The sequence below is a fragment of the Kitasatospora sp. NPDC050463 genome (assembly GCF_040655255.1).
Classification (GTDB): domain Bacteria; phylum Actinomycetota; class Actinomycetes; order Streptomycetales; family Streptomycetaceae; genus Kitasatospora.
The window spans coordinates 114622-171128 of sequence record NZ_JBFAJO010000003.1 but is presented as its reverse complement, the minus strand read 5'-3'; the positions used below and the strand labels follow the sequence as shown (position 1 = coordinate 171128).

Below are 56507 nucleotides of genomic sequence, written 5' to 3'. Positions count from 1 at the left end.
CGAGGACCAGGGCGGTGGCGATGGCGGCGCAGGCGGCCAGAGCGTGGTGACGGCCGGCGATCGGCAGAGCGAAGGCGTGCTGGCTGCCTTGGTAGCGGATGGTGACGTGGTGCTCCTCGCCGGTCCAGCGGGGCACCATGATCCATACGTCGTCGGTGCGTTCGAGGCCGACGGTGACCACCCGCAGGCTGGGCCGACCGGGCCGAGCGGGCCGGTCGGTCAGGCGCTCGCGCAGGACCTTCGCGCTGCTGTCCCAGGTCGGCAGGACGACGACGTCGGCGAGGCGGGCCAGGTGCTCGGCGGCGTTCAGGCCCTCGATGTTGTCCTCGTAGTGGGGACTGTTCGCGCCGGTGGTGAGGATCAGCGCGGCGGCCAGCCGCGGCTGGCTGTTCAGGTAGTGCGGTGCGGGGCGGTGCTGCCACGCGCCGGGCGGGGCCGCCTCGTGGGTGGCAGTGTCGGGCGCGAGGTCGACCACAAGTCGGCCTTCCCCGGCATGCCCGGCGTGGCCCTTGCGGGCCGGGGCGGTCAGAATCCAGCCCGTCTTGCCGTCGTCCAGCACCGCAGCCAGGGCGGCTGCCGCGGTCGTGGTGCTGTGGCTGCCGCCGACCGCCACCGCCGAAGTCCCGGTCTGCGCGGCGATGGCTGCGAGCGCGACGGCCTGCCCGAGCACCGGCAGCCGCAGCACCTGCGCGCGGTCCAGCTCGGGATGCGGCCCGACGACGGCGCCCGACCACACCACCGCGGTGCGATCGGCTTGGACGTGGTCCTTCGCGAAGCCGGCCTCGACCTTTACCCCGGCCGCTCTCAGAGCGGCAACTGCGGGGCTGTCCTGGTGTTCGGGCGGGACGCTGCCGGTGACCTCGGCGCCGTTCCCGGCCAGCCACAGGGCCAGGCCCTGCATGCCGGGCGCCGCGACGTCAACCAGGTGTGGGGCCGACAGCAGCTCGGGCACGGCCGCGGCCGGACCGGTGGCGGAGCAGATGATGGTGTCCATATTGGCCTCCAACGGGGAAGCGGGAAGTGGGGGTTGGTCCGGGCCGGCGGCGGGGAGGGGGATCGACCCGCCGCCGGCCCGGGGTTCATGCCTGGGCGAATCCGCGTTCCAGCTCGGCGTCGGTGACGCGGGCGGCGTGGTGCTCCAGGTCCAGGTGCGCGACGCTGGCCAGATGCGTGACGACCCGCTCGCCCAGCAGCTCCGCGGCGAGCGTGCTGCTCTCGAAGGCGGCGAGCGCCTCCGCCAGAGAGCGCGGTACGGGCCGTGGGTGGTGGTCCTGGTAGGCGTCGCCGGTGCTCACTGGCGGAGGCTTGAGTCCGGCCGCGATGCCGTGCCGAATGCCGGCGAGGACGGCCGCCACCGCGAGCACCGGGTTGGCGTCGGCGCCGGGTAGGCGCACCTCCAGCCGCAGGCTGTTGTCGTGGCCGACGACCCGCACCGCGCAGGAGCGGTTGTCGCGACCCCAGGTGAAGCGGTCCGGTGCGAACGAGTGCTCCCGCAGGCGCTTGTAGCTGTTCACGTACGGCGCCCACAGCGGCGCGGTGACGGGAAGCACGGTCAGCAGCCCCGCGACCGCCTGCTCGCCCAGCTCTGACAGTTCCTTCCCCGCGCCCGCGCCGGCGCCGGTGCCCAACACAGGGCCTCGGTCGGAGTGCAAGGAGACGTGCAAGTGCATGCCGCTGCCGACCCCGCCCGGCAGCGCCGCCATGAACGACGCCGCCATGCCCCGCTCGTCCGCCACGGCCTTGGCGGCGTGCTTGAACAGCACGTGCTGCTCGCACATGGCTAGGGGTGCCCCGTACGGGAAGGTGACTTCGGTCTGACCCGGAGCCCCTTCCAACTTGACCGCCTCGACGGGGAGTCCGGCTTCGGCGAGGACCTGCCGAAGGCGCCTTCCGAACTCGGCGACCGCCCCCGGCTGGTCGAGTGCGTAGTCGCGGTTGTCCCACGTGGCGGGGCGAAGCCCCCGCCAGCCGGCCGCCGCCGCGTCTCGGGTGGTGCCCTCGTAGACGACGAACTCCGTCTCGACTCCGAGAGCGGCGGTCAGGCCTAGACCGGCGAGCTGGTTGCGCTGCTCGTTCAGCGCGGTGACCGGGCCCAGCGGGTGCGGCCACCCTTCGCTGGTCGGATCGGCGAACACCACCGCCGTACCTGGTAGCCAAGGCAGCACCCGCGCCCTCTGAAGGTCGGGCAGCAGCGCGACGTCCCCAAACCCCGTCTGCCAGGAGAACGCGCCGGTCTGCGGGGCGGCCATCCCCAGGTCGGTGCCGATCACGTATCCGCACATCTCTGGGGAGATCCGGCCCGACCGCAGCCGCTCCACCAGCGTCCTCGCCTCGTACGCCTTGCCCTTGAGCCTGCCCTGCACGTCAACGGTCGCGAGCAGCACAGTGTCGAGACCGAAGGCGTCCACCAGCTGGTGCAGCGGCCCGACCGGCGAAGTGACGTCGGCTGTCGTACGGGCCGTACGGGAACGGACGGCGCGCATGGTTGCCCTCATACGATCTGCGCCTCGACCCGGGCCAGGTAGGGGTCCTCGACGACCGGGACGCTGAACTTCGCGCCGGCCATGCGGTACCAGCCCGCCGCCAGGACGAGGACGACCAGCAGGGTGACGGGGGCGTAGTTGAACGTCTCGACGGTCACCGGGAAGCGCTGCGGCAGGCACACGAGCACCGTCAGTACCACCACCCACGCCACGGCGGCGATCCCGACCGGACGGCTCCAGCGCCCCAGATTCCAAGGCCCCGGGACGAACCGGTCCCCCTGTCGCAACCGCAGGAACACCGGGATGATGTACGACGGTGTCATGCCGATGACGTTCACGGCGGTCACCGCCCCGTAGGCGACCGGCGACCACAGCGAGGGCACCGCCAGGACGAACGCCACCGAGACGGCCAGCCACACCGCTGCCACCGGCACCCCGCCCGGCGACACTCGGCGCCAAGTCGCCGAGCCGGGCAGTGCGCCGTCCCGCGAGAAGGCGTAGATCATCCTGCTCGCCGCGGTGGTCTCGGCCGAGCCGCAGAACAACTGGGCGCCGATCACGACCACCAACAACAGCTTCGCCCCGCCCGTCCCGACCGCGTCCAGGAAAATCTGCGCGGGCGGCACCGCCGCGCCCGCAGTGGCGGAGTAGTCCTGCACCGCAAACAATAGGCCGCCCAGCAGCACGAACCCGGCCAGCAGCGAGACCCAGATCGACCGGACGATGCCACGCGGCGCGGCCAGGCTCGCGCCCTTCGTCTCCTCCGACATGTGGGCGGAAGCGTCGTACCCGCAGAACGTGTAGCCGGCCAGCAGGAGGCCAACCGCGCTCACGTAGACCGGGTTCGACCAGCCGGTTTCGTTGACGAAGTGACCGAAGACGAAGGCCGCGCTCTGGTGATGGGAGGGGACGATGGCGAGGACGCCGACGATCACCGCCACACCCAGCAGGTGCCACCACACTGAGATGCCATTGAGCAGGCTCACTACGTTGACGGCGAAGACGTTCAGCAGGGCGTGGAGCACCAGAACGCCCGCGAAGATCGCCAGGATCAGGCCCGGTGTCGGCTCGACACCCCATTGCAGCCCGGCGAACGCCGCGATGAACGAGGCGGCGCCGTAGTCGATGCCGGCGATCCCGCCCAGCAGACCCAGCAGGTTCAGCCAGCCCGTTGCCCATCCCCAGCGCGGGCCGCCGAGGCGCTGGGCCATGTAGTAGAGGCCGCCGGACGTGGGGTAGGCGCTGGTGACTTCGGCCAGGGCCATGCCGACGAGGAGCACGGCCAGGCCGACGCCGACCCAGCCCCACATCATCACGGCCGGACCGCCGGTGACCAACCCGAATCCGAACAACGTCATGCAGCCGCTGAGCACTGAGATGACCGAGAAGCTGACGGCGAAGTTGCCGAAGGGGCCCATCCGGCGGACCAGTTCGGGCTCGTAGCCCAACGACCGCAGATGGTCGTCGTCCCCGCGGGTGGGAGCGGAGCGGTGGGACCGTTGCACTGTGAGACCTCCGTAGGAAGATGCGGCATGCGGGTGCCCGAGCGGGCGGCCAGGCGGAGAGGCGTCAGCGGGAGGCGGCGAACGACTGGGCCATGGCCTGGCGGAGCAGTTCGTTCGGCCGGTCCGTCAGGCTCACCCAGGGTTGAGAGGACACGAACGGGGTTAGGGCCGCGAACACCTCGGCGGCCTGCTGGCGTTGGCGGGTCGCCCAGAGCGCGTGAGCGAGGTGGTTCTCATCCACGACCGGCCACCGGCCCTTCTTGCCGGGCGCGGCCTGCCAGTGCTCATAGGCACGAAGCACCGTGGCGCGGACCGTTTCCTCATCCGTCCACTGGAGTTGGACCGCCTCCTTGCGCTCCGCCCGGTGGTAGCGCTCGACGTACAAGTGCAGCGGGAGGGCGTGAAGCGGTGAGCCGGTGGGCGCGCCGGGCAGATAGGTCGCCAGGAAGCTGGTCGCCGCGCCGCCTTCGCCGCGGGCGAGCCAGAAGCGGAGCATGCGGTGGAACGCCTCCCTGTTCCACGGGTCCGTTCGACGGGCCTGGTCGAGCAGACCCCACGGGCCGGGCGGGAGCATCTGGTCGGGGGCCCCAACCCGATGCTCAGGACGGGTCTGGGCGAGGTCCAGCTGCGCGAGGGCGAGAAGGCTGATCCACGGCACGGGGTCGGCGGCGAGAGTGGAAGCCGCTCGCCAGCACCATTGCCGGGCCGAGTGTTCGAGAGCGGCCAGCTCCCGCGGGTCGGCCCGCTGCTGCCGGACCATGAGGACCAACTCGACAGCGGTACGGGCCTGAAGCGTGACCAGGCCGAAGCCGTTCGGCTCCTCGGCCGTCCAATGCTCAAGGATGTCTGTGCGGGCCGAGACCGCGCCGAGCGCCTGAGTGCGAGAAGTCCACAAAGCTGGGTCGCCCCAGGTCCGGGCAAGCAGCGTCCGGGCCGACATCCACCGCCCGAGTTGAAGCTCCTCCACCGCTCCCCGGAGATCACCATCGTGTCCCGCCGGGTGCTGGACAAGCTGTCCCGACTGAGGGACGGATGCGGTGTCCATTGGCGGTCCTTCCTAGAGGGGGATGCGGGCAGCGCGCAGAGCGAGGGCGAAAGGCCAAATGGGGTGAAAGCGCGGCGTCGAAGCGAGAACTGGCCAGTCAGGAATGCCAACTTTCTTCGGCGGGTCATACAGAAGCAGCACGAACTGGCGGTGAACACGGCAAACTTGATGCGTAGTTGAGGCGCAGGTGATGCAAAGGGCGCTCTGGCCTGCATCTCTTCGGGCGTCAGGAAACTTGGGATGTTTGCCTATGGCTGTACGGAAGCGGTCAGCGCTCGCAGCGCGGCGGGCGGCGGCGGGCTACACGCAGGAGAGCTTCGCTGCTGCGATGTGCCTGGACCGCACCACCGTGGGCCGGTGGGAGCTAGGTAAGAGCGAGCCGCAGACCTGGCAGCGGCCGAAGTTGACGGAGGTGCTCGGTGTAACCCCTGGTCAACTGGACGAGATCCTGAGGCAGACCCAGGAGCAGGCGGAGAGGTCTGCTGGTTCTGCAACGGATGATCCGGTCGGGAAGCTGGCGCCGCGTCCCTCGGCGCCCACTGAGGCGACCGGTGTGCGGCTCGACATCGGGGCTCCCCAGATCAGCGACTGGGCCGCCGTCTACGCGACGCCACCTGCCGATCTGCAGGAACGGAGGCTGTGGGTCACCGACGAGGAAGTGGGTGTCGCCGCAGGCATGCTCGCGATGTTCCGCCAACTCGATCACACTCACGGTGCCCGGTCGTTCGCGCCCCAGGTCAGGTCCTACATCGCCGGTGAACTCGACTCACTGCTCGCCCGTCCCGCAGCCGACGAGCGGGTCGCGCGCCATCGCGCCCGGGTTACCGTCGGCTTCCTCGAACTCGCCGGCTACCAGGCCGTCGACACAGGGAGCCCGGCGCAGGCGCAGGCGTACTACCAGCGGGCACTGGCATTGACCACAGCCACGAACGACCAGGCGTACGGCGCCTACCTGGTGGCCGTGAACCTGGGCCACCTCGCCTTGCACTGTGACGAGCCACAGACAGCTCTGCGGTGGGCGTCCTCGGCTCACGCTGCGGCAGGCACTGCAACGAGCCCCGCGACCAGGTCGGCCATCACCGCAGTGGTCGCGCGCGCGAACGCCCGACTGGGCCGGGAGAGCGAGGCTACCAAGCTGATCCTGCAAGCCGAGGAGCTGCTCGGCACGGCGAATCCGCAGGAAGAACCCGACTGGATCCGCTACTTCACGCCCGCCTACCTGGCGGACGAGGTGGCGCACTGCTGGCACGACCTCGGCCGCGCCCCGGCCGCAAGGACCCAGCTGGCGGAGGCGCTCGACGGCGTCGGCCGGGACAAGGTCCGCCGCCTCGCCATCGACGCCGCGCTTCTCGCCTCCACCTGGCTCCGCACCGGTGACCTCGATCAGGCGTGCGCGACCGGCCTGGACGCCGTGGCGTACGCGGCCAGGACAGGCTCGGGACGGTGCGTGGAGCGCGTGGCCGGCGTCCTCGCCGAACTCGACGCCCACGCCGGTTACGCCCCTGTCCAGGATCTCCGCGAGTACACCCGGGCAGTCCTGCCGGAGGCACACCGGCTCGCGCTCACGATGGCCCGCGGTGCATGATCCGCCGGTAGAACGCGATCTCCGCCTGGAGGGACTGCTCGCGTGACACAGGGTCCGAGAGGTAGTGGTCGCCGCCTTCGAGGAGGAGGCGCTGGTGTGCGCTGCTGGACCCGGCGAGCTGGTCGGCGAGCCGCATGGCGTCCTCGGCGGAGGTGATGGTGTCGGCCGATCCGTGGATCAGCAGGACAGGGATCTTCACGCGCTCGGGCCGTACCGCACCGGCGGGCCCCGCCAGGACGGCGGCGTGCGGGCGCTGGAACGGGGGCACCGACCGCTCCCACCGAGCGGGGTCGATGATGGCGGACGTCGCTGTCGCCCCGGAGAAAGGTCCAGGCCGGCAGGCCGCCTGGAGCGCGGTGTAGCCGCCGGCGCTGGCGCCGCTGATGAACACCGCATCGGCCGTCGCCACCCCGGCCTTGACGAGGTGCTCGGCGACGGTCGCGCAGTCCTCGACGTCGTAGTCACCCCAGTGGCCGTGCAGGGACTGCCGGAACGCGCGGCCCTGGCCTGTGCTGCCCCGGTACAGGACCTCGGCGACCGAGAACCCGTGGCTGACGAAGAACTGGGTGGTCCAGTCGAGACGCAGCGGGACGTCGTCGGTCGGCCCGGGATGGGCTCGGACGAGCAGTGGTCCCGGCTGCCGGTCGTGGGAGCGGTGTAGCAGATACCGCAGCGCGCCGTGCTCGGAAGTCACTGTCTCCACGGATGGCGGCAGCACGGCCCAGGGTGCGGGCTGGTGGCCTTCCCCGCCGACCGGGCGGGCGCCGCCGGGCGCGGAGGTGAGGTCGGCGGCCCAGACGGACGGCGGCCGGCTCGGGGTCGACCCGATCACGGCCGCGGTTTCACCGGAGATGGCCACGTAGGGCTTGATGGACGTGAGGTTCGAGGCGAGCCGACGCCTTACCGTGCCGTCGACCAGCAGCAGCTCGCTGCGGATGCCGTCGCTCGTGGTCAGGACGATTCCGCCGGACGAGGTGAAGCCGTACGACTGGTAGCCGCCCTCCCACGGCGCTGGCGCGCAGTCCGCGTCGACCTGCGCGATGGCCTCGACGACACCGTCGCGGAAGCGGTGAAGATTCAACCAGCCCGTGCGGTCGGACATGAAGTAGAGCGAGCCGCCCGGACCCCACAACGGCTGCACCACCGACTCGGTGGGGCTGCCCGCCACCACGGTGGCCAGACTCGACCGGCCTGGCCGGGCATCGGCCAGCAGGAGCCGGGAGCCGTCCCATGGCATTTCGTCGCGATTCCACTCCAGGTAGGCGAGGACACCTCCTTCGAGTCGCGGCGCGGCCAGGAATCCGGACGACCGGACCAGCACGCGGACATCCCCGGACCGGGAGACGGAGACGATCTCGTCGGCGGCCTCTCCGCCGCGGACCGCCAGAAGGAGGCTATCGGCGGCGAGGGCGAGCTCCCCGAACTGGACATCCCTTCCGCCGACAGCGACTCGTACCGGGGGCCCGTCCGCGCCGAGACCGAAGACGGATCGACCGTCGTCGCCGACGAACCACACCGTGTCCGGGCCGACCACGAAGGTGCCGCCGCCGTAGGCGTGGAGCTGACCGCCGACCGAGACCTGCGGTGAGGTTACGGCGCGGCCCGGTCCGGTGGAGCTCGACCGCATGATCCGGCGCACGCCGCCGTGGTTCGGATCGGACTGCAACCACCAGAGAGAGCCTTGCGCGAACCGGAGCTCATCGAACGCCACGAGTTTCTGAGCCACCCACGCGGGCGAAAGCCCGATGCTGCCCTTGATGGTCATGCGGTCCTCCCGGCCGTCGCTGCCCGCCCCGCCGTAGGCTATCCGCCCGCCGGATGGCACGACCCACATGCGCAAGCCACTGCAGCCCCGGGCGAATCCCGGGGCTGATCTTCGGCGGTTGAGCGCACTCTGCGGGCAGGATTTCGGCCAGGTCAGGCGGTCTGAGCCTTCGGTGCGTAGCGCAGGACGACGACATCCCCGAGGGTCTGGACGCCGAGCAACATCATCCGGTGGGTGCTGCCGCCGGGGTAGTCGGCGGGGTGGAGGAAGCGCGGTGCGGCAGCGTCACCGACGAGCAGCGGGGCGATGGCGAGGTGGATCTCGTCCACCAGCCCCTGGGAGAGGAACTGGGTGTGGATCTGCCCGCCGCCCTCGACCATGAGGCGTTCGACGCCGCGGGCGGCGAGATCGTCGAGGAGCGCACTGAAGTCGACGGTGGGGCCGGTGCTGACGACGTCGGCCAGGCCGTCGAGCGTTTCGCGCAGCTTCGGCGCGGAGGCGTCGGTGGTGTAGACGACTTTCTTGTCGCCGAAGTGCCAGAACTTCAGGTCGCGGCTCAGGTCCCCACTGGCGGAGATGGTGACCTTGAGCGGGTACTCGGGCTTGCCGGCGGTTACCCGATCGGCGCGGCGCTTCTCACTGTTCACGAGCAGGCGGGGGTTGTCGCGGCGGAGGGTGTTGCCGCCGATGAGGATGGCGTCGGAGGCAGCGCGGACCTGGTCGACTCGATCGAAGTCCTCGGTGTTCGACAGCAGGAGACGCTCGGGCGAGGTGTCGTCGATGTGGCCGTCGACGGAGGTGGCAACACTCAGAAGGACGAAGGGGCGGGAGGGCATCGGCGGTCCGTTCTCTCAGCGAGCGGGAGCGGTCAGTGTTGATCACACTTCATGGAGCAGGTGGTTGTCGAGTGCCTGCCGGAACCGGGCCACCTCGGGTACGTGCCCCCACTTTCGCATCCGCCCGTCGAGGCTGGCCAGTTCGCTGAAGATCCGGGAGGACCCGGTGCTCGCGGCGATCGACAACGCCGCGTGCGCGGTTGTGGCTGCTTGCTCCGGGCCTTGTGCGGCCAGCTGAGAGATGGTCAAGCGGGCAAGATAGACGCCGCGGTCTCGGCGGTAGTTGGCCGGCAGGGAACGGATCGCCCGTTCGAACCCGAGCACTGCCTCGTGATGGCGGCCGAGCAGCGACAACGAGCGTGCGCGCTGAGCCTCGATGTACGCCGCGTCCAGCCATCGACCTCGGCCGTCGGGAGCCTCGGGCGGCCGTGCGAGCAGGGCCAGCGCCTGGTCGAAGGTGCGTTGGGAGGTCAACTCGTCGCCGAGAAGCGCGTGGCCGTGGGCGCCGTAGACCGCTCCCATGGCACTCAAGCGGCTCCCGGGCCGTGCCAGACGTTGCGCGTAGGCCGCGAGGTCGATGGCTTCGATCGAATCCAGCATGTCACCGGCGAGTTGGGCCTTCCTGGCCGTGATGTAGGCGGCAAGGTCCCGGTCTCCGCAGGCGTTCGCCCAGTCGACGGCACGGTCCGCCCAGTACTGGGCGGCGCGGTGGTCGCCGCTGTCCTGATACAGCCAGCTGCAGAACTCGGCGTATTCGGCCTGTACTTGAAGCAGACTCTGCCGGTCCTGGCCCGAAGCCTCACGGCGAAGATGCTGGATGAGGCGCACGTGCTCCTGAGCCGTCGTGACGACTTCGCGGGGTCCGAGCATGTTGTCGCACTCGACCAGAGACCTGCGGAGCGACCTCATGCTCTCGACCGGGTGGACGTCCGTGGACAGGACGGGCGGGAGTGCCTGGACCTCGGGCACCGCGAGACCGGACAAGAGCGTGACGCCAGCGGCGGCGGTGACGCCGCGAAGAAGGGCCCGACGCGGCATGCTCACGAAGATGATCCTCCCATCCGAGGTACGGCAGCCGACCCGGATGCTGCCGTCCATGAGCGCCATGGTCGCGGCACCAACTGCCGTAGTGGTCACACCACCTTCAAGGTCGGGCTTGTCCGGAGCCTGCCGCTGGACCCACTGTCTGCCGTCGTCAGGCAGCGATGCTTCTCGCGCGGTCGCCGGCCCATCGGCCTGGGCGGCTGGCTCGGGAGGACCCAGGAGCACGGCGAGGTCATTGTGACTGGTGCTCAGCAACGTAGAGAGCTTCGGTATCTGCCACGGGCGAGGGAGGCCAGTGCCGCGCTCCCACCTGCCTACCGTCGTCCGGTCGACTCCCATTGCAGCTGCCAGGGTCTCCTGGGTGTAACCCGCGCTCGCTCGCAACGCGATGAATCGCTCTCGTCGTGCACCCATCACCCACCCCCCAAGATCTACTGGAAGATCCGCCGACGCTCGAAGCTGCCAGGCCAGCCGCCGGTTTGCCTCACGAATGCATCATCGATGCATCAATTCTGCTCTGTTCAGAAGCCGTTCGCAGCGATTCCCTTGGTCTCGCCGGACAGACCGGCGGGCACCAGAGAGAAGGAAGGTCAACGGCATGGAGATCACCACGCCCGCTGTTCCTGAGGACGACGGGGGCGGCCTCGTGGTCGCCGCCCGCAGCATCCGCGCGGCGCGTTCGCGGGCCGACGTGCCGTCCGACAACACCGGTGGCCGTTCCGACCAGAACGACACCTGAGAGACCGCCCACGATGCATGAGACCGCCTCGTGGGCGGTGCGCCTGGGTGGGGACCAGTTCCTCACCCAGGCGCTCCACCGCTCCTACGCCGTGATCCCCGCAGGGGGTGCCGACACCGCTCCCCTGTTGTCCTGGGACGATCTGAACACCATCCTCGCCACCCACCGCATCGACGCGCCGCGGCTGCGGCTGTCGATGGACGGGCAGACCGTTCCCGTCGGCCGGTACTCGACTCCGGCGACCAACCGGCGTGGGGTGACCTGGAATCGGCTCCACCCCGCGCAGTTCCACGCTCAGCTCGCCGAGGGCGCCTCTCTCGTGGTGGACGCGATCGACGAGATCCACCCGCCGATCCGCACCACCGCCGAAGCGTTGGAGCGCTTCATTCGCACACCCGTGCAGACCAACCTCTACGCTTCCTGGACCGAGAAGGAGGGCTTCGGCCGGCACTGGGACGATCACGACGTAGTCGTGGTCCAGCAGTACGGAGCGAAGCGCTGGCGGCTATGGGAGCCGACCCGGCAAGCCCCGACCTTCCGCGACGTGGATTCCCCAGAGGAACCCGAGGGCGAGCCGGTCGCGGACGTCGTCCTCGAACCGGGCGACGTCTTGTACCTGCCGCGGGGCTGGTGGCACAGCGTCACTGCTGACCAGGGCAGCGAGTCGCTGCACCTCACCTTCGGACTCGTCGCCCAGACCGGCGCCACGCTCCTGGGCTGGCTGGTGGACGAGCTGCACGAGAGCCCCGCCGTGCGGAAGGACGTGCCGCTCCACGCCGGAGCGGACGAGAAGGCCGCCTACCTGACCGATCTGAGGGCTGCGGTGCTCACCGCGCTGTCGGACCCTGACCTGATCGACAGCTGGGCCACGGCCTCTGGCACCACCCACTTCGGCCGACCGGCCCCGTCCTTGCCCTTCGTGGACACCCTCTCCGCGGAGCCGGAGATCAAGGTGCGGATTACCACCCCGCGCGCCGAACTCACCAGCGACCCCACCGCCCAGATTGTCACCCTGTCCGCAGCCGGAACCGCATGGGACTTCTCCGAGCGGGTCGAACCCGCCCTGCAAGCCTTGCTGACCGGAGACCCGATCAGCCTCGGGGAACTCGCCGAAGCTGCCGGCCTGGAGGCCAAGGACGTGGCCAGCGTCCTCACCGTCCTCGTCCAGGGCCAGGCCCTCGCCGTGGTCGGGGTCGGCCGGTGAGCCCGGACCTCGGCCTGGGGACCTACCGGGTGCGCGCCGCCGGCGAAGCGGCGCGCACCGCTCTCACGGCCGGCGCGAAGTGGGTCGACACCGCCCCCAACTACGGCCACGGCCGGGCACACCGCGACCTGGCCCCGGTGCTCGCCGACCACCCGACCGCCAAGGTGACGACGAAGACAGGCTTCTACCCGGACGGCCGCCACAGCATCGCTCCCATCGACGTCCGCACCCAGACCGAGGAATCGCTCGCAGTCCTTGGCCGTGCCGACATCGTCTTCGTCCACAACCCCGAACGGTCCAGCCACGACCGGCAGCAACTGCATCACAACCTCCGCGCCGCGTTCGCCGTGCTGGAGGAGTTCGCGAAGGCCGGCCGTATCGGGGGGTACGGCGTCGCCACCTGGGCCGGCTTCACCAACCAAGCGTTCACCGTCGCCGAACTGATCGCTCTGGCCGGCGAAGCATCCGGGTCGGCGAACCACCACCTCGCTGGCGTCCAGCTGCCGGTCAGCCTCGTCATGGCCGAGCCGATCACCCAGGCCCTCGACGGAGCCGGGCCGCTCGTTCAAGCGCGCGACGCCGGGATCATCACGTTCGCCTCCGCACCCCTGCACGGAGGCGAACTGCCGGACCTGATGACACCCGAACTGGTGAACCTCATCCAGCCCGGATCGACCCCGCACACCGCCGCGTTCCAGCTGATCGGTGGCTGCCCCGCTCTGGACGTCGTCCTCACCTCGACCAGCTCCCTCCAGCACTGGGAGGATGCCCGGGACGCTCTCGCCCAGCCGACCCCCGACGAACGACTCAGGACGGTGCTCGATGTCCTTTCAGCCGGATGACGACACCCGGCACAACCTGACGGCAGCGCATCAGAAGGCCGCCGGATTCCTCGGCCGGGTGTGCACCGGACCGCTGGTCTTCGGCACCTCCGGAACCACTGTCGGCCGCCGGGCCGGGGACGTCTGGCTCCGGGTCTCCAGGGGCAGCCGTCGCAGGGCGCCCCGGCCGACCGGCCAGGGCGCACTCGGCGCTGAACAGTTCCTCCCTGCCTCCGTCCCGCGCCCCCGGCTCCACGAGACCGTGGACTGGACCGCGGCCGGTTGGTTCTACCAGGCCGACGTGTTCGACCTGGTCGGGCCCGCGATCTCCTCGACCCCGGACCTCCGCGGTGACCCAGGCCTGGACGACAGCTGGTGGACCGGGCTGCGGAACGCGCTGGCGGCCATTGCGGAAGCACCGGGCACGAAGATCACGCTGCGCCAGGAGTGGGTCGAAGACGTCTTCCCGAAGTACCTCGGCATCCCAGCCCCGGCCGAAGTCGAGCGGACCACCGGGCACGGTGATCTCCAGTGGGCCAACCTGACGGCCCGGCCGCTCAAGATCCTCGACTGGGAGCGCTGGGGTCTCGTGCCGGTCGGCTACGACCCCGCCGTCCTGTGGGTCAGCAGCCTCCTCGTGCCCCCCGTCGCGGACCGCACCCGCACGGAATTCGCCGACATCCTCGACACCCCGGCCGGACGCGTCGGGCAGCTCATCGCAATTGCGGAGATGCTCCAGGCCGTTGACCGCGGGTACTACCCGGAACTCGCCCCTCTCCTCGCTGACCAGGCACGTGAGCTGACCGGTGTCACCCCACCGCAGGGCACCAACACCGGCCCCGTCCGGTAGACCATGGACCTCCGGCAGGAGCCCGTCGATCACGTCCTGGACCAGGCGGAGCAGCGCCTCGGCACGAAGCTGGACCGGACCAGCGTCGTACGCAAGCGCCGGACGGTCGGAGCCAGCACCGACCGCGGCACCTGGACCCGGGTCGAACGCCGCCCTTGGGCGCGGGCGCGGGAACAGGGCTGGGGCGGATACGAATCCGCAGCGTTGTTGCCCGGCGTAGCGATGCCACGCTGGTACGGGTCGACGACATGGCAGGACCCGGACGACCGGGCGATCTGGCACGTGGACGAGACCTCGGTGCTGCCCGAACTCCCGGTCGGGGCCGCAGTGGTGACCGTCGACCCGGAGCTTCCGGACGATTGGTGGCGCTCGCTGAACGCCTCACTGGCAGCGCTGGCCGTTCACCGAACGGCCCGGGTGGCGGCCCCGGACACCGAACGGATCACGCAGCAGCTGGTCGACAACACAATCAAGGCCGCCTTCCGCGGAGCGCACGACACTCGGGTGAAGCAGTGGTGTCCTGCTCACGCCGACCTGAACTGGGCGAATGTCACCGGTCCTGGTGAGTTCTGCATGTTCGACTGGGAGGACTGGGGAATGGCGCCACGCGGACTCGACTCGGCATCGCTGTACGCCGCCTCCCTCGCCGTACCCGCGCTCGCCGACCGAGTCCGCAGGGAGCGCCGGGCAGACCTTGAGAGCCGCGACGGGATGGTGATGCAGCTGTTCGTGCTGGCGAAGATCGCCGGACCACACGCCAGTCCGAACGACCCGCGAACGGGGCCGGCGCACCGGGAGGCCGCGCGGCTGATCCACGCTCTCCAAGGGGACTGAACGTCACCCTGGCTGCAAGGCGCCAACGTCGGCGAATAGGGAAGGAGAACGCATGGACCCCACCACGCGCCGTCCGGGCGGCCACGACGCCGAGGACATCGCGAGCGCGAAGGAGCGAGGCTGGAGCGATCTGGCACCCATCGACGACGCGTACCAGGCGGGCGAGATCACAACCACCGAATGGCACGCCGCCGTCCTGGGCGTCATCGAACCGGCCTACCTCAACGGCGACAACCCGCGGGCCCAGTCCGGCCACAGCGGTGACGAGGCCCGCTGGCGAGAAGCCCGCAGCCTGCTCGTCGACCTGCTCCCGCCCCACGGTGGGACGTTCCTCGACATCGGATGCGCCAACGGCCACCTGATGGAGAGCCTGACCGACTGGGCGGCCGAGGCCGGAATCATCATCGAGCCATACGGGGTGGAGATCTCCACCGCCCTCGCCGACCTCGCCCGTACCCGCTGCCCGCAGTGGGCGCGTCGAATCTGGACCGCCAACGCGATGGGCTGGAAGCCTCCATGCCGCTTCGACGCCGTTCGCACCGGTGTGGACTACGTGCCGGCGGATCTGCGTGGAACGTACGTAGCCCATCTGCTGGACCATGTCGTTGCCCCGGGCGGCCGATTGATCATCGGCGTCTACAACGAGGAACGAGACCAGTCCACGACGGTGGACCTGCTGCGGTCCTGCGGCTACACCCCGGCCGGTGCCACCACAAGAGACCACCGGCACCCCAAGATCCAGTACAAGGGTCTGTGGCTGGCCAACGCTTGAGTAAGCGCACCGCTGCCGGCGCCGGGGCACGCGCCCTCCAGCGCCCTGATTGGCAGCGTGCTCTTCTCGGCAGGCCGGTGCCGTCGGCGAATAGCCAGACACCGCGCGTAACGCTGGCACGGAGGCCAGAGCCTGGCCTATGTCGGTGTCGAACTCGCTGTCTTCGTGAATGCCAGTTGGGCCTATGGGCGTAACGTCATCGCGCCCTGGTGGCTCGTAGCAATAGGCGGGACGACCAGCATTCACCTCCCTCGGTAGACCCCGATCCGGGTCCCGCCGTCGCTAGCCGTGCGGTGAGACGCGGCTCCGCGCTGCGATCCGCGCGGGAGCCAGGTAACCCCCACCGGATACGTCTCGGGACGTTCCCAGAACGTCCCGAAACGTGGTTGGAAGGCACCCAGTAGACCCGCCAGAATCGGGCGAATTCTCCATTCTGGCGGCGCAAGGTGCTCGCAGCCTGAAGAACAGCGCCCACTTCTGGAACCGGCTCAATTCGCGCAGCTCTCTTCCTGGAACTTATTCCCCTGAAAGGCAGGTGCCCGTGAAGCACGAAGCCAGGCAGACATCCCTGAAGGTGATGGACAACCGGTACTCGCCCGGCATGCGCAAATGGAACCTCCGGTTCGGCATCACGTCCCGCTGCAATATCCGCTGCCAGTACTGCCTGCCGGAAGGGAAGCAGGGAGTCATCGTTCAGCCTTCGTTGGAGGAGGCGATCGAGGTCCTGCAGGCCGGCTACGACATCGGCTTCCGGCGGGTCCACTACACCGGTGGAGAGCCGACCGTGAGGCGCGACTTCGTGGATCTGTTGCGCGCCGGCAAGGAGATCGGCTACGACCAGCAGATCGTCACGACCAACGGCTACCGCCTGCACCACTTCATCGAGGAGGCGGTCGACGCCGGCCTGACCCGGGCGATCGTCAGCATCGACACCCTGGACGAGCAGCGCAATCTGCTGATCACCCGCCGCGGCTTTCACAGTGACACCCTGCGCAGCATCGAGCGTTCGGTCGAGCTGCTGCCGACCCTGACGAAGATCTCGTGCGTGACGATGCGCGACACCCTCCACGAGCTGCCCGCCTTCATCGACTACGCCCGTCAGCTGAACAACAGCGGAGGAGCGGGCCAGCTGGCGATCAAGCTGAACCAGTTCTTCCCCTCGAACCCCGCCCAACTCGGCGCTGAGGGCGAGGCATTCTGGAAGAACCAGTTCGTGGAGGAGCAGGCAATCCTCGAAGCGCTCGCAAAAGCGGGTGAGCTGCGGTCGGTGCGGCGGGAGTCGATCGAGGGCGACAACCCGAGCTACAACTACTACGAGATCGGCGACACCGGGGTGAAGGTCGCGGTGCTCGCGATGTTCTCCTGGGACTACCCGTGCGGCGGCTGCTGGAAGCTGCGGATCAGCCCGAACGGGATGACGACGGTCTGCATCAGCCAGAAGAACCCCCCGGTCCTCTGGGGGATGTCCCTGGACGAGAAGCGTGAGACGTTCAAGCGGCTGACCGGCTACCGCGACAGCGAGCAGTTCGACATCGACAACCCGAACCGCAAGCACTACCGCGACCAGCTCGGCGAGCTGCGGTTCGACAAGGTCGTCGGCGAACAGAAGTCGATCGCGCACTTCCGCACCATCTTGACCCGCGAGGCGCTGGAAGCACGGGGCGAGATGTGACGGGCCTAGAGCGCCTGTGCTTCGGCACCTCGACGTTCGTCGCCGGCCGTCTGCTGCCCGGCAAGGACTCCCGGCCCGGACTGGAAGCGCTGCGTACCGCGCTGAAGGCTGGGGTCCGCACGATCCACTCCAACCCGCACCTCGGCACGCAGTGGGCGGTGCGGGAGGTGCTGGACGAGGTCGGCCCCGTTGCCGGGCTCCGCCACCTGGTCAAGGCGGAGTGCCCGCTGCGGGGGGATCTCGAGGCGCGCATCAATACGGCCATCGAGATGTCCACCGGCCAGCTGGGCATCGCCCGGATCGACGCGGTAGTACTCCAGGTTGACCTCAAGCGCACCGAGCGGGCCGAACTTCTCAACGACCACAAGGCGTTGAGGGATTTCTACCGGCATGGCTCCCGGGTCGCGTTCGCTTCCGGGCGGATCAGCGCGGTCTACGCCTACTGCCACGGCCCGGCCGCGGTCTGTGCCGCGCTTCGCGAGGAGTCGATCACGGCCGTCGCCGCCCAGTACCACCTCGCCTCACCCTGGCCGATTTCCCACCTGGCCCAGATCTCGCAGGCCGGCCGCAGCTTCGTCGGGATGTCGCCGCTCAACCGCGGCGCCCTGATCGACCCGCTCGCCCGCAGCGCCAGCACCAGACTCCGTCCTCTCACATGGGCGCTACGTGATCCGCGCGTGAAGACCATCGCCATCACCATGTCCTCACCGAAGCACGTCAACGAAGTGCTCGACACCGTCCGGAACTCGCAACGCTCAAGGCCCTCCGGTCCCCGCACTGGACTCAAGGAGGCCCTCCTGTGATGGACCTCGCCTTGCCACGAACGGCCCCCGAGAGCCACGTCCAGGCCGACAGCGTGACCCTCGCCTTCAGAGCCCTGCGCCCGTGCATGGGAGGCCGCGAACGGATCGGCAGGCGCTGTTGACTCTCACCCTGGGGCTGAACTTCGGTACCCACGACGCGGCGGCGGCCATCGTTCACAACGGGACGGTGGTCGCCGCCGTCGAAGAGGAGCGCCTGAATAGGATCAAGAACACGAAGGTGTTCCCCGAGCAGGCGATCCGGGCCTGCCTGAACCTGGCCGGCGTCCACCCGCAGGACCTCGACCAAGCAGCGCTGTTCGTCGACCCGAAACTCCACCTTCTCCTGGCGCCGTCGAACCTGCACTACGGCACACCGGCGTCGATTGGCTCGCTGCTGTCCGACCTGGACAAGTACCGTACCCGGCGCAGACTGCCCCACATGGTTCGCCGCAGCGGCCTCTTACCGGGCAACCTGCCGCTCATACCCGTGCCGCACCACCGGGCGCACGCCGCCAGCGCTTACCTGACCTCCCCCTTCGACGACGCCGTGGTCGTCACCCTCGACGGCCGCGGCGAGTACGAGACCGCCGCGATCTACGACGGCACCGGCGGCCGGATGACGAGGCGCCATCACATCGTCTACCCGCACTCGTTCGGATACCTGTACAGCGCCCTGACCCGGTACCTCGGCTTCCGGCCGCAGAGCGACGAGTACAAGGTGATGGGCCTGGCAGCCTACGGAGGCCCCCAGTACTTCGACCGGATCAGGCGCCTCGCCTGGTTCGACCAGCGCACCGGCCGACTGCATCTGAACCTGCGCTACTTCGACCACCACCGCCGGCCCAGCGCCCAGCGCAACCTGTTCAGCCCTGCTCTGGTCGAACTCCTCGGGCCGCCCCGGCGGCCCGAGGACGCGATCACCGATCGGCACCGCGGCATCGCCCGCGCCCTCCAGCACCTCCTGGAGCAGCTGGTCGGCTCCTACCTCGCCTTCGCCCAGCGCCTTGTACCGCGACGATCGCTCTGCCTGGCCGGCGGCGTCGCACTCAACTGCGTCGCCAACGCCACGGTGATCGCCTCGGGTCGGTTCGACCGGATCTTCATCCAGCCCGCAGCAGGCGACGCCGGCACCTCCATCGGCGCGGCGCTGGCCACTGCGGCCAGCCCAGTCCGGCGCCCGCTTCGACACGCCTTCCTCGGCCCCTCCTACGACGAGGAGACCATCCGCTCCGCCCTGAGCGGCATCCCTTCCTACCGGTACCGGGTGCGGCACACGGCCGAGCCGCACCGGGAAGCCGCCCGGCTACTGAGGGAAGAGAAGGTGATCGGCTGGTTCCAGGACCGCATGGAGTTCGGACCGCGGGCGCTGGGAGCCCGCAGCATCCTCGCCTCCCCCCAGCACGCCACGACCGCTTCCCGGATCAACGCCATGATCAAACAACGAGAGGCGTTTCGCCCGTTCGCGCCGGCCGTACTGGCAGAGCACGCCGACGACTTCTTCGCCCTGCCGTCCGCCGGCGCACTCGTCTACCCGTACATGCTCGCCACCGGCACGGTGCACCAGCAACAGCGGGATCGCATTCCAGCCGTGGTCCACGTGGACGGCTCAGCCCGCGTCCAGACCGTACACCGGGACACAAACCCGCTGCTGTGGAATGTCATTGACGCCTACCACGAGCTTTCGGGTCTACCCGTCGTGCTGAACACCTCGTTCAACGGCGCGGACGAGCCGATCGTCTGCACCCCGAGCGATGCGGTCAGCACCTTCCTGCGCTGCGGCCTGGACGCGCTCGTGGCCGGCCCGTACGTCATCGAGGAGACCACCCGTTGAACCACCCCGGCGGCATCATCCCCACCCCCTTACGCATAGCGGTGGAACGAGAGTTCGGCCCAGTCCTCCACTTCGAGGAGCGCCCAGGAGGCCACACCCCCGGCATCAGCGCCGCCCTCACCCTGGCCCACCGACGCGTCTTCCTCAAGGCGATAGCCGTCGGCCACCCGCGGTCGAAGGACCACCAGCTGGAAGCCGGGATCAACTCTGTCCTGCCAACCGGCCTCGGGCCCAGGTTGCTGTGGACCGACACCGTGGACGGCTGGCTCGCCCTCATCTTCGAGCACGTCGACGGGCGCCACCCCGATCTGAGCCCGCGCTCACCGGACATCCCCATGGTCCTGGAGAAGATCACCACGCTGATCGACCTCCTGACCCCGAGCCCGTTCGCCGGTGCCGCTGCGATCAGCGACCACCGTGCCTACCGGACAGCGCCGGCGGAACTTCTTGCCGGTGGCACGTTGCTCCACTGCTCCCCGCGGCCGGACAACCTGATCATCAACAGCGAGGTCCACGTGATCGACTGGGGCTCCAGCCGCCTGGGGGCGGGCTGGTTGGTGACCGCGTTCATGGTGCCGCACTTCATCGTGGCCGGGCACAGCCCCCGCGGCGCCGAGGCACTCGTCGAGACCGTCCCGGCCTTCAACGCGGCGCCGCGCGAGGCCGTCACGACCGTCGCCCGGATCCTGGCGACCTACTGGAGCAGCCGCATCGACCACTACCCGCCCGGTGCGCTGTACGACTACCGCGTCCGGGCCGCCCATGCTGCCAGCCGATGGGCGGATCACCGCGACACGCCGTAGACGGACAGGTGGCCTGCAACGATCCCGGCCCCAGGCTCGGCACGAGAATGACCATCAGCACGTAACGGCCCAGCTCACCCTGAGCGGTCCGGACCTGAGGGGCAGCGCATGTGCCGCAACATCCCGCCGTCCGTCCTTGCCCCCGTGGAGGACGCTGCTCGTGACGGCATCGAGCGCTTCGGCGCCGGATGCCTGGTCCGCGACCGCGGCCGGATCCTGCTCCTTCGACGGAAGCAGGGCGACTGCATGGCGGGCCAGTACGAGCTTCCGTCCGGAGGCGTGGAACCCGGTGAAAGCGTGGAGGAGGCCGCTCTGCGGGAGACCCTGGAGGAGTGCGGCCTGGCGGTGACGATCACGGGCTACCTCGGCTCCGTCGACTACACCAACCGCAAGGGGCAGCGAGGCCGGCAGTACGCCTTCACCGCCACCGCGCCGAGCACCGAGCCCATCATCCTGAGCGAGCACGACGACTTCATCTGGGCCAGGCCGAACGCCCTGCCGCCGAACGTCTCGGACGCAGTGCGCGGACTGATCGCGCTGGCCGAGCAGCGCTGATCAGGTTCAACGGCGGGCCCTCACGAGAACCGTGGCACGGAGGCCGCTGAGCCGGCAGTGCACTGACCCGTACCCACAACCGAGACGTCACTCAGGGTGATCGGCCGAATCTGGACGGCGATTCTGCGTTGCTCGTGGCGCCCTGGGCGTTCTATCCTCTGGGCAACGCGCTGACGGAGACAAGTAGCCGCAGGGCACGCGAGCCGAGAGAGCTGCCGGCAGCTGGGAAGGCAGTCTCGCGTCCTGGGGTGAATCCCCTCCCGAGTGCGGGGAGGAACGGCCGATTGCGGCCCAATGCCCCGCCGGTTCGCTCCCGTTATCGAGCTGTCGAGGCCGTCATCTCCGGATGACGGCGAAGGCGTGGTGGCACCGCGAGTTCCCTTCTCGCCCACGCCCCCAAGGGATCACGTCGGACTCCGACTGATCGATGGGACCCGAAATGCTAGACATCACCGTGATCCGTGAGCACCCCCAGCGCGTCGAGCGCGCGCTGGCGAAGCGAGCCGTTCACATCGACCTCACCGCCTTCCTCGCCCTGGACGAGAAGTACAGGCATGGCACGACCGAGGTCGAGACGCTACGCGCCGAGCGCAAGCAGATCTCTCGCGAGATCGCGCGGCTCGACCCGGCGGACCCGGCCGCCGTCGCCAAGCGCACCGAGGCAACCGAACTCGGTACCCGCCTTGCCGCACTCGAAGAGCAGCTCACCGCCCTGGCCGGCGAGCGCCAGGCATTCCTCGACCAACTGCCCAACCTGCCCGACGAGGACGTGCCGACCGGCGGCAAGGAGCAGAACCAGGTCGTCCGCGAGCACGGCACCCGGCCGGCCTTCGACTTCGAGCCGCACAATCACGTCGATCTGGCCCGCCGGCTGGGGCTGATCGACTACGAGCGCGGGGTCAAGCTCGGCGGCACCGGCAACTGGGTCTACCGCGGCAACGGCGCCCTCCTCGAATGGGCGCTGCTCAACTTCTTCATCGAGACCCACGTCCAGGACGGTTACGAGCTGATCCTGCCGCCGCACCTGCTGACCTATCAGGCTGGCTACGCCGCAGGACAGTTCCCCAAGTTCGCCGAGGACGTATTCGCGCTCGAACAGGGTCCGGCCGGGCCGCAGCGGTTCCTGCTGCCGACCTCGGAGACCGCCCTGGTCAACCTCCACCGGGACGAGGTCCTGACGGAGGACGAACTTCCGCGCAAGTACGTCGCCTACTCGCCCTGCTACCGGCGCGAGGCCGGCAGCTACCGCGCCGCCGACCGTGGAACCCTTCGCGGCCACCAGTTCAACAAGGTCGAGATGTTCCAGTTCGCTCACCCCAACGCCTCCGACGCCGCCCACGAGGAACTCCTTACCAAGGCAGCCAACTTGGTCGAGGCACTCGGCCTGCACCACCGAATCACCCGGCTGGCCGCCGAGGACACCAGCGCCTCGATGGCCAAGACCTTCGACGTCGAGGTCTGGCTGCCCAGCATCGACGGCTACGTCGAGGTGAGCTCGGTATCGAACGCCCGGGACTACCAGGCCCGGCGCGGCAACATCCGCTACCGCCCCGCAACAGGAAAGCCCGGCTACGTGCACACCCTCAACGGCTCCGGGCTGGCGACCAGCCGCCTGGTGCCGGCTCTGCTGGAACAGCACCAGCAGCCGGACGGCACCGTCGCGGTTCCTCCGGTGCTGCAGCGCTGGCTCGGCTGCAAATCCTTGACCCCGGCAGCAACGAGGTAGTCGTACCGCCGGCAGGCCCGGAACAGCGCATCCGGGCCTGCCATGCAGGAGCGCCCGCTGCCTGGGCCATCGCTACGGCGGTGACCCAGACAGTGCGTGCCCTCCTGCAGCAACGCATGCACCAGGCGACAGGCGGGGAGGCTGACACCGTGACGGAGACCTTGCCACAGTGGGCGCGGCGGATCGCCGAGCAGGAGCTGGCGGACACCCTGCCGAGGCGGTGGTTGCACTCCCAGGGGGTTGCACGCCAAGCCGAACAGCTGGCCGCAGTCGCCGGGCCGGATGATGGCCTGCTGGTCGCAGCCGCGGTGCTCCACGATGTCGGCTACGCACCCCGCCTGGCGTTGACGGGCTTTCATCCCCTCGACGGCGCCCGATTCCTGCGGGACGAGCACGGCGCGGACGCGCGTCTCGTGCGACTGGTGGCCAACCACTCGATCGCCCTGCTGGAAGCTGAGGAGCGCGGGCTGCGCGAGACGCTGGAGGACGAGTTCCCGATGCTCGATGACCAGGTGCTGGTGGACGCCCTGATCTTCTGCGACATGACCACCACTCCCGACGGAGGGCCGACCAGCGCCCGTGACCGGGTCGCGGAGATCGTAAACCGGTACGGAGTCGGCACGCTGGTGGGACGGTTCATCCAGCGTGCGCAGCCGGAGCTCGAGGCGGCGGTGGCCCGCACCGAACACCGGCTCGCCGTCGCGAGTCAGCCGAGGTAGGGGTACCGGCCACTGAGGAAGTGGCCGATCTGCTGACGCATGCTCGGGTGGATGTCGTACTCGTCCAGGTCGACCGGCCGCACCCAGCGCACACCGTCGGCCTCTTCGTTGATCGTCGGGGTACCGCCGATCGGGCGGCCGATGTATGCCACCTCGAACTGCTGGCGGGCTTCGCCGTTGCTGCTGTAGACGACGATGTGCTCCGGGTTGGAGTAGACCCCAAGCAGACCGGTGATCTCCGCCTTGATCCCGGTCTCCTCCTCGCACTCGCGCACCGCGCAATCGGCGGCGGACTCGCCGATATCCTGCTTCCCGCCGGGCAGCGCCCACTGCCCGGTGTCGCGGCGGCGCTGCAGCAGGATCTCGCCGGCTTCGTTCTGCACGAGCAGGTTGCTCGCAGGGACCAGCGAGTTCGCCGCCGGTGCGTCCGGATCGCCGTAGTACTCAGTCCTGCCGGCCATGAGACTGGCTCCCCTCCGTGTCGTTGGTCCACGGCCGGGCGGAGCCCCAGACCGCGTCGAAGCTCTGAGCGTAGCCGTCGAACCAGCCCAACTCGCCGTCCTTCTGAAGGTGCAGCAGCGGGTTGGCGGACGCTGGTCGGCCCCAGACATGCGGGTTTACCAGCAGGTCGTCGTCGTAGCGGAACAATGAGTTGTACAACGTGGTGTCGTGAAGGCGGATCTCGCAGCCGGACGTGCCCAGCAACGGCCGGTAGTAGGTCAGCGAGGCGCCGATCTTCGCTGCGAGGGCATCGCCGATGCCCTCCTCACGTCCGCGGATCGCCACCGCGCGACCGTGCGGGTCGCCGAAGCACAGCCGGACCTTCACTCCGGCCGCCGCGCGCTGCGCCAGCATCGTGGCGATGCGCGGGTTCGACTGGGCGAAGAACGTCCCCGAGAACACCAGCACGTCGATGCCCTGCTCAGCTTCCAGCAGCAGGGAGAGCCACAACTCCCGCGGAACGCTGGCACGGTCTGGGTAGGTGGCCACGAGGCCGGCGCCGGCGCCGGGACCGGCGACCTGCGCGGCTCGGGGATGGGGCTCCGGCCAGAGGAAGGTCTCGTCCACCTGGAGGTGATGGGCAACAGCCCACCGGTGGCGAGCATGGGGTACGCGACCGCCTAACCAGCGGATCACGGTCTTGGGGTCCACCTCGCAGACCGTAGCGAGTGCCGCGGGGGGCACGCCGCGTTGGGCGAGTGCGGAGCGCAATCGCTCGTTCACAGCCGATATCCAACCGGACCCCGCCGGGACTCGCAAGGACGTCTTGGGACGCGACGCGGCCGACGATTGCCCGACGTGCTGCCTACGCTGACCCAATGGCGCTCATCGTCTTGTGGGACATCGATCACACCCTCATCGACAACGGGGGCGTGAGCAAAGAGATCTATGCCAGCGCGTTCTCGTCCATCGCGGGGCACCCACCCGTGGCGCCGGCAGCGACAGACGGCCGGACCGACCGCCTGATCATGCGCGAGATGTTCCTCCTGCACGGCCTGGCAGTGCCGGAATGGCCAGTGGTGAATGGTGCCCTTGAAACGGCCGGGCGTCAGCTGACGGCCGAGCTGCGCCGCCGAGGGTGCGTCCTGCCAGGCGTGAGAGAGACGCTGGAGTCGGTCCAGCGTGAGGGGTGGCTGATCAGTTCCGTGCTGACGGGGAACATCGCCGAGAACGCCAGAACGAAGTTGTCGGCATTCGACCTTGATGGCCTTGTGGACCTGGGAGTGGGTGCCTACGGAGCCGACGATGTGGAGCGGCAGGCTCTCGTCCCGGTGGCTCGGCTCCGGGTGAGCCAGGCATGTGGGCTTCCCGTGTCAACCCCCGTCGTGCTGGTCGGCGACACTCCCCGCGACGTGGAGGCCGCACTGGCGAACGATTCGGAGATCATCGCTGTCGCCACGGGCGTGCACAGCGCCGACCAGCTACGAGACGCTGGCGCCCACGTGGTCCTGGCTGACCTGACGGACACGGACTCGGTGATCGATCATCTTCACCTGATGGCAGCTGGACGCCGCTGATTCCTGTTACCCGCCTCGCCGAGGGGCGGGTTACAGACCGGAAGGACTTCAACATGCTGATCCGAGATGCGGTCGCCGGCGACGGTCCAGCGCTGGCCCGAGTGCACCTTGATGCTTGGCTGGTCGGGTACGCCGGCCTCATGCCGCAGGGCCTGCTCGACGCGACGACGCTGGAGCGTCGCACGGCAACGTGGCAACTGACCTTGAGTAGGGACCGTGACCCGAGAGAGAAGATCTTGGTCGCTGAGGTGAGCGGAGCTCCACTGGGCTTCGCTCACGTTGGTCCTGGCCGCGACGCGGACGCGGATGGCGCGGGAGAACTCTGGGCGCTGAACGTGGCACCGCAACAATGGGGGAACGGCCTGGCATCCAATCTCGTCCGAGCAGCTCACGACGTCCTGCACCGCGACGGGTTCGACAAGGCGACGCTGTGGGTGCTCACCGCCAACGCCCGCGCGCGCAGACTCTACGAACGGCACGGCTGGTGTACCGACGGCATCACCCGCGAAGAAACGATCAGGGGCTTCACCATTCCCGAGCTGCGGTACACACTCGACCTACGATCGAGGTGAGTTGTCACACCGCAGGTAGTGGACGCCGAGCGTTGCCGGCACCGGTGTGCTCGCCTCACCTGGCCGATGCCGGCGGCGAGGCGCCCGCAGGCCAGGTCCGCTAGCCTCCGCTTGCTAGCGGACCTGTCCGGCTTGATCGAGCATCATCGTCGCCAGGAGCCAACCCGTGGTCAACCGCCGCAATGTCAGCAGCATCGCTGCCAACGCCGAGACCGAACTCATCGCCGCCTACGGCGCCAATCCCGAAGACCTGATTGCAGTCGGCACCGAGGCCCGCGTCTACGCCCTCGGCGACGACCAGGTCCTCAAGATCTACGCCGACCCCGGCCAACGCGGATCGCTGGAAGCCATCGCCGACCTCTACCAGCGCTTCGACCGCGCCAGCGTCTCCTGCGCGCTGCCCGAAATCCGCACCATCGATCAGCACGGCTCCCTTCTGGCCGTTACCGAGACACGCCTGCCTGGCATCCCGATGAGCAGCGCACTCGACCTCACCGACCCCGCCACCGAACGCACCTACCTCACGGCCGTCCAGGACTTCACTGGCCTCCGGCTCACCGCCCCGCTCGGGCGGCGCATGCTCCTCGATCCCGCCCCCACCCACCAGGACGAGGACTGGAACGCTTTCCTGGGCCGCCTCCTCGACCACAAGCTCCCGCAGGTCTTCGCCGACCTGCGTTGCGACGTCCCCGCCGTCGACAGCATCATCGATCGGCTCATCGCGCGACTCGCCCGCCCGTATGCCGGACCCGAGAGCGTCATCCACGGCGACCTCTACCCCGACAACATGCTCGTCACCACAGACGGCAAGGTCAGCGCGGTGATCGACTTTGGGACCTTCACCCTCCTCGGTGACCCGCTCTACGACGTTGCCGGCGCTTGCGCCTACTACCGGATGTACGACTCTGACCGCCTGGCCGTCCGCAACCGCCTGCTGACTACAGCTGCCGCGGGCCTCACCGCCGACCGGCGCGATCAGTTGGCCGACTACCTCCAGCTGATCGCCCTGCTCTCATGCGACCTCTACCCGAAGCAGGACCTGCACATCCGCGAGACCGGCCACTACCAGTGGGCAGCCGATGTCCTCAACTCCCAGACTGATTGGAGGGACTGAGGGCATCGCCAGGGAGCGTGGCGTGGCAGCGCCAGCAGCACTGGAACATGAACACGACCGCGCGGTATGGCGGCACCGCGCGCAGGCTCGCGCCGCTGAAATATTCCGATTGTCATGGCATTCGGCAGAGGTGAATACACGTCAGGTTGCGCGGTACCCTGGGCCGCTGGTTGGTCAACTTTAACGACTGCGGCGACCTCCGGCACTTCCCTGGCCGAGCTGCCACCGCAGAGCCATAGGGACAGGTGCACTGTGACGACTCCGACCGCGCCGACAACGGTCTCGGACTTCTACTGCAACGAGGCGTTGAACGGTCGAACGCCAGTGAAGGTGGTGGAGGACACTGACACGGTGCTCGCGTTCGAGCACACCAGGCCGAGCTACCCGGTGCACATCGTGGTCGTCCCGAAGCGGCACATCCCGTCGCTGGTGGACCTCGGCGACGGCACCGAAGAGGAGCTCGCGGACGTGCTCCGGGTGGTTCGGAAGGTCGCGGCGAAGGTGCGGGCGGAGCACGGCGCGGCGTGCGTCGTGACGAACGAGGGCGCGTACCAGGAATCGAAGCACATGCACTGGCACGTGCTGTTCCGCGGCGGGCTGCCGGAGGGCCTGGCCTGAGGCAGCCCGCCGACAGGTCAGTGGGCGTGACGGCGTCGCCGGCGCGCGAGGCCGATCGTCCTGGTCGCGATGGTCCTCGCGGTGCGGTGGACGGCATCGGGGTCTGAGTGGCGCCGAGCGCCACCCAGTGCGGGCAGCAACTGCTCGCAGGCGTGCAGGAGGGGCTCCCCGCCGGCCATCTCCTCGTCGGCCACGACGACGCAGGTGGCGTGCTGCGCGTACGCCTGTGCGTTATCGAGCTGGTCGCCGCGGCTGACGGAGGCCGGCAGCGGGACCAGCACGGCGGGCTTGGACAGCGCCTCCAGTTCGGCGAGCGTGGTGGCACCGGCCCGGCCGATGACGAGGTCGGCGAGCCAGAGGGCGTCCACCATGTCGTCGTGCAGGTACTCCAGCTGCCAGTAGCCGGTGACCGAGGACAGGGCCGGGTCGAGGTTGCCTCGACCGCAGATGTGGACCACGGAGAAGTGCCGGGTGAGGCCGGAGATTTGGCGACGGAGCGCCTCGTTGACGCGCTGCGATCCGCTGCTCCCGCAGAAGACGAGCAGGACCGGGGGGCCGGCCGGGATGCTGAGCCGGACGCGGAGGTCCTCGGGCCGGCCATCGGCGAGGTCGTCGCGCAGGGGAAGCCCCGTGACCACCGACTTGCGCTGGAGCCACCTGGGCAGACCGGGTGTGTCCTCGGCGAGGAAGACCGTGGTGGCGAAGCGGGCGAGGATCCGGTTCGCCAGGCCGAGGGTGTGATCCGACTCGTGGATGGCCAGGGGGACGCGGTTGAGCCACGCGGCGACCCCGACCGGCACCGACACGTAGCTGCCCTTGCTGAAGACGACGTCGGGCCGCTCGCGCCGCATCGCCCGCCAGGCCGCGAACACCCCGCGGGCGACGGTCACCGGCATGGTGACGTTGCTCCAGGAGCGGAAGCGCTGCAGCCCGGCGGAGGGGACGGCCGCGAGCCGGATCCCGGCCTTCGCCGCAAGGTCTGCTTCGATGCTGTCGGCGCGGCCGAAATAGACCAGCTCGCATTCTGCGCGCCGCAGCTCGGCGGCCACCGCGAGAGCGGGAACGACATGGCCGGCGCTCGCGCCCCCGGTGATTCCAATCTTCAGCTTCACGCCGTGAAGCGTAACAGGCTTCGAGGGGAATTCCACCCGGCCCAGAAATCCTGGTTTCTGTATTTCTGGCCGAATTTCCGGCCCGGCGCCGGAGCGTGATCGGCGGCGGGGCGCGGGTGGCGCCCGCCCGGCGCACTGGGTGGCTCGGCCCTCGGTTCAAGCGGTTCGCGGCGCCGTCCGGGCGTCGAAGGTACGGGTGTGCAGTGGTCGGGCTGGCTGGATTCGAACCAGCTCCTCGGCAACACTTATGCCGTGCTCTTCCGTTGAGCTCCAGCCCGTGGTGAAAAGAAAGCTATCGCATTGGCGTGCCGCAGGTCAATGCCGAATTTCGCCGGTCGGGGAATTGAATTCGGGCGCGGCAATTCCGACATCGGACCTTTCCTCGTCCGATGCCGGAATTGCAGTGGGCGGTCGTCAGGTCAGGGGCTGGTCCTCTGCAGGGTGTGGAGGTTGTCGGCCGAGATGGGGCTGTTGCGCCCGGTCCAGCGGTCCACCGTCTCCAGCTCGCCCTCGGCGTGCCGGGGGGAGAGCACGAGGGCGGTGGGCACGCCGAGCGCCTGGGCGTACCGGAACTTCTCCCCGGCGGGCAGGGGGCGGTCGTCGACGAGGAGCCGCAGTCCGAGGCGGTGGAGCTGCTGGATGGTGCGGTCGGTGCGCTCCTGCTGCTCGGTCAGGTCGGAGCGCAGGACGACCAGGTGGACGTCGGCAGGTCCGGTGCCGTGCATCCAGCGCAGGCCATCGGCGTCGCGGTGGACGCCGGCCAGGGTCTGGATGCAGCGAGTGAGACCGATGCCGGAGCAGCCCATGAGGGGGGTGCGCGGGGTGCCGTCGTCGCCGGTGAAGGTCAGGCCCATCTTGGCGGAGTACTGGGTGCCGAGTTCGAAGACGTGCGCCACCTCGACAGCCTCGGTGGCGCGGTAGCGGCCGGCGGGGCATCGTCCGCAGTCGAGGCCGTCGGCGGCGGCATGGACGTCGGCGGGGTGGAGGTCGAGCGGGGGCAGGCCGGCGGCCCCGGACCACGATGCGCCGGTGCGCAGGTCGTCGGGGCCATCGGCGATGGTGAAGCGGTCGAGGCCGCTGACGGAGCGGTCGTGGACGACGTCGATCCCGGTGCAGTCCCAGGGAGTGAGGGTGCCTGCGCTCTTGCCGAGCAGGCCGGGCAGCTCCTCGGGGTTGAGGAGTTCGATGTGCTGGCCGGGTCTGAGGGCGGCGGCGAGCTTGCGGGTGCTGATGGTGAGGTCGGAGCGGATGCAGACCGCGGTGGGCCTGGTGGTGCCGTCCGGGCCGGTGACGGCGAAGACGATCACGTTGACGACGGGTTCGCCGGGGGTGGAGGTCTCGGGGAACGTGGCGCTGAGGATGGCGCCGTCGCCGCGGTGGCCGCAGTGGTCGCAGGCGAGGATGCTGCTCTGACCGAAGTCGGCGAGGACGAGGTGCTCGGTGGTCGGGCCGGCGGAGATGGCCCCGCCGTCGGCCGGGGCTTGGAAGACGCCCTGCAGGCCGATGCCGGTGAGGGCGTCGTTGCAGGCCCGGTTGAGCAGGCTGATCGACTCCAGCATGCCCGCCCGATCGGCGTCGAAGGTGTAGGCGTCGGCCATGGTGAACTCGCGTCCGCGCATGAGCCCGCCGCGGGGGGAGGTCTCGTCGCGGAACTTCGTGGTGTTGAGGGCCAGGCGCACCGGCAGGTCGCGGTGGGAGCGGAGGTGGGGCCGGACGGTGGCGACGGCCATCTCCTCGGAGGTCGGCGCGAGGCACATGTCGGTGCCGCCGACGCGGGTGGTGATCAGCGCGCCCTCGTCGGTGTAGACCTTCCACCGGCCGGACTCCTCCCACAGGGTCCGGCTCTGGAGGGTGGGCAGGGAGACGCTGTTGAAGCCGTGGTGCTCGAAGGCGTCGCGGGTGATCCGGTCGAGCTGGTCGCGTACGCGCAGGCCGAGCGGGAGCAGGGTGTGTACGCCGGCGGCGTCGGTGCGGCCGACGAGGCCGAGGTGTTCGAGCAGCTCCCACGTCGGGGCGGTGGGGTCGGTAGCGCGGGGGCGGGGCACGGGGAACAGCCGGGAGGCGTAGATCGGGGCCGGGGCGGAGGGGCTCACGCGGCGGCTCCGATCGCGTCGCGGGTGACGGTGGTGAGCCGTTGGGCGCTGTGGGCGATGTCGTAGCAGGAGGCGTTAGCCAGTCCCGCTGTGCTCAGGCCGGTGCGCAGCGCGTGGTCGGCGGCGAGCTTGTCGATCGCCTCGGCGAGCTGGGCGGCGTCGCCGGGGGCGTAGGGCAGGCCGGCGGCGCCGAGGGTCTGGTTCATGCCTGCGACGTCGGAGTAGACGACGGGCAGTGCGTGGGCCTGGGCCTCGATGGCGACCAGGCCGAACGCTTCCAGACCGCTGGTGGTGAAGAGGAAGGCGTCGAAGTCCGCGAAGCGCTCCCACAGTGCCTGGCGGGCCTGGAACGGTGCGAAGCGGATGCGGTCGCTCAGGCCGAGTTCCCGGGTGAGCTGCTGGAGGGCGTCCCGCTCGGGGCCGCTGCCGATGACGGTGAGTTCGTGCCGCTCGCCGGTGAGCGCCATCGCCTCGATCGCGGTGGCCGTGGACTTGTTGGCGTCCAGGCGGCCGGCGTGCAGTAGCCGCAGGGTGTGGGTGTGGGTGGGGTGCAGGGGCCGGGCGGCGCGGGCGAGGGGGATGCCCCAGGGGACGAGAGCCGTCTTCTCGCGGTAGCGGTGGCCGGTCAGTTCGCCGATCTTCTCGGCGAGGGCGGTGTTCGGGGCGACGACGGTGGTCGCGCCCGCGACGATCTCGGTGAGGACGTCGCGGGCGAGCGGGTCGGAGGCGGCGGCGATGACGTCGGTGCCGTGGGCGATGGCGACGACGGGCGTGCCCTGGGCGGCGCGGACGAAGGCGAGGGCGAGCCCGAAGCCGAGGTGCTGAGCGTGGATGACGTCGGGGCGGGCCTGGTCCAGGTGCCGGCGGACCTCGGTGGTCAGGGCGTCGACGTAGGCGCCGAAGCCGGGGCCGTAGGGGGCCTTGGTGGCGTTGGCGAGCACGGTCTCCTCGAAGCCGTGCTGCCAGGTGGGGTCGGTGGGCGGGAGCGCGAGGAACGTCGTGCGGGCGCGGTCGGCCAACTCCCGGTACAGGTCGGAGCAGAAGATCATGGAGCCGCAGGAGGGCTCCAGGGGCAGGTCGATGCCGGTGGTGATGTGCACCCTGGTCATGCGGGCTGTCCTTCCTGCTGGAGGGAGTCGAGGTAGGTGGCGAGGCTGGAGCGCAGCAGGGCGGAGGTTCCGGCCCAGCCGATCGCGCTGGCCACATCGAGGACGGACAGGTTCGGCGCGAACCCCTGCTGCGGCCACGCCTGCTCGTAGGCGGGGTGCCGGGGCAGGTACTCGTTCCAGGTGACGGCGATGCCGTCGGCGGCGAGGTCGGCCGGGTCGAGGTAGCCGCGGGTTCCGGAGCCGGCCCATAGCTCGTCGGCCCCGGCCGCGCGGCAGATCCGGACGATCCGGCCGGTGCGGTCGGCCTCCGGGTCGATCGGGAGCCGGGAGGTGAGGGTGAGGTCGGCGGGCGCGCCGAGGGCGACCGCGAGGCCGGTGGTCAGCTCGAGGTTGAGGTCGAGCAGCCACCGGTGCCCGGCGGCGAGCGGCGGGGCGAGTATTTGCAACACTTCGTCGAGGTGGCGGCTGCGGCCGTAGGCCAGCCGCATCCGGTGGAGCATGCCCTGCGGGTCGAAGGTGTCGGCGATCCGCACGTCCTTGATCAGCTGGCCGTGGTTCTTGACCACCGGGACGGTCAGCCACCGGACGCCGTCGGGGGTCTTGATCCGGTTGCGGTTCTGGAAGCCGCCGTCCTCGAACTGCACGTTGTCGTACAGGGCGACGGTCCGGCACGCGAACAGGGCCTCGCAGAAGCCGAGCCACGGCGCGAACGGCGGCTGCTCGATGTAGAGCCGGTGGTTCATCGGTCCCCCTCGGGGACGAGCAGGGTGATCAGGGACGTCTCGAACGCCTCGAAGCGGCGGCCGGCGGCGGCCGGGACCGGGGCGAGGCTCCAGCCGGCCTCGGCGGCTCGGTGGTGGGTGAAGTCCTCGCTGAGGTACCAGCGGCCGGCCTGGCTCTGGTGCGCGGCGAGGGCCTTGACCTTGTCGGGGAGCAGGTCGGTGATGTCCACCAGCACGGTGGGGTGGAAGTCGCCCCGGGGGGCGTGGGGTTGGCCGTGCAGGATCGTGGTGCAGGTGGCGACGCGGGTCGCGGCGTTGACGGCGGCCTGGGCGACGGCGAGGTGGTCCTGGTGGTCGGGGCCGGCGTGCAGGCTGTGGGTGATCAGGACGGTGCAGCCCAGGCGCACGAGTTCCGCCTCGATGCTGGAGACCAGCTGGCGGTCGGGCACCAGGGCGCCGTCGGTGAAGCCCAGGGGCAGCAGGTCGATCCCGCTGCCCTCGTAGGAGGCCGCCGATTCGGCCTCCCGCTCCCGGTCGCTGAGGCTGACGCCGCGGTTGCGGTCGGCGAGGGCGACGCCGTTGACCCCGGTGGTGACGACGACGACGGTGACCGTCGCGCCGTGCTCCAGGTAGCGGTGCAGGGTGCCGTAGCACATCAGCTCGGCGTCGTCGGGGTGCGCGACCACCGCGACGACGTGTTCACGCGGCGGCGCCACGGGCGTCCTCCTCTCGGAAGTCGCGCCAGATCTGCGAGGGCTCCGGCAGGGTGCTGCCCTGGTACTTGCCGGAGTACAGCTCCCGGCGGCCGGTGGGCACCCAGAAAGTCGCCTGGCCGATGCGCTGGCCGGGGTAGACCCGGACCGGCTGCACGGCGTGGAACTGCAGGGTCAGGCGACCGAGCGACCCGAGGTCGATCAGGTCGGCGGTGCAGTGGACGAACAGGCCGGTGCGGGCGGTGGAGGAGCGGGCCCGGATGATCGGCACGAAGTGCTCGGAGCCGATCTCCTCGGCGGTGGAGGCGAGGTAGATCCGGCCGGGGCGCAGGACCATGCCCTCCTCGGGGATGGTGGAGCGTACGAACCGGTTGGGCCGGCGGCAGTCGAGGGTGCGCCCTCCCCACCAGCGCCGCGCGTACCAGCCGATGTCCGAACTGAGGTGGAAGTCATAGGAGTTGGGGCTCAGGAGCGAGGCGTCGAACGGGGTGATGGTGATCCGCCCCGCCTCGGCTTCGTCCTTGATCTGGGGGCCGGTGAGGATCACGCGGCGGTCACCTCCGCAGAGGGGCCGACGGCGTCGCCGCCGGCCAGGGCGTGGGGAGCGAACGGGGAGGGGTCGCTGAGGGTGCCGTAGTACCCGGCATACGGCATGCGGTCGCCGACCGCGTGCCAGAAGGACACCTGGCCGATCACCATGTCGGGGTACACCCGAAGCGGCTGGGTGACGACGATCTCCAGCGTCCAGCAGTGGACCGCGCCGAGCTGGGCGAGGTCGGCGCTGATCTGGGTGAACAGGCCGAGGCGGCCGACGGAGGAGCGGCCGATCAGGCTGGTGACGTAGCGGTCGGAGCCGATGCGCTCCACGGTCGAACCGAGGTAGACCCGGCCGGGCCGCAGCCGGTAGCCGCGGCGCGGGATCGTGATCGTCCGGGTGGGCGGGCTGGTGTGCGGGTCGACGGGGGTGCGGGTGAACACCTTGAGGGTGGGCCCGAGCCGGTAGCCGTGGCTGTTGGGGTTCGACTGCTGCGGCAGGTACGGGTCGATGGTGATGTGGCCGGCCGCAACCGCCTCGCGGATCGCGGGGCCGGTGAGGATCACCGGGTGCCGCCCTGCACGTAGGTCTGCCGCAGCAGCCGCCGCTGTCCGGGCTCGATCGTCTCCTGGCCCTCGCCGAGCGGCATCCGGCCGTGGGCCCAGCGCAGCTGGTCGAAGACCAGCAGCTGCCCGGGGCGGAGCCTGATCTCGGCGCGGTGGCGCAGCGCGGCGTCGGCGAGGGCGCCGAACGCGGTCGCCGCCTCCTGCCGGACGGCGTCGGTGCCGTCGACGAGCTCGCCGCGCAGCAGGTGCGGGTGCATCTTGCTGGTGAACCGGATCGGCAGGCCCGGCTCCAGCTGCTCGGGCAAGACCGCGAAGCGCTCCAGTCCCTGGCCGACGCCGTGCACACCCTCGTCGGTCCAGTACCGGAACACCGGCTGCTGGAGCAGCGCCCGTTCGGCGTCGCCGAGTTCGGCGGCGGCGCCCCACAGGTCGGCCAGGGCCGAGGCCCCGCCGCCCGCCGGGTCGTCTCGCTCGCAGTACAGCGCGATGTAGCGCGGGATGAGGTCGCGGTCGACCAGGTCGACGTGCAACCGGTTCTCCCCGGTGCCGTGGGTGCGGCCCGGGTCGGCCTCGGTGCGGACCTTGAGGCTGCTCCAGCAGCCGTCGGCCGGGTAGACGGCCAGCACGGGACCGAGCGCGGACAGGAGGGAGAGCGCGAGTTCCTGGTTCAGGCGGTGATCGACGGGGTCGAAGGCGACCAGGGCGCGCCCGTCGCCCTCGCCGGTGATGTGCTCGGCGAAGCCGTGCGGTGCGACAGGGCCGTCGAGGAACTCGGATGCGGGCAGCGACTGCATGGTCAGGACCCCTCCTTGACGTGGTCGGTGAGCAGGCCGCGCAGCGTGCGCGGCGGATCGAGCGGACTGGCCGGCAGACCGAGGCGCTCGGCCAGGTAGGCGGTGGTGGCGACGGCGCCCAGGCCGCCGGTCACCCCGGCGGTGACGGGGCTCTCGCCCAGACCCTCGGCCAGGGCGGCGATCTCCCCAGCCGTGTGCGGGCTGTCGAGGACGACCAGCTCGGTGTCGAAGGGCGCGGCGGCCACCAGCGTTTGCCGGTCGACGTGCTGCGGCAGGCCGGTGCGCAGGGTGTAGCGGTTGAGCACGAAGGCGTCGGCTCCCGCCGCGCGCCGGCCCCGATCGGCCAGCAGCTCGGCGAGCTGGCGCCGGTCGTCCACCGGGGCGGCAAGATGTCCGATCGTCGTGCTTCCCCAGGCCCGGAACGTGCCGACGGCATCCCGCACGTAGCCCGGGACCGACCCGCGCGCGACCTCACGGCCGCCGGTGTAGTCGACGGTGAATGAGGGCCCTGCCGGGCCGAGGTCGATCCGCAGCAGGCCGACACCGCACTCGGGCGGCTTGGCCACGTACCGCGGCGGGAGCGCCCAGTGGCCCATCGGGCTGTGGCAGTGCCCGGCCACCATGATGTCCAGCGGGCCGTCAGCGAGTTGGAGTGCCACGTCCGTCTCGAAGCCGCTGTGGCTCAGCCCGAGCACCACCTCGGCGCCCGCCTCCAGCAGCCGGTCCCGCTCGGCGGCCAGCAGAGCGGCGGTCGGCTCCTCGAAAACGAACCCGGCGCGCTCGGCGGGCGGCACCGCCCCGAACGCCTGGGCCCCGAGCACGCCCACGATCCCGATGCACCGGCCGGCCGCCTCCAGGAGCAGGCCCCGCTCCCACCGCCCGGCGAAGGCTGGCGGCGGTGTCAGGTTCGCGCACACCACCGGGGGGAAGCGCTCCGGCTCGTGCAGCCGTACCAGGTCTGCCAGGTCGTGGTTGCCGGGCACCACCGCGTCGTAGAGGTCGGCCAGCAGCCGCTCCTCCGTGCGCCCCCGGGAGTACTCGTGGAAGGCACTGCCGCCGAAGAAGTCACCGACGTCCACGACCAGCGCGCCGTGCTCGCGCAGCCCCTGGACGGTGGCGAGCATCCCCAAGCCGTCCGGCACTGCCGAGTGGAAGCAGCCCGTCGCCGCCACCGTCACCGTGTTGATGGCCAATTCCCTGTCCATGCTCAGCACCTCGTGATCGACACGACGCGCAGTGGCACGGCCGCCTCGGGCCAGAAGTCTCCGCGCGAGATCCCGTCGACCTCCTCCAGCCGCAGGCCCGCCCCGAACCAGTCACCTGCGGCGGTGTGGTCGGCCGTGACGGCGGGGAGCACCGCCAGGCCCCGCGCCACGTTGGCGGTGGATGCGAACACGTGGGCGGTGATCCCGAAGGCCAGCGTCCAGTCGAACGGGAGGATCGACAGGAACACCGTGCCGACGGGCAGCTCGCCGTCGAGGTCGACCTCGCGGACGTCGGACAGGATCGGCCGGGCCCGGTCGCCGAACGGTTCGAGAGCCGGGCATAGCACCTCGGCCATCCGCGGGTCCTTCTCGACCGCCCAGATCCGGTGCCCGGCCCGCGCCACCGCAGCGGACAGCGTGCCCAGGCCCGCGCCGATCTCCAGCACCGAGTCGTCGGCGCGCAGACCCGCCAGCTCCAGCAGCCGCGCCGCGACTGCCGGGGAACGCAGGAAGTGCTGGCCCAGGTCGGCCCGGGTCCGGAAGTCGCTGTCCCGCAGGTCCGCGACGACCTCGCTCTCAACCAACTGCAGCGTGGCCGCCGAGGGGGCCGCTGCAAGCTCCGGGCTGCGCGTCCTGACAGAGGTTGCCATGGTTCTCCTTCCGCAAGATGTGAGCCGGAGCGTCCTCAGAGGGCCTGCTCGCCGGCAGCGGGGCCGCGACCGCGGTTGCTCGGCAGATGGGCAGGTTGGAATCGCTCCGGTGCCAGGTCGGGCTTCTGAAGTGCCAACTACGCTAGGAATCCACGAAGTCGGGAAACACTCACCGGCAGTACGGGTTCGTGCTCCTCCGCGCCGGTGGTGCCGCGCGGATGCACAAGGACACACCCTGGGTCGGCCGACCGGCAGAGGCGGAGGCCGCGATCGTTGAGAACTTCGCGCGGTCGGCGTGAAAAGCCGCGAATTCGCACACACAGCAGCGCGGTTGACGTACCGTCGCCGAGTGATGACGCTCGGAGACTCCCAGCTAGGGGCCGAGACGGCCCTCTCCGGCGACCGCCCCGGAGCGGTTCTGGTGCAGGCCCTCGGATACGCAAACTGGTCGCCGCGCGAGCTGGTCCGCGAGATCAACGGACGGCTCGCGGGCCTCGGCGAACGACGACTCGACCTGACCGTTGCCCACGCCTGGAGCCGCGGCTCGGTACCACGCTCCGAGACGGTCCGTCGGCTGGCCGCCGCGGTGCTGACGGAGAGGACCGGCCGGACCTACACCCCGACCATGCTCTGGGGTACTCCCGAGCCGGACGCCCGCAGGGACGAGCGGACCGTCACCGACGACCTGGTCGGGCGCCGCCCGCTGGCCGCCGTGCTGGCCACTGCCACCGCCTGGAACGCGACTGCCCCCGCATCCCAGGCGACGCTCCGTCCGTCCGGTGACCTGTTCACCGCGGTCTGGGACGCCGACCGGCAGCAGCCCCACAGCATCAGCCGCGAGAGCGGCACCGACCACGTACTGCCGCCGATGATGACGCTGCTGGAATCCCACCTCGCCGACCTGCGCCGTCTCGACGACGCCGCCGGAGGAGGCGCCATCTCCCAGCGGTACGTGCGCATCGCCCTCGACGGCGTGCTGTCGCTCCTGCAGAGCAGCCGCTACACGCCGGATATCGGCACCCGGCTCCTGCGCACCGCCGGGGGACTCGCCCAGCTCGCCGGGTGGATGGCCTTCGACGCCGACCTCTCGGCCTCGGGCCAGCGCTACCAGCTGGTCGCGATCCGCCTCGCCAGGGCCAGCGCGGACCACGACACCGTCGCCAACGTACTCGGGATGCTCGCCTACCAGCACGCGGCGGCCGGCAACCCCACGGCCGCGATCCGCTTCGCCGAGGCCGCTGTCGAAAAGGCCGCCAAGAGCCTGCCCACCGTCCGGGCCCGCGCCCTCGGTCGGCTTGCCACCGCCCACGCCGCCGCCGGCGACATCGACGCCTTCCGCTCGGCCACCGACCGCTGCCGCGCGTTCCTCGAGCACCGTCGCGACGACGACCCCCCGGCGCTCTACTACTTCACCGCCGACCAGGTGGCCGCCGAGAGCGGGCAGGGCCTGGTGGACCTGGCCGCAGCTAACCCCGGCGCCAAGGGCCGCCGACTGCTGGAGGAGGCTCACAGCCTCCTGTCACCGATCACCGCGCACGGACCTACCACCGGCTACACCCGTTCCGCCTTCCTGCACGGTGTCCACCTCGCCCGGGCCCACCTCCTCGCCCACGACACCGAGGCCGCCCTCGCCACCTTCGGAAAGCTCACCGCCCATCTGCCCGACGTCCAGTCCGTGCGCTGCCGCAACCTGCTGCTCGGGATCCGCCGGCACGCCGGAACCCGGATCAAGTCGGCGAGCGGCAAGGATGCGCTGAACCGAGTGGACAGGGCACTATCGGCTACATGACGCCGACCGGTCTTGCCCGCCCCGTTGCCGCCGCGCTCTCCGCCGTCCCCTACGACCACCCCGAGGCCCGCCGCCTCACCACCGCCCTCCACGCGGAGCAGACCGCCATGTACGGCTTCGCCGACGACCCGGCGGCCACCGAGCCGGAGCTCTTCGCGCCGCCGCACGGCCTCTTCCTCCTCGCCCACCCAGACGGCCATGACGAGGCGCTCGCCTGCGGTGGCTGGCACCTGGTCGCCCCGGCCACGATCGAGATCAAACGCATGTACGTCGCCCCGGAGGCTCGCGGGCTCGCCCTCGGCAGCCGGATCCTGCGCGCTCTGGAACGCGAGGCGTACGAGCTCGGCGCACGACGCGCCGTCTTGGAAACAGGCAGCCGCAATCTGGCCGCGCTCGCCCTGTACGAACACCTCGGCTACCAGCCGATCCCCTCGTACGCTCCCGGCCGCGACCCGCTCGTGAACCGCGCGATGGCCAAGCAGCTCACAGCAGCGTAGGAACTGGAAGGTCCCGTCAGGCCGGTGCTGACTGCCAGTCGGTGGGGTCGAGCGCGAGCGCCGCGTCGGCGATGCGCTGGGCCGAGGCAGTGGTGAGGGCGGCGCGGCAGCGGTCGATCTTGCCCTGCACCGCGGGGACGCCGGCGGCCCGGTACTCGATGGCACGCAGCAGGCAGTCGAGTTTGTCGGCGTCCTTGGCGCAGCGGGCCTCGGGGGTGGTGCCGTCCTCGAACTCGGCGATCACGTCGGCGAAGAGGGCCTGGACGGCAGGGTGAGCCGCCGCGGTCTGGTCGGCCGTGACCTTGCGGGGGTCGGCGGCGGTGACGTACCGGCGGGTGAGTGGGCTGAGGTCGCCGGTGCGGGCTTCGGGGACATCGTGGAGGGTGGCCAGCAGGGTGGTGCGGGCCGGGTCGCCGCCCTCCAGGGCGGCGAGGGCGGCGGCGATCACGGCGGTGCGGTGGCTGTGCTCGGCGACGGTCTCGGTGGCGGACAGGGGGATGCCGTCCTGCCGCCAGCCGGTGCGGGGCAGCGCCCGGAGGGAGCCGGCCTCAAAGAGGAGCCGGGCGACGCCTGCTGCCTGTTCACCGTCGAGCTGCACCACAGGGTCCTCCTGATCGCGTGTCACCCGTCGTCCCGACCGTAGCGCAGGCGGTCCAGGTCGCGCCGGGACGTCGCGGAGATGAGGCTTCCGTCGAGGAGCTCGGCCGTGAATGTGTCGAACGATTGGGCGGGGTCCGGGGCCGCGTGCGGCAGCCACGGGTGCAGGTGCAGCAGGGTGCTGATCGAGTGGACGTACAGGTCGACGGTGCCGGGGGCGAGGTGGAAGGAGGAGACGAGGGCGCGGAAGAGGCGGATCGGATCCCAGGCCGTCGGGTCCGGGTGGTGCATGAAGGTGTCGTCGGTCTGGTCGGTGGGCATCGCGCCCAGCCACAGCGCCCAGTAGGACAAATTTGCTAGTTCGCCGTGCTCGTCGTCCAGCAGCGCGGTGGAGATGAAGTGCCGCAGCTGGTCTGGATCGCCCTGGCGGGCGGCGACGGTGGCGACGGTGCGGGCCTCGATCGAGCGGTGGCTGTAGCCGCGCCGGCCGAGTGCGGGCCGCATGCCGCGCAGCGCCTGCTCCGACCAGGCGGCGGCGTCGGGCGCGGTGTCGTAGGAGGCGAGGTAGAGGGCCTGACGGTGCAGCAGGCTGCTGTGCCCGTCGGCCGTGGCTCGCTCGGTGGTGGTCCGCAGGTTGGCGAAGAAGCGGGCGCGGTCGTCCGCGGGCAGCAGGGGGCCGGGACGGGCAGGGCCGCGCCTGGGCCGCGAAGCGACGGTGGCCAGCGCCGGCGGCGGGGTGCCCTGCAGCGCCCAGGCGACCAGGAGGGCGGAGTCGCGGGGCTGGACCCACCCCGCCAGCGGGTGGCGGCCGGTCTCGTCGGGCGGGTCGAGGACGGCAGCCAGGACGCGGTCGGCGTCCAGCGCCGCCCCGCTGTGCGCGAGCAGCAGCGGATCGGCCCCCAGCAGGGCCAGGCGGCGGCGCAGGTCCAGGTAGTCGCCGGCGCGGGTGTGCGTCAGCGGGCGGCGGCCGGACTCCCAGCCCTGCACGGTGCCGACATCGACGCCGAGATCCTCCGCCAGCCCCTCCTGGGTACGCGGGATGCTCTCGCGGGCTAGACGCAGCAGGAAGCCGGAGACCAGACCGGCCGACGGCGCTTTCGCGGACACTGGGCCCCTCCTTCGCGCACTCGTTCGCGGCTTTCACGCCGACGCCGCAGAGTTCACGACGCTCGCGGCGTCCACCTCTGCCCGCCGGCGGACAGAGGGTGTGTCGTGGTGCAACCGCGCGGTACCGCCCGCGTCGAAGGGCGCGGAACCCGTACCGCCGGTGAGTGTTTCCCACAGTGCCTGATTCCTAGCGTAGTTGGCACATCAGGGGCCCGGCCGGGCAACGCGGCAAACGCCGACTGACCGGCCTGCCGCGCAGCCGCGGCCCCACGCCAACTCCGCTGTACGAGAGGGGATGGAACGCGATGAAAGTTCTGGTCACCGGCGGAGCCGGGTTCATCGGCTCGCACTTCGTGGACCGCCTGCTGCGTAGGGACGACGTGGAGCACGTGACGGTGCTCGACGCACTCACCTACGCGGGCAACCTCGCCAACCTGGAACTCACCCGGGGCACGGGCCGCTGCGAGTTCGTGCACGGCAACATCCTCGACGCCCACCTGGCCGGTGGACTCGTCGCCCGGCACGACGCCGTGGTCCACTTCGCGGCCGAGTCGCACGTCGACCGCTCGCTCCTGGACGCCGGCCGGTTCATCGCGACCAACGTGCACGGTACCCAGACCCTGCTGGAGGCCGCCCGCCGGGCAGGGGTGTCCCGGTTCGTCCACGTCTCCACCGACGAGGTGTACGGGTCGCTGGGGACCGGGGCCGCGACCGAGGACTGGCCGCTCGCCCCGAGCATCCCGTACGCCGCCTCGAAGGCCGCGGGCGACCTGGTCGCCCGCTCGTACTTCGAGACGTACGGCGTGCCGGTGTGCATCACCCGCTCGTCGAACAACTACGGGCCGCGCCAGTACCCGGAGAAGGTGATCCCGCGGTTCGTCAGCAGCCTTCTGCAGGGCCGTCCGGTGACCGTGCACGGCGACGGCGGCCACCAGCGGAACTGGCTGCACGTCGAGGACAACTGCGCCGGCATCGAACTCGTCCTCGACCAGGGCGTGCCGGGCGAGGTCTACAACATCGGCGGCGGCCACGACCTCACCACCAACCAGCTCGCCACCCTGCTGCTCGGCATCCTCGGCGCCGACCGCTCCATGCTGCAGCACGTGCCGGACCGCACCGCCAACGACCGCAGGTACGCGATGGACTGGTCGAAGATCGCCCACCTCGGCTACCGGCCCACCCATGACCTCGAACCCGGCCTGGCGGCCACCGTCGCCTGGTACCGCGCCAACCCCGGCTTCTGGCAGCACGCCGCCCCGCTCCCCGCCGAACTCACCGCGGCCGGGGTGTGACCGCCATGACTGCCACCGACACCGCGGCGGCCGGCAGGGGCGAGGGGCGGCGGATCGTCGTCACCGGGGTCGGCGCCAACCCCGGCTTCGACCTCGCCCGCAGCCTCCAGCACCTGGGCCACCACGTCATCGCCACCGACGCCCAGCCCCTCGCCCCGGGCCTGCTCCTGCCTGACGTCACCGCCCGCGTCACACCGCGCGCCGACGACCCCCGATACGGCGCGGCCCTGCTCCAGCTGTGCCGGGACACCGAGGCCGACGCCCTGATCGTCGGCATCGAACCCGACCTGCCGCCCGTCCTGCGCGCCCGCCGCACGCTGGCCGCCGCTGGCGTCCGCGTGTGGCTGCCCACCGCCGAGTCGGTGAACTCCTGCCTCGACAAGGCCGCCTTCCACCGCGTGTTGACGAAGCACCGGGTGCCGACCCCGCGCAGCTGGCTGCCCGGCCAGCTCTACCAGATCCCCGACGGCACCGAACTGGTGGTCAAGCCGCGAGGCGGCCACGGCGCGCAGCACGTGCACTTCCCCGCCACCCCCGAGCAGGCCCGGGTGCTGTGCGAGCTGGTCCCCGAACCGCTCGTCCAGGAGCGCATCCACGGCGAGGAGTTCACCGCGGACTGCCTCGTCGACCGGGCCGGACAGGCGTCGGTGGTGCTGCGCCGCCGGAGCCTGGTGAAGGCCGGGCTGGCGGCCGTCGCGGTCACCTTCCACGACGAGCGGGTGGCCGAGCAGGTCCGCCGCACCCTGGTGGCCGTCGGCGCGGTGGGGCTGAGCTGCGTGCAGGGCTTCATCACCGACCGCAGTCCGGAGCCGGTGGTCATCACCGAGGTCAACGTCCGGGTGGCCGGCGGGTTCGCGCTCGCCGAGGCCGCCGGCGCGGACCTGGTCGAACAGGCCGTCAACGGTCTCTTCGGCCGGCCCGTCGACCACGACCGCCTCGCCTACCGGGACGACGTGTTCCTCACCAAGTACACCGAGACGCTGACCGTCGGCGACGTCTCCACCCTCCGAGCCCTCCAGGAGCAGCTGTGACCCTCGCACCCACCGCCCCCGCCCGGCCCGGCGTCGAGCGCAACGCCACCCCCTACCTGTACGGGACCGAACTCGGCCTGATCGCCGAGGTCCTGGCGAGCGGCCAGTACGGGCACAGCGACGTCACCGAGACCTTCGAGCGGCAGGTCGCCGACTTCCTCGGCGTGCAAGAGGTGGTGGCCGTGTCCTCCGGGACGGCGGCCCTGCACGCCGCGCTGGTCGCCGCCGGCGTCGGCTCGGGCGACGAGGTGCTGGTGCCGTCGATGACGTTCTGCGCCTCCGTGCAGGCGATCCTCGCCACCGGAGCCGAGCCCCGTTTCGTGGACATCGACCCGCACACGATGTGCACCACCCCCGACCTCGTGCAGGAGGCGCTGACCGACCGCACCACCGCGGTGATGCCCGTCCTCTTCGGCGGCCGGGCCATCGACCTCGCCCCGATCGCCGACCTGCTCGACCAGCGCAAGATCGCCATCGTGGAGGACGCCGCCCACGCCTTCGGCTCCCACGACCGCAACGGCCGCCCCGTCGGGGCGAGCGGGCACCTGACCTGCTTCTCCTTCGGCCCGATCAAGAACCTCACTTGCGGCCAGGGCGGCGCCGTCGTCCCCCGCAACCCCGAGGACGCCGACCGGCTGCGGACCCTGCGGCTGCTCGGCATGGTGGAATCCGCCGCCACCCGCGCCGCCTCCACCACCTACCAGGTCACCGGCACAGGCTTCCGCTACCCGCTGTCCGCCCTGAACGCCGCGATCGGCACCGCGCAACTCGCCCACTTCGAGGAGGCTACCGCCGTGCGTCGCACGCTGTGGCGCACCTACCGCGACGCGCTGGCCGGCCTGCCCGACATCGAGCTGGTCGACGTCGACGTGGATCGCTCCGTCCCGCACCTGTGCGTCGTCAAGGTCCCCGACCGTGACCGGGTCTGGGCCGAGATGCGCCGCGTGGGCATCGGCGTCGGCGTCCACTACCCGCCCAACCACCTCCAGCCCGCCTTCGAGCGCTGGGCCCGGCTGCTGCCGGCCACCGAACACCTCGCCGGGCAGATCCTGACCCTGCCCTTCCACCAGCACCTCACCGAGGATGGTGTCCACCGCACCGTCGCCGCGCTGCGCCGGGCCCTGACCACCGGAGACGCCCGATGACCGGTCCCGCCGCGCCCCGGTGCATCCTCGTTGTCTGCCTCGGCAACTACTGCCGCAGCCCGCTGGCGGGGCGCATCCTCGCCGACCTCGGCGGCGACGCAGTCGACGTCCGCTCCGCCGGGCTGATCGACAAATGGACCCAGGCCCACCCCGAGATGACCGCCGCCGCTTCCGCCCTCGGCTACGACCTCACCGAGCACCGCCCCCAGCAGGTCACCCGGGACCTGATCGACTGGGCCGACCTCGTCCTCGCCATGGACCACTCCGTCCTGGAACAGCTCCACGGCATCGCCGGGCTCGACACCGCCACCGAGATCCGCCTGTACCTCGACCACGACCGCGACGTCCCCGACCCGATGGGTCGCCCCGCCGCCGAGTTCGCCGCCTGCGCCCTGCTCATCGAAGCGGGAGCCGCACCCCACCTGCGCTGACCGCACGCCCGACGGCCTCGGTGCCTGCCCCGTTCATCGGGCGGGCACCGAGGCCGGCACCATTCAGCGCCCAGCGGCTGCCTTCAGCACCACGTCGACCAGGCGCTCGGCAGCATCCGGGCGGCCGTGCTCGCGAGAGCGCGCCGCCATCGCCCCGCGCAGCGCCGGATCGGCGAGCAGCGGAGCCAGCGCCTCCCGTAGGGCATCTGCTGTGACGTCGCCGATCAGAGCGACGGCCGCGCCTGCGTCTTGGAGGTGGACGGCGTTGTGGGCCTGCTCGTTGCCCGCCGAGGTCGGCAGCGGGACGAACACCGCGGCCTTGCCGAGCGCGGTCAGCTCCGCGAGCGTCCCCGCGCCGCTGCGGCTGACCACCACGTCCGCCAGAGCGAGCACGTCCGGCAACTCCGCGCCCATGTAGCCGGTCAGCAGGTAGCGGGCGGCCAGGTGCGGCGGCAGCGCCTCGGCGGGCCCGCGCAGTGCCATCTCGTTCGCGGGGCCACACTGCTGGATCACGTTGGCGTGCTCCAGCAGCCACGGCAGGACCGCTGAAACCAGGGTGTTGATCTGCACCGAGCCCTGCGCACCCCCGGTGACGTACACCGTCGGCAGGGCCCGGTCGAAGCCGTCCAGGCCGAGGGCGGTTACCGCCTTGTCGGCGTGCCCGGTGAGCACCGCCGGGCGCACCGGGTTGCCGGTCACCACCGCGGTGCGGCGCGCGGAGTCCGGCAGCAGCGGCAGGGTGGACTCCGAGGAGACCGCGACCCGGGTCGCCGCGCGGGCCAGGACCTTGTTCGCAAGCCCGAGGCGCACCGTCTGCTCGTGCACCACCAGTGGCACCCCGCAGGAGCGCGCCGCCAGCCCGACCGGCACCGCCACGTACCCGCCCGTCGCCAGCACCACGTCCGGCCGGAACTCCGTGATCAGCGACCGGGCCTGCGCCGCGCCCAGCGGCACCCGGCCCATGTCCCGCACGTTCGCCGGGGAGATCATCTTGAGCGGGTTGGAGGAGCGCCGGACCTTGCCGGTGGCGACCGGCGCGAACCGGATGCCCTCCGCCGGAGCGACCCGGGCCTCCAGTCCGGCGGCCGTGCCGATCCACAGCACCTCCACCGTCCGCCCCCGCCCAGCCAGCCGCTCCTGCAGCGCCTGCACTGCCGTCAGCGCCGGGTAGGTGTGCCCGCCGGTCCCGCCGCCAGTCACGACCAACCGCAGCGGTCCAGCCTGCTCGTTGAGCCCCATGCCCGTCTCCCATCGACCATCGCGTCACACATGCTGACTGAAGACCACTCAGCCTACGGTGGAACGGACACTGTCCGTCGCGGCCCGGTTCCAAGGCGTACCGCCCTGTTGGGTCCGAGAGCCGCACCGTCGTCACCCGGACCACGCCGCGTACGCCCACCTCAACACCGCTGGCAGTAGACGCAGGAGGAACGGGCTGCGCGCACTTTCGTTCTGTGTGATCAAGGTCGCTCGGCGTTGGCTTCACTTGCGGACGGTTCGCGGCTATGGTCCGTCGTCCCTCCGGTCGGGACAGGCCCGCCGAGGAACGAGGAGGTTCTCCTGCGCGTCCACCGCAGCCCGCACCCGACCCGCTTCGTGATCATCCCGAACGCTCTGGCACAGAACCGCGCGATCTCCTACACCGCGAAGGGTCTGTTCGTCGACCTGATCTCGCGGCCGGAGGAATGGCGGGAGACCTGCCGGCAGATGGCGGACTCCAGCCCGCAGGGCCGGAAGTCGGTTGAGGACGCGCTCGACGAGCTCCGGGCGTGGGGGTACTACCGGGTGGACGTGGTGCGGCTGCCGAACGGCCGACTTCGCTCCGAGGCGCACCTTTTTGACGTGCCGCAGCGGCCGACGCCGCCGGGTGCCGATATACCGGCGTCCGGTGAGCCGGAGTGCGGTGATCCTGGCGTCCTTCTTGGAAAGAACCTGGTGAAAGAACCCTCCCTCCCCGTCGTGGCTGAGGCGCAGGCCGAGGACCTGAGCGGATCACGGGCTCAGGAGGAGCCGGGAGGGCAGGAGGACGAGCCCGGCTCCCGAACCGCTACCAGCGGGGTGGAGCCTGACGAGGACACCCAGGAGGCGGCTGCGCTCCTCCTTTGGGCGGTCCGGCCCGAGCGCAGACTGCCGCTCGGCGACGCCGAGGCGGCGGCGCTCGCGCCGCTGGTGCGGGCGTGGCTTGACCGAGGCGGCTCCGAGGAGGAGCTTCGCGAGGCGCTGCTGGCTGGTCTGCCCAGCGTGATCTACTCGCCCGCCAAGGTGCTGCAGAGCCGCCTCGAGCGCAAGATGCCGCCGCCGCAGCGCCTGGACTCGCCGCCGTCGCGCCGCCGACGTCTCGCTGAGTGCCAGGAGTGCCGGGATCCGCTGTCGGAACTGGGCCTTTGCCCGGCGTGCTCGGGAACTCGCCGCCAGAGCGCTCCGGACGAGGCGCGGGCACGGGTGACGGCCAGGGGGCTGGCCAAGGTCCGGGCCGCGATGGCCACCGGAGCGGGCGAGGCCGCGTAGGCCCAGCTGTCGGGCCGTCAGCAGACCGGTGACCCGCGCGACCTGGGCGAACACTTGCGGCCCCGTGTGGGGCCGGTGTGGCGCGGGGGCGGGGGCGGGGGCGGGGAGATCGTCCCGCCCCCGCACACGCGCGAACCTAGAGCTTGACCGGCAGGGCGACGAGGCCGCGGACCAGCCGCGACTGCCGCCAGACGAGCTGGTCGGTCGGGACGGCCAGCCGCAGGCCGGGAAACTGCTGCAGGAGGACCGTGAGGACGATCTCGACCTCCGCACTGGCCAGCGGTGCGCCGAGGCAGCGGTGGATTCCGTGGCCGAAGGCGAGGTGGCTGGCGGCGTTCGGGCGGTCGAGGTCGAGCCGGTCGGGGGCGGGGAACTTCTCGGGGTCGCGGTTGGCAGCGCCGGGGCAGACGAAGACCGGGCTTCCGGCAGCTACCGGGGTTCCGGCGAGGTCCACCTCGTCGGGAGCCCAGCGCCACGTGGCGATGCTGACCGGGGAGTCGTACCGGAGCAGCTCGTCGACGGCGCCGGCGATGCAGTGCGCGCTGGTACGCAGGTGCTCCAGTTCGGCAGGGTGCTGCAGCAGGGCCAGCACGGAGTTGCCGATCGCCGCGGTGGTGGTCTCGTGGCCGGCGACCAGGAGGAGGACGGCGAGCGAGAGCAGCTCGTCCTCGCTCAGCCGGTCCTCGTCCTGGTCGTGGACGGCGATCAGGTCGGACAGCAGCGAGCGGTCCGGGTGGGCGCGCTTGTCCGTGATCAGCTCGGCCATGTAGCCGGCCAGGGCGTGGGAGGCCGCATCGATGCGGGTGTGGTCGCCGGTGGCGAACAGGTCGGTCGACCAGGTGCGGATCGCGGCCCTGTCGGCCGTGGGCACGCCCAGGAGCTGGCAGATGACGGTGACGGGCAGCGGGCCGGCCAGGTCTTCGACGAGGTCGACCTCGGTTCCGGGCTCCCACAGCCCGACCAACTGCTCGGCCAGGGCCCGGATGTAGGGGCGGAGCCCGTCGACCCTGCCCGGGGTGAAGGCTTTGGTGACCAGCCTCCGCAGCCGGGTGTGCTCGGGCGGGTCGACGGTCAGCATGGTGCGGGCGACGGCCGGGTGGAGCGAGCGGGTGGAGGGCTTGTCCGCGAAGTAGGCGCCGGCGTCCTTGGACAGCTGGGCGCCGAACGCCTGCCGGGCCTCCTCGTAGCCGGTGACGACGGTCGCGGTGGAGGCGCCGCCGTCCAGCGACGCCTGCAGGACCGGGGCGGTCGCGCGCAGGCGCGAGTAGGTGGGGTAGCGGTCGGCGTAGAACGCCGGGTCGGCGAAGGGTGAGGATGCCATGGTCGATTCCTATGCCGCGGCTGGGGCCGCTTGCCGCTGGACGGCGACGGCGGTGCGGACGATGTCGCTGGTCGCGTACTGCTGGGAGACCGAGCGTAGCCAGAGCGCCTCGGCGCGGAGGTCTCCCGCGCGGGCGGACTCCCCGGTTGCCTGGGGAGCAGGGTCGTCCTGCTCCCGGGCCCCGGTGCGAGCCGCTTCGATTGCCGCAGCGACGATGGCCGCTTCGACGATGGCGGCGCCGGTCTCGGTGCCGCCCTGCCCTCGGCGTTCGACAGCGCCGGTGGCCATGCGCTCGACGGTGCGGGAGCGGTGGTTGTCCAGGTCGAGGATTCCGTCGCAGACCTCCACCACCCGGCGGTGCAGGACGACGTCCGGGTCGGTCTCGATGACGACGGCACGCAGGACGACCTGCGGGCGGACCGCGGTCAGGTCCGTCCACAGCGGCAGGAGGTCCTGGGCGGTCCTGCGCTCCCACCGACGCCGCAGCATCTTGGCGGCCGGCCACAGCAGGGCCGGGACCGTGAGGCCGGCGGTGATCAGTAGCACGCCCAGCAGCGGTGCGGTGAACGAGAACGCACAGCGGTAGGGCGTGACGAGCGTGGTGCAGCGGGGGCCGCCGGGGAACAGCTCGATCCCGGCGATGGACGCGCCGGCGTTGACGACCTTGTAGGCCAGGTAGAGCAGGACGAAGAAGCAGCCGATCGCCGCTCCACGAAGCCCAGCACGGTGGACCAGCCAGGGCGACTGGCCACTGCGGCGCCAGGTCTGGGCGAGGCAGTCGTACGTGGCGTGCCCCATCACCAGCACGTAGGCGAGGGTGTAGACGTGGAGGAGGACGGGGGCCTGGCCCCAGTGGGTGTTCGTGAAGTCGCTGCTCCAACGGCGGTCCGCGGGGACCGAGAAGAAGGCAACTGCCATCACAGCGACCGCGATGCTGAGGAAGGCGACTCGGGGACGGAGGCGTCTGCGGGCCTCGGGCTTGTCGAAGTTGAGGGACATGAGCCAGGAGACGACGCTGACGCTCGCGACGAGCATCAGCACGTTGCTGACCAGCTTCGCCAGGTCACGGGTGATGCCATCCGCGGCGTCCTGCACGCCAGGGTGGAACCCCACGATGGCGACCGCCCAGGCCAGCAGCATCGTGACCGTGCTGCCGGAATGCGCCGGCCGTGCTTGGCCGTCCCGGCGCGGGCGAATCCAGTACAGGGCGGCTGCCACAAGCAGCGCAGGGAGCCCGAGGGTAACGAGGCGAATCATGGCTGGCGGTTCTTTCGGGGTCAGGTGAACATCGCGTTCCACCGCTCATTGGCGGCGGTGGGACGCTTTGCGGGCATCACGGTGGCGCGGTACATCCGCTGGACGATGAGGCTGGCCATCAGCTCGGCCTCCTGCTCGTCCTGCTCCTCGTAGGACGTGCGGGCGGAAATGCCGAGGACAGACCAGTCGATCATGTCGGCCAATTCCTCGTCCGAGGGGATATCGGCATAACGGATCGAGCCCTTGTGTCCACAGAGGATATGGGCTAGCTCATGGCAGATGATGTGGCTTCGGTGAAGCGGTGACGTGTTTATCTCGAAGGAGATGACCTCGCGGTCCGAATACCTTTCACGAAGGCCGCAGGCGAAATTCCCCTTCATGTCGCGCGCTTCGACGTAGATCGGGCGGCCGATCAGCGTGGAGACTGCCTGGACCAGCTCCTCTTCGCTGAAGCGATAAGGCAGGAGCGGGAGAAGGCCGCTGAGGCGGTCCTCGCAGGCCGCGTGCACAATCCCCTCCTGAAATGATCTTGGGTGGGTCCGTGCTCATGGCGACGGCCTGCACCGTGGTCGTGATGGAGGCAATCGTATGCATATCCAAGAAGATCGTTCTTATAATGATCTTCGCTCGACAGTGGGGGGCCAAGTGGACCCCTGCGACTTTGTTTCAGGTCGTGACAGAAAGTGCCGGTGTGCATGATGCAGCGACTTGGGATGCGCGAGATCATGGGACCGGATCAGATGACGAGGCGTTAGTTCATCACCGAAAGTGAGCAACGTGCCCACGTCAAACGCCCTCGTGATCTGCGTCTCAATCTCGCATTCGCCCCCATTTCGCCCGCACTCCGAGTGGCATGCCCCGAAAGTCGAAATGCGCACAGACTCGCCGGTGCGAGTCTATGCGCATAGATGAGGTTGAAAAATAAAGGGCCCAGCGGGCCCGCCCGGGATGCTCAGGGCGTGCCGGGCTCTTCGGGATCCAGCCCCTGGGACTTGCGCGCCACGGTGATCATGTCGGCGACCAGCTTCCGGTTCGTCGGGGTCAGGTCCTTGCTGCGCAGGGCGATCGACTCGATGCCGGCGTCCCGCATGGCGTTGTGGAGGTCGCGGTCGACCAGCACCTCATCCAGCGGCGTCTCGGTCACCCAGATGTCCGGCGGCACGTCGAAGAACTTCGCGACCGCGACGAGGGTGTTGATCTTGGGGTTGTCGTTGGAACCGGACTTCATCTGCTTGAGGGTGCTCTCGCTGATGCCCGTGCCCTTGGCGACCTCGGGGATCGTGTACGGCCCGCGACCGTCGGGGTGGCGGTTGTCGAGCAGGTAGTTGAAGACGGCGGCGATCCGCGCAACACCCTCTCTGGCGGCGTCGGTCATCGGTGCTCCCTCGTGTCAGATCGTCCCACGCGGACACTTTAGTGCCCGATGGTGCCCGAGTGCACATCTCAATCGACGATTAACTGTCCCCATGGCCGCTCTTTTGGTGTACGTTGATCGCACCCGGTGGGCAGTTAACTGTCGATTGCCTGGTCAGAGGGTGTTTGGCTTCGCCCTGGACGAGGTGAGCGGCAGAGGGAAACGGCAGCGGATCGCCGCCCGGACCGAGTCCACGGGCCGTCCTCGGCGGGCGTAGGGGAGATTGCAGCTCCCTGATGCCCACCCGCCGAGGGCGCGGATCACGTCCGAAGCAGCTCGGCCAGCCTGTTCCACCATGCGGCCGGTCTGCTCCACCTGCCCAGGAGTCTCCCATGCCCATCCTCGCGGGTACAGCCGGGTCGCCGACGCGACCTGCCGCCACCGAGATCGCCACCGCCCCGCCCGCCTTCGTCGAGATCCTCGCTGGCCTCCTCGAGCCGCGCGCCGCCGTCGTACGCCTGGACGCGGGAGCGAACGGCTTCCCCCGCACCGCCGGCGCGTTCGACGCCCAGGGCCACGCGGTGGCCCAGCCGCTCGCCTACCGGCAGGCCGCCGCCCGGTGGATCGTCCAGTGCTTCCCCGGCCTGGACCCTGACCACGCCCACGAGCTCGACCTCGCAACCGGGCGCCTGACGGCAGTGGCTGTCACCGACACGGCCGCCATGGCCGTCTGATCCGGGAAGCCCCGACACCGCTCGACCGCCACCGGCCCGCAGGCCCGCCGCCGCCGCGTTCGCCGGCCGATCAGCCCTGCCCCGGCCCGCGCCGAGAGAGCCCGCCGCTGCCCGTCCGAGCGAGGCCAGCCCTTGCCGGTGACACCGCAGCACCTCCTCCGCGCGAAGCCGCCCGCACCCGCCGCCGCGCCCCCACAGCCCGGGGCGCTGGCCGCCATGCCCAGCGAGGACCACCGTGCCCAGCACCGCCCTGTCCGACCGCGCCGCCCAGGCGCGCACCGCGGAGAGGGAGACGAGCGCCTCCGGCCTGCTCGTTCCCGATCCCGCCCAGTGGATATCGACCACCACCGGCCGCATCGCCCCGGACACCTACACGTGGCTGCAGGCCGTCCACTGGGCGTCCGACACCCAGGCCCACGCCCCGGCCCGCGCCCACGGCCCGCGCTTCGGCCGCACCACGATCCGTATCGCCCAGCTGCTCGCCCAGCTCACCCCGTGCAGACCTGGCGTCGGCTACCTCGTGCGGATGCTGAAGGTCTCCGAGCGCACCGTGCAGTACCACTTGTCCATCCTCCGGGAGTCCGGCCTGCTCAGCTACGCCACCAAGGGCAGCCGCGTGCGCCAGGTGGGCGGCCGGGCCAGCGAGTTCGTCCGTACCATCCCGGCGAAGTTCGACGAGGCCATCGGCCTGCGGACCGCCGACTCCGAGAGCTACATCCGCAAGGTCGTCGGCGTCGCCTCCGACGAAGGCCGCCGCACCCTCGCACAGCTGGGCACAAAGGCCCGCCGAGCCGTCCGCCGAACCAAGCGACGCCGCCCCGGAAAGGCCGGCAACACCTCGTCGTCGACCTCCCCTCGTTGCACCCCAATGGGGGTCGGTGCTGTCACGTCTTCTCCTGCAGCACTTACCAACAATCCCTCTGAGAACGACGTCGCGAACGGGAACGACCAGCAGCACCAGGGGGAACGGAAGGGCCGTCGGCGGCTGAACCAGGTCGGTCGCCGCCACCAGCTCGGCCTCGAACTCGTCCGCCAGGTCCCGTGGCTCAGCGGCAGCCCGGTGCCACGGGTCGCCTGGGCAGTGCGCCACCTCGCTGACGCCGGGTGGACCGCCCACCAGGTCATCGCCGTACTCGCCCAGCGGACCCCGGCCACCCGGATCCACCGGCCGGTCGGCTTCCTGACCGCCCGCCTGGTCGGAGCCGAGCTGCTGTACGACACCCAGGCCAAGCGCGAGGCGATCGTCGCCTGGTGGCGCGACTCCCCGCAGGCCGCCCGCGACCGCCACACCGAGTGGGCCGGCACCTGGCAGGCGCCGCGCAGCTCCACGGTCCGGAACCTCGTGCGCAACGCCTGGTCGAGAGCACGCGAGACCGCCCGCCCGCCGGTCGCTGTCCTCGACGACCAGCCCACCACCGGGGAGCACCGCGAAGCCCGCACCACGGCCTGGCGCCAGTACCTCAGCGGCAGACCCTCCCTGGTCACCTCCGCCCTGGCCATCGCCGGGCGCGCGCAGGCCGAGCAGATCTACGGCCGCGACCTCGTTGAGCGGGTCCTCCGCCTCCGCTCCACCACCAGCCACCTCCGAACAGGAACAGCGCGATGAACGACACCCAGCCCGCCACCGGTATCGACCTCGCCCGCCTCGCCCTCCGCCGCGCCCGGGCCGATGCCGCCAAGCGCTCCGAGACCGTGGTGAAGACGAAGACCACCGGCCGGACGACCGCCCCCCGCCGCGGCCGGACCGACCCGGTGGGCCTCGCAGCCGCCCTCTCCGACCTGATGGTCCAGCACGCCTGGGAGGCACCGCTCGCAGGCGGCGGCCTGCTCGACCTCTGGCCGGCCGCCGTCGGCGGACTCGCCACCCACGTCACCGCGGTGAGCTTCGACCACCAGACCGGCCGCCTCGACGTCCGCGCCGACTCCCCGGCCTACGCGACCCACGTCCGCACCCTCGCCCCGGCGCTCGTTGCAACGCTCAACCAGGCACGCGGAGAAACGATCCTGCGCAGCATCCGGGTGCTGGGCACCCACCGAGCCCAGGCCACAGCCGCCCGACCGGTCGCCCGCACCGAAGCCCCCGCACCGGAGCCCCGGATCAAGACCCGGGAGGACGCCTCGCCCGGCTACCTGCGGGCCCTGGCCCAGCTCCAGGCCAGCCGCCCGAGCGCGCCCGCGGACTCCAGGACGAGCCCGGCCGTCGACCGCCGGATCAGATCGCTCGCCAGAGGCCCGGAGACGGCACCCCGTCTCTCCGGCCCCAGCCCGCGCTAGCCACCGACAGGTGGGCGCGACCTCTCCCGGTCGCGCCGGCCCGTCCTCGAACCTCCGCGCCCCGACCGCGGACCCACCCGGAGACCCAACCCCGTGTCCACCATCACCTCGATCGCCACCCGCCGCCGCGACAACACCTGGGTGCAGCGCGCCGCCTGCGCCGGCACCGCCGCCCCTGACCGCTTCTACCCCCTGCCCGACCAGGCCGACGAGACCCGGGCCGCCAAGGCCCTGTGCAGCGGCTGCCCCGTCAGCGACGAGTGCCTCACCGAAGCGCTGGAGACCAACGATCGCCACGGGATCCGCGGCGGACTCATCGAGAGCGAGCGGATCGTGCTGCACCGCCTCAGCGCCGTCGGCCGCTGGGAGGAGGACCGCGTCGTCGCCGCGCTCAACGGCCGCTCGGTCCACCTCTCCCGGCAGGAGAAGCACTCCGTGTGCGTCGTCGCCGCCATCCTCGACCTCGACCTGCGGATCTGGGCGCCGGTGCTCGGCATCGGCCGCAAGCGAGCCCTCACCCGCGTGCGCGAAGCCCGCGCCCAGCTCGACGCGCAGCCCTTCCTGCTGCGGCGCGAGCAGCGCATCGCCGCCGCGTTCACCCCGGCGACCACGGCGGTGGCGGCGTGAGCGAGACCACCGGGCCGAACCGGATGTCCCCATGGGACAAAGCGGCGATCGGCATCATGGGCACGGTCGGCGGAACCCTGAGCTACGACGCCTTGCAGCAGATGGCTGTGGCCATGCACGTCCGCCCCGAGCTGTCGTATCTCTTCCCGGTCGCCATCGACGGGTTCATCGCCTACGGCGTGCGGGCGCTGGTCGTGCTGCGGGAAGCGCCGCTTCGGGCCCGCGCCTACACCTGGTCGGTGTTCGGCGGCGCTACGGCCACCAGCGTCTGGGCCAACTGGACCCACGCCGTCCGCCTGAACGAGACGGTGGCCGGCCAGGGATTCCACCTGAGCAACGCCGCGGTCGGCGCACTCAGCACCATCGCTCCACTGGTCCTCGGCGGCGCCACCCACCTGTACATCGTCATGTCCCGGCATACCTCCCCCTCCGCGCAGCCCAGCCCGGCTGACGAGCAGACCGAGGAGAACGGGACGGCTCGGACCGACCGGACCGACTCCGACGAGCCGACCACGGTCCGGTCCTGGTTGCGAACCCGCTTCCGCCGCAACCGTTCCGCCGCCCAAGACCTTGACCACACCCGGGCCCTTGCCGAACAACCGCGGCTCCGCCTAGTCGGTGCTCCCGTGCCGGGTCCGTCCGGTTCGGTGCCCGCGTCTGGTCCGTCCGGTCCGGTGCCCGTGTCGGGCTCGTCCGGTTCGGTGCCCGCGTCTGGTCCGTCCGGTCCGGTCTCCGTGCCGGGCTCGTCCGGTTCGGTGCCCGCGTCTGGTCCGTCCGGTCCGGTCTCCGTGCCGGGTCCGTCTGGTCCGTCCGGTTCGGTGCCCGTGCCGGGTCCGTCCGGTTCGGTGCCCGTGCCGGGTCCGTCCGGTCCGGTCTCCGTGCCGGGTCCGTCCGGTTCGGTGCCCGTGCCGGGTCCGTCCGGTCCGGTGCCCGGTCCGGTGCCCGTGCCGGGTCCGTCCGGTCCGGTCTCCGTGCCGGGTCCGTCCGGTCCGGTGCCCGGTCCGGTGCCCGTGCCGGGTCCGTCCGGTCCGGTGCCCGGTCCGGTGCCCGTGCCGGGTCCGTCCGGTCCGGTGCCCGGTCCGGTGCCCGTGCCGGGTCCGTCCGGTCCGGTGCCCGGTCCGGTGCCCGTG

At 70.8% G+C, this 56507-nt stretch carries 56 protein-coding genes, 1 tRNA gene and 1 pseudogene (1 of these 58 running past the window's edge); 30 read left to right on the top strand and 28 right to left on the bottom strand.

The features are described from left to right. From AB0J08_RS03610 to AB0J08_RS03595, 4 genes are all read right to left on the bottom strand, one after another. Positions 1 to 994, bottom strand: partial view of a Mur ligase domain-containing protein gene (locus AB0J08_RS03610; RefSeq protein WP_360626218.1) — the 5' portion only. The gene continues 536 nt to the left of window position 1, outside the view; the window shows 994 of its 1530 coding nt (coding positions 1–994); it begins with the start codon at positions 992 to 994; its stop codon lies off the left edge, out of view. A gap of 85 nt (positions 995 to 1079) precedes the next feature. After that, entirely contained in the window at positions 1080 to 2483 is a 1404-nt protein-coding gene (locus AB0J08_RS03605; RefSeq protein ID WP_360626215.1) for a glutamine synthetase family protein, read from the bottom strand. Between the two features lie 8 nt (positions 2484 to 2491). Next, complete coding sequence (locus tag AB0J08_RS03600) at positions 2492 to 3988, bottom strand: amino acid permease (RefSeq protein WP_360626212.1); 1497 nt, start codon at positions 3986 to 3988, stop codon at positions 2492 to 2494. Positions 3989 to 4052: 64 nt separating this feature from the next. Further along, positions 4053 to 4955 carry a hypothetical protein gene (locus tag AB0J08_RS03595; RefSeq protein ID WP_360626209.1) on the bottom strand — a complete coding sequence of 301 codons (903 nt, stop codon included), beginning with the start codon at positions 4953 to 4955 and terminating at the stop codon, positions 4053 to 4055. Between the two features lie 268 nt (positions 4956 to 5223). Between AB0J08_RS03595 and AB0J08_RS03590 the strand changes: the two genes are divergently transcribed. Beyond that, positions 5224 to 6618 (top strand): helix-turn-helix transcriptional regulator, encoded by a 1395-nt coding sequence (locus AB0J08_RS03590; protein WP_360626206.1) that lies wholly within the window; start codon positions 5224 to 5226, stop codon positions 6616 to 6618. On the opposite strand, the gene AB0J08_RS03585 is transcribed toward AB0J08_RS03590, so the two are convergent. The 4 genes and pseudogenes from AB0J08_RS03585 to AB0J08_RS03570 all read right to left on the bottom strand — a co-directional run. Continuing rightward, on the bottom strand, positions 6596 to 8284 hold the full coding sequence (locus AB0J08_RS03585) for a prolyl oligopeptidase family serine peptidase (RefSeq protein ID WP_360626203.1): 1689 nt from the start codon (positions 8282 to 8284) through the stop codon (positions 6596 to 6598). The genes AB0J08_RS03590 and AB0J08_RS03585 overlap by 23 nt on opposite strands. A 251-nt stretch (positions 8285 to 8535) precedes the next feature. Continuing rightward, positions 8536 to 9219, bottom strand: coding sequence for a dihydrofolate reductase family protein (locus AB0J08_RS03580; protein ID WP_266269140.1), 684 nt, complete (start codon positions 9217 to 9219; stop codon positions 8536 to 8538). Between the two features lie 42 nt (positions 9220 to 9261). After that, on the bottom strand, positions 9262 to 10317 hold the full coding sequence (locus tag AB0J08_RS03575) for a DNA-binding protein (RefSeq protein WP_360626415.1): 1056 nt from the start codon (positions 10315 to 10317) through the stop codon (positions 9262 to 9264). A gap of 183 nt (positions 10318 to 10500) precedes the next feature. Further along, positions 10501 to 10677: pseudogene (locus tag AB0J08_RS03570) on the bottom strand (helix-turn-helix transcriptional regulator); the annotation flags it as partial. 184 nt (positions 10678 to 10861) lie between these two features. On the opposite strand from AB0J08_RS03570, the gene AB0J08_RS03565 reads away from it, so the two are divergent. From AB0J08_RS03565 to AB0J08_RS03505, 13 genes are all read left to right on the top strand, one after another. Further along, positions 10862 to 11002 (top strand): hypothetical protein, encoded by a 141-nt coding sequence (locus tag AB0J08_RS03565; RefSeq protein WP_266269138.1) that lies wholly within the window; start codon positions 10862 to 10864, stop codon positions 11000 to 11002. Between the two features lie 13 nt (positions 11003 to 11015). Continuing rightward, the gene (locus AB0J08_RS03560; protein ID WP_360626200.1) at positions 11016 to 12206 is read left to right on the top strand and encodes a cupin domain-containing protein; all 1191 of its coding nucleotides are present in this window, start codon (positions 11016 to 11018) and stop codon (positions 12204 to 12206) included. Beyond that, complete coding sequence (locus AB0J08_RS03555; protein ID WP_360626197.1) at positions 12203 to 13048, top strand: aldo/keto reductase; 846 nt, start codon at positions 12203 to 12205, stop codon at positions 13046 to 13048. Before AB0J08_RS03560 ends, AB0J08_RS03555 begins: the two co-directional genes overlap by 4 nt. Continuing rightward, positions 13029 to 13877: a hypothetical protein gene (locus AB0J08_RS03550; protein ID WP_360626194.1), complete on the top strand. Its 849-nt coding sequence runs from the start codon at positions 13029 to 13031 to the stop codon at positions 13875 to 13877. The genes AB0J08_RS03555 and AB0J08_RS03550 overlap by 20 nt, the downstream gene beginning before the upstream one ends. A 3-nt stretch (positions 13878 to 13880) precedes the next feature. After that, on the top strand, positions 13881 to 14711 hold the full coding sequence (locus AB0J08_RS03545) for a hypothetical protein (protein ID WP_360626191.1): 831 nt from the start codon (positions 13881 to 13883) through the stop codon (positions 14709 to 14711). Between the two features lie 52 nt (positions 14712 to 14763). Continuing rightward, positions 14764 to 15483, top strand: a complete 720-nt coding sequence (locus AB0J08_RS03540) for a class I SAM-dependent methyltransferase (RefSeq protein WP_360626188.1) — start codon at positions 14764 to 14766, stop codon at positions 15481 to 15483. Positions 15484 to 16024: 541 nt separating this feature from the next. After that, positions 16025 to 17155, top strand: coding sequence for a radical SAM protein (locus AB0J08_RS03535; protein ID WP_350574711.1), 1131 nt, complete (start codon positions 16025 to 16027; stop codon positions 17153 to 17155). Continuing rightward, positions 17152 to 17958 (top strand): hypothetical protein, encoded by an 807-nt coding sequence (locus AB0J08_RS03530; protein ID WP_350574713.1) that lies wholly within the window; start codon positions 17152 to 17154, stop codon positions 17956 to 17958. Before AB0J08_RS03535 ends, AB0J08_RS03530 begins: the two co-directional genes overlap by 4 nt. A gap of 118 nt (positions 17959 to 18076) precedes the next feature. Next, positions 18077 to 19789: a carbamoyltransferase C-terminal domain-containing protein gene (locus AB0J08_RS03525; RefSeq protein ID WP_360626185.1), complete on the top strand. Its 1713-nt coding sequence runs from the start codon at positions 18077 to 18079 to the stop codon at positions 19787 to 19789. Further along, positions 19786 to 20592 carry a hypothetical protein gene (locus AB0J08_RS03520; RefSeq protein WP_327064142.1) on the top strand — a complete coding sequence of 269 codons (807 nt, stop codon included), beginning with the start codon at positions 19786 to 19788 and terminating at the stop codon, positions 20590 to 20592. The genes AB0J08_RS03525 and AB0J08_RS03520 overlap by 4 nt, the downstream gene beginning before the upstream one ends. Positions 20593 to 20700: 108 nt before the next feature. Continuing rightward, positions 20701 to 21147 (top strand): NUDIX hydrolase, encoded by a 447-nt coding sequence (locus AB0J08_RS03515; protein WP_360626182.1) that lies wholly within the window; start codon positions 20701 to 20703, stop codon positions 21145 to 21147. A 439-nt stretch (positions 21148 to 21586) separates the two neighbouring features. Further along, on the top strand, positions 21587 to 22873 hold the full coding sequence (serS, locus tag AB0J08_RS03510; protein ID WP_360626179.1) for a serine--tRNA ligase: 1287 nt from the start codon (positions 21587 to 21589) through the stop codon (positions 22871 to 22873). Between the two features lie 149 nt (positions 22874 to 23022). Continuing rightward, positions 23023 to 23592 (top strand): HD domain-containing protein, encoded by a 570-nt coding sequence (locus AB0J08_RS03505; protein WP_360626176.1) that lies wholly within the window; start codon positions 23023 to 23025, stop codon positions 23590 to 23592. Here AB0J08_RS03505 and AB0J08_RS03500 read toward each other — a convergent pair. Then, positions 23580 to 24053 carry an NUDIX domain-containing protein gene (locus AB0J08_RS03500; RefSeq protein WP_360626173.1) on the bottom strand — a complete coding sequence of 158 codons (474 nt, stop codon included), beginning with the start codon at positions 24051 to 24053 and terminating at the stop codon, positions 23580 to 23582. The genes AB0J08_RS03505 and AB0J08_RS03500 overlap by 13 nt on opposite strands. Beyond that, positions 24037 to 24816, bottom strand: coding sequence for an XRE family transcriptional regulator (locus AB0J08_RS03495; RefSeq protein ID WP_360626170.1), 780 nt, complete (start codon positions 24814 to 24816; stop codon positions 24037 to 24039). The genes AB0J08_RS03500 and AB0J08_RS03495 overlap by 17 nt, the downstream gene beginning before the upstream one ends. A 95-nt stretch (positions 24817 to 24911) precedes the next feature. On the opposite strand from AB0J08_RS03495, the gene AB0J08_RS03490 reads away from it, so the two are divergent. The 4 genes from AB0J08_RS03490 to AB0J08_RS03475 all read left to right on the top strand — a co-directional run bounded on the left by AB0J08_RS03490 (position 24912) and on the right by AB0J08_RS03475 (position 27914). Continuing rightward, on the top strand, positions 24912 to 25610 hold the full coding sequence (locus AB0J08_RS03490) for a haloacid dehalogenase-like hydrolase (protein WP_360626167.1): 699 nt from the start codon (positions 24912 to 24914) through the stop codon (positions 25608 to 25610). 53 nt (positions 25611 to 25663) lie between these two features. Then, positions 25664 to 26182: a GNAT family N-acetyltransferase gene (locus tag AB0J08_RS03485; RefSeq protein ID WP_360626164.1), complete on the top strand. Its 519-nt coding sequence runs from the start codon at positions 25664 to 25666 to the stop codon at positions 26180 to 26182. Between the two features lie 166 nt (positions 26183 to 26348). Further along, positions 26349 to 27296: an aminoglycoside phosphotransferase family protein gene (locus AB0J08_RS03480; protein WP_360626161.1), complete on the top strand. Its 948-nt coding sequence runs from the start codon at positions 26349 to 26351 to the stop codon at positions 27294 to 27296. A gap of 333 nt (positions 27297 to 27629) precedes the next feature. Continuing rightward, positions 27630 to 27914: an HIT domain-containing protein gene (locus AB0J08_RS03475; protein WP_360626158.1), complete on the top strand. Its 285-nt coding sequence runs from the start codon at positions 27630 to 27632 to the stop codon at positions 27912 to 27914. A 17-nt stretch (positions 27915 to 27931) separates the two neighbouring features. Here AB0J08_RS03475 and AB0J08_RS03470 read toward each other — a convergent pair whose 3' ends face one another. From AB0J08_RS03470 to AB0J08_RS03420, 11 genes are all read right to left on the bottom strand, one after another. Then, positions 27932 to 29026: a UDP-N-acetylglucosamine--N-acetylmuramyl-(pentapeptide) pyrophosphoryl-undecaprenol N-acetylglucosamine transferase gene (locus AB0J08_RS03470; protein ID WP_360626155.1), complete on the bottom strand. Its 1095-nt coding sequence runs from the start codon at positions 29024 to 29026 to the stop codon at positions 27932 to 27934. Between the two features lie 204 nt (positions 29027 to 29230). Then, a tRNA-Thr gene (locus AB0J08_RS03465) sits at positions 29231 to 29304 on the bottom strand. Between the two features lie 141 nt (positions 29305 to 29445). Next, entirely contained in the window at positions 29446 to 31119 is a 1674-nt protein-coding gene (locus AB0J08_RS03460) for an aminoacyl--tRNA ligase-related protein (RefSeq protein WP_360626152.1), read from the bottom strand. After that, positions 31116 to 32228: a glycosyltransferase family 4 protein gene (locus AB0J08_RS03455; RefSeq protein WP_360626149.1), complete on the bottom strand. Its 1113-nt coding sequence runs from the start codon at positions 32226 to 32228 to the stop codon at positions 31116 to 31118. The genes AB0J08_RS03460 and AB0J08_RS03455 overlap by 4 nt, the downstream gene beginning before the upstream one ends. Further along, a complete protein-coding gene (locus AB0J08_RS03450; protein ID WP_360626146.1) occupies positions 32225 to 32971 on the bottom strand; it encodes a WbqC family protein in 747 nt (248 codons plus the stop codon). The genes AB0J08_RS03455 and AB0J08_RS03450 overlap by 4 nt, the downstream gene beginning before the upstream one ends. Continuing rightward, positions 32968 to 33666, bottom strand: a complete 699-nt coding sequence (locus AB0J08_RS03445) for a PIG-L family deacetylase (protein WP_360626143.1) — start codon at positions 33664 to 33666, stop codon at positions 32968 to 32970. Before AB0J08_RS03445 ends, AB0J08_RS03450 begins: the two co-directional genes overlap by 4 nt. Further along, positions 33650 to 34210 carry a dCTP deaminase gene (locus AB0J08_RS03440; RefSeq protein ID WP_360626140.1) on the bottom strand — a complete coding sequence of 187 codons (561 nt, stop codon included), beginning with the start codon at positions 34208 to 34210 and terminating at the stop codon, positions 33650 to 33652. The genes AB0J08_RS03445 and AB0J08_RS03440 overlap by 17 nt, the downstream gene beginning before the upstream one ends. Next, entirely contained in the window at positions 34207 to 34764 is a 558-nt protein-coding gene (locus AB0J08_RS03435; protein ID WP_360626137.1) for a deoxycytidine deaminase, read from the bottom strand. The genes AB0J08_RS03440 and AB0J08_RS03435 overlap by 4 nt, the downstream gene beginning before the upstream one ends. Beyond that, entirely contained in the window at positions 34761 to 35558 is a 798-nt protein-coding gene (locus AB0J08_RS03430) for a TauD/TfdA family dioxygenase (RefSeq protein ID WP_360626134.1), read from the bottom strand. Before AB0J08_RS03430 ends, AB0J08_RS03435 begins: the two co-directional genes overlap by 4 nt. A 2-nt stretch (positions 35559 to 35560) precedes the next feature. Continuing rightward, on the bottom strand, positions 35561 to 36763 hold the full coding sequence (locus AB0J08_RS03425; RefSeq protein WP_360626131.1) for a metallophosphoesterase: 1203 nt from the start codon (positions 36761 to 36763) through the stop codon (positions 35561 to 35563). Between the two features lie 2 nt (positions 36764 to 36765). Continuing rightward, positions 36766 to 37413, bottom strand: a complete 648-nt coding sequence (locus AB0J08_RS03420) for an rRNA adenine N-6-methyltransferase family protein (protein WP_360626128.1) — start codon at positions 37411 to 37413, stop codon at positions 36766 to 36768. A gap of 352 nt (positions 37414 to 37765) precedes the next feature. Here AB0J08_RS03420 and AB0J08_RS03415 point away from each other — a divergent pair, with 352 nt between their 5' ends. Both AB0J08_RS03415 and AB0J08_RS03410 read left to right on the top strand, forming a co-directional pair. Beyond that, complete coding sequence (locus tag AB0J08_RS03415; RefSeq protein WP_360626388.1) at positions 37766 to 39202, top strand: hypothetical protein; 1437 nt, start codon at positions 37766 to 37768, stop codon at positions 39200 to 39202. Further along, complete coding sequence (locus AB0J08_RS03410) at positions 39199 to 39699, top strand: GNAT family N-acetyltransferase (RefSeq protein ID WP_360626125.1); 501 nt, start codon at positions 39199 to 39201, stop codon at positions 39697 to 39699. The genes AB0J08_RS03415 and AB0J08_RS03410 overlap by 4 nt, the downstream gene beginning before the upstream one ends. A gap of 16 nt (positions 39700 to 39715) precedes the next feature. Here the strand turns inward: AB0J08_RS03410 and AB0J08_RS03405 are convergent, their stop codons facing one another. Together AB0J08_RS03405 and AB0J08_RS03400 are read right to left on the bottom strand one after the other, a co-directional pair. Next, positions 39716 to 40300 (bottom strand): HD domain-containing protein, encoded by a 585-nt coding sequence (locus AB0J08_RS03405; protein ID WP_360626122.1) that lies wholly within the window; start codon positions 40298 to 40300, stop codon positions 39716 to 39718. 20 nt (positions 40301 to 40320) lie between these two features. Next, positions 40321 to 41403: a helix-turn-helix transcriptional regulator gene (locus AB0J08_RS03400; RefSeq protein WP_360626119.1), complete on the bottom strand. Its 1083-nt coding sequence runs from the start codon at positions 41401 to 41403 to the stop codon at positions 40321 to 40323. A 305-nt stretch (positions 41404 to 41708) separates the two neighbouring features. Between AB0J08_RS03400 and rfbB the strand changes: the two genes are divergently transcribed. The 4 genes from rfbB to AB0J08_RS03380 are packed head-to-tail and all read left to right on the top strand — an operon-like array spanning position 41709 to position 45302. Beyond that, positions 41709 to 42695, top strand: coding sequence for a dTDP-glucose 4,6-dehydratase (rfbB, locus tag AB0J08_RS03395; protein ID WP_360626116.1), 987 nt, complete (start codon positions 41709 to 41711; stop codon positions 42693 to 42695). 5 nt (positions 42696 to 42700) lie between these two features. Continuing rightward, positions 42701 to 43726 (top strand): ATP-grasp domain-containing protein, encoded by a 1026-nt coding sequence (locus tag AB0J08_RS03390; RefSeq protein WP_360626113.1) that lies wholly within the window; start codon positions 42701 to 42703, stop codon positions 43724 to 43726. Beyond that, positions 43723 to 44871 (top strand): DegT/DnrJ/EryC1/StrS family aminotransferase, encoded by a 1149-nt coding sequence (locus tag AB0J08_RS03385; protein ID WP_360626110.1) that lies wholly within the window; start codon positions 43723 to 43725, stop codon positions 44869 to 44871. The genes AB0J08_RS03390 and AB0J08_RS03385 overlap by 4 nt, the downstream gene beginning before the upstream one ends. Further along, positions 44868 to 45302 (top strand): low molecular weight phosphotyrosine protein phosphatase, encoded by a 435-nt coding sequence (locus AB0J08_RS03380; protein ID WP_360626107.1) that lies wholly within the window; start codon positions 44868 to 44870, stop codon positions 45300 to 45302. Before AB0J08_RS03385 ends, AB0J08_RS03380 begins: the two co-directional genes overlap by 4 nt. 63 nt (positions 45303 to 45365) lie before the next feature. Here the strand turns inward: AB0J08_RS03380 and AB0J08_RS03375 are convergent, their stop codons facing one another. After that, complete coding sequence (locus tag AB0J08_RS03375) at positions 45366 to 46541, bottom strand: UDP-N-acetylglucosamine--N-acetylmuramyl-(pentapeptide) pyrophosphoryl-undecaprenol N-acetylglucosamine transferase (protein WP_360626104.1); 1176 nt, start codon at positions 46539 to 46541, stop codon at positions 45366 to 45368. A 357-nt stretch (positions 46542 to 46898) separates the two neighbouring features. Between AB0J08_RS03375 and AB0J08_RS03370 the strand changes: the two genes are divergently transcribed. After that, complete coding sequence (locus AB0J08_RS03370) at positions 46899 to 47810, top strand: hypothetical protein (RefSeq protein ID WP_360626101.1); 912 nt, start codon at positions 46899 to 46901, stop codon at positions 47808 to 47810. 136 nt (positions 47811 to 47946) lie between these two features. Here AB0J08_RS03370 and AB0J08_RS03365 read toward each other — a convergent pair whose 3' ends face one another. The 4 genes from AB0J08_RS03365 to AB0J08_RS03350 form a co-directional block, all read right to left on the bottom strand. Next, a complete protein-coding gene (locus AB0J08_RS03365; RefSeq protein ID WP_360626098.1) occupies positions 47947 to 49131 on the bottom strand; it encodes a cytochrome P450 in 1185 nt (394 codons plus the stop codon). A gap of 9 nt (positions 49132 to 49140) precedes the next feature. Then, complete coding sequence (locus AB0J08_RS03360; RefSeq protein WP_360626095.1) at positions 49141 to 50388, bottom strand: MAB_1171c family putative transporter; 1248 nt, start codon at positions 50386 to 50388, stop codon at positions 49141 to 49143. A 20-nt stretch (positions 50389 to 50408) separates the two neighbouring features. Continuing rightward, positions 50409 to 50897 (bottom strand): regulator component, encoded by a 489-nt coding sequence (locus AB0J08_RS03355; RefSeq protein ID WP_360626092.1) that lies wholly within the window; start codon positions 50895 to 50897, stop codon positions 50409 to 50411. Between the two features lie 443 nt (positions 50898 to 51340). Then, positions 51341 to 51763, bottom strand: a complete 423-nt coding sequence (locus AB0J08_RS03350) for a helix-turn-helix transcriptional regulator (RefSeq protein ID WP_360626089.1) — start codon at positions 51761 to 51763, stop codon at positions 51341 to 51343. Positions 51764 to 52134: 371 nt separating this feature from the next. Between AB0J08_RS03350 and AB0J08_RS03345 the strand changes: the two genes are divergently transcribed. The 5 genes from AB0J08_RS03345 to AB0J08_RS03325 all read left to right on the top strand — a co-directional run. Further along, complete coding sequence (locus AB0J08_RS03345; RefSeq protein WP_360626086.1) at positions 52135 to 52476, top strand: hypothetical protein; 342 nt, start codon at positions 52135 to 52137, stop codon at positions 52474 to 52476. A gap of 235 nt (positions 52477 to 52711) precedes the next feature. Continuing rightward, a complete protein-coding gene (locus AB0J08_RS03340) occupies positions 52712 to 54082 on the top strand; it encodes a helix-turn-helix domain-containing protein (protein ID WP_360626083.1) in 1371 nt (456 codons plus the stop codon). Beyond that, a complete protein-coding gene (locus AB0J08_RS03335) occupies positions 54079 to 54750 on the top strand; it encodes a DUF721 domain-containing protein (protein WP_360626080.1) in 672 nt (223 codons plus the stop codon). Before AB0J08_RS03340 ends, AB0J08_RS03335 begins: the two co-directional genes overlap by 4 nt. 93 nt (positions 54751 to 54843) lie before the next feature. Next, complete coding sequence (locus tag AB0J08_RS03330) at positions 54844 to 55377, top strand: WhiB family transcriptional regulator (protein WP_360626077.1); 534 nt, start codon at positions 54844 to 54846, stop codon at positions 55375 to 55377. A 23-nt stretch (positions 55378 to 55400) separates the two neighbouring features. Beyond that, positions 55401 to 56507 (top strand): DUF2637 domain-containing protein (locus AB0J08_RS03325; RefSeq protein WP_360626385.1); only part of this gene is annotated, 1107 nt, incomplete at its 3' end.

Excerpts from the sequence above, each read along its gene's own strand:
- AB0J08_RS03605 (WP_360626215.1), bottom strand. The coding sequence starts at position 2,483 with ATGCGCGCCGTCCGTTCCCGTACGGCCCGTACGACAGCCGACGTCACT.
- AB0J08_RS03590 (WP_360626206.1), top strand. The coding sequence starts at position 5,224 with ATGCAAAGGGCGCTCTGGCCTGCATCTCTTCGGGCGTCAGGAAACTTG.
- AB0J08_RS03580 (WP_266269140.1), bottom strand. The coding sequence starts at position 9,219 with ATGCCCTCCCGCCCCTTCGTCCTTCTGAGTGTTGCCACCTCCGTCGAC.
- AB0J08_RS03575 (WP_360626415.1), bottom strand. The coding sequence starts at position 10,317 with ATGGACGGCAGCATCCGGGTCGGCTGCCGTACCTCGGATGGGAGGATC.
- AB0J08_RS03565 (WP_266269138.1), top strand. The coding sequence starts at position 10,862 with ATGGAGATCACCACGCCCGCTGTTCCTGAGGACGACGGGGGCGGCCTC.
- AB0J08_RS03560 (WP_360626200.1), top strand. The coding sequence starts at position 11,016 with ATGCATGAGACCGCCTCGTGGGCGGTGCGCCTGGGTGGGGACCAGTTC.
- AB0J08_RS03550 (WP_360626194.1), top strand. The coding sequence starts at position 13,029 with ATGTCCTTTCAGCCGGATGACGACACCCGGCACAACCTGACGGCAGCG.
- AB0J08_RS03545 (WP_360626191.1), top strand. The coding sequence starts at position 13,881 with ATGGACCTCCGGCAGGAGCCCGTCGATCACGTCCTGGACCAGGCGGAG.
- AB0J08_RS03540 (WP_360626188.1), top strand. The coding sequence starts at position 14,764 with ATGGACCCCACCACGCGCCGTCCGGGCGGCCACGACGCCGAGGACATC.
- AB0J08_RS03515 (WP_360626182.1), top strand. The coding sequence starts at position 20,701 with ATGTGCCGCAACATCCCGCCGTCCGTCCTTGCCCCCGTGGAGGACGCT.
- serS (WP_360626179.1), top strand. The coding sequence starts at position 21,587 with ATGCTAGACATCACCGTGATCCGTGAGCACCCCCAGCGCGTCGAGCGC.
- AB0J08_RS03500 (WP_360626173.1), bottom strand. The coding sequence starts at position 24,053 with ATGGCCGGCAGGACTGAGTACTACGGCGATCCGGACGCACCGGCGGCG.
- AB0J08_RS03490 (WP_360626167.1), top strand. The coding sequence starts at position 24,912 with ATGGCGCTCATCGTCTTGTGGGACATCGATCACACCCTCATCGACAAC.
- AB0J08_RS03485 (WP_360626164.1), top strand. The coding sequence starts at position 25,664 with ATGCTGATCCGAGATGCGGTCGCCGGCGACGGTCCAGCGCTGGCCCGA.
- AB0J08_RS03455 (WP_360626149.1), bottom strand. The coding sequence starts at position 32,228 with ATGACCAGGGTGCACATCACCACCGGCATCGACCTGCCCCTGGAGCCC.
- AB0J08_RS03450 (WP_360626146.1), bottom strand. The coding sequence starts at position 32,971 with ATGAACCACCGGCTCTACATCGAGCAGCCGCCGTTCGCGCCGTGGCTC.
- AB0J08_RS03430 (WP_360626134.1), bottom strand. The coding sequence starts at position 35,558 with ATGCAGTCGCTGCCCGCATCCGAGTTCCTCGACGGCCCTGTCGCACCG.
- AB0J08_RS03425 (WP_360626131.1), bottom strand. The coding sequence starts at position 36,763 with ATGGACAGGGAATTGGCCATCAACACGGTGACGGTGGCGGCGACGGGC.
- AB0J08_RS03420 (WP_360626128.1), bottom strand. The coding sequence starts at position 37,413 with ATGGCAACCTCTGTCAGGACGCGCAGCCCGGAGCTTGCAGCGGCCCCC.
- AB0J08_RS03415 (WP_360626388.1), top strand. The coding sequence starts at position 37,766 with ATGACGCTCGGAGACTCCCAGCTAGGGGCCGAGACGGCCCTCTCCGGC.
- AB0J08_RS03410 (WP_360626125.1), top strand. The coding sequence starts at position 39,199 with ATGACGCCGACCGGTCTTGCCCGCCCCGTTGCCGCCGCGCTCTCCGCC.
- rfbB (WP_360626116.1), top strand. The coding sequence starts at position 41,709 with ATGAAAGTTCTGGTCACCGGCGGAGCCGGGTTCATCGGCTCGCACTTC.
- AB0J08_RS03390 (WP_360626113.1), top strand. The coding sequence starts at position 42,701 with ATGACTGCCACCGACACCGCGGCGGCCGGCAGGGGCGAGGGGCGGCGG.
- AB0J08_RS03380 (WP_360626107.1), top strand. The coding sequence starts at position 44,868 with ATGACCGGTCCCGCCGCGCCCCGGTGCATCCTCGTTGTCTGCCTCGGC.
- AB0J08_RS03375 (WP_360626104.1), bottom strand. The coding sequence starts at position 46,541 with ATGGGGCTCAACGAGCAGGCTGGACCGCTGCGGTTGGTCGTGACTGGC.
- AB0J08_RS03365 (WP_360626098.1), bottom strand. The coding sequence starts at position 49,131 with ATGGCATCCTCACCCTTCGCCGACCCGGCGTTCTACGCCGACCGCTAC.
- AB0J08_RS03360 (WP_360626095.1), bottom strand. The coding sequence starts at position 50,388 with ATGATTCGCCTCGTTACCCTCGGGCTCCCTGCGCTGCTTGTGGCAGCC.
- AB0J08_RS03350 (WP_360626089.1), bottom strand. The coding sequence starts at position 51,763 with ATGACCGACGCCGCCAGAGAGGGTGTTGCGCGGATCGCCGCCGTCTTC.
- AB0J08_RS03345 (WP_360626086.1), top strand. The coding sequence starts at position 52,135 with ATGCCCATCCTCGCGGGTACAGCCGGGTCGCCGACGCGACCTGCCGCC.
- AB0J08_RS03335 (WP_360626080.1), top strand. The coding sequence starts at position 54,079 with ATGAACGACACCCAGCCCGCCACCGGTATCGACCTCGCCCGCCTCGCC.